Here is a 56,104-nt window from a genome sequence, read left to right on the forward strand (position 1 = left end):
CAGGGCGTAGCCGTCCGCCCAGGCCTCCTCGTCGAGCGCGAGGAAGTCGCCGCGCCGGGTCGCGCCGGCGCAGTTCACCAGGAGATCTAACCGCCCGAACTGCGTGAGGGCCGCCGCAACCGAGGCTGCCGCCGCCTCCGGGTCACGCAGGTCCGCGCCATGCGGCACCGCGCCCGGCAAGGCCGCCGCTTCGTCGCGCAGGCGGTCGGCCGAGCGCGCGACGAGCAGAACGCGCATCCCTTCCGCCGCCAGCCTCCTCCCAATGGCGAGCCCGATGCCGCGGCTTGCGCCGGTCACGATGGCCGCTTGCCCGGAGAGATCGGGATAGGTCATTCCATCGTGATCCGCGCTTCGCGCACCACGCGGCCGATCTTATCCATATCGACGCGCAGTAGCGCGCCCATCTCGGCCGGCGTGCCGCCGACGACCTGCGAGCCGAGGTCTAGCAGGCGGGCGCGCCCCTCCGGCGTGCCGACGATGGCCATGAATTCTCGGTTGAGGCGGTCGACCACCGGCTCCGGCATGCCGGCCGGGCCGATCACGGCGTACCACTCCACGATGTCGAAGCCGGGCAGCGCCGCCTCGGCGATGGTCGGCACCTCGGGGAGGTAGGGCTGGCGCTGCGCGGAGGTGACGCCGAGCGCGTGCACCGCGCCGGTGCGGACATGCGGCAGTGTCGAGCTGCCATTGCCGAACATCAGCTGGATTTCACCGGCCACCAGCGCAGCGATCGCCGGCCCGCCGCCGCGATAGGGCACGTGCACCATGTCGACGCCGGTCATCAGCTTGAACATCTCGCCTGAGATGTGCACCGCCGACCCGATGCCCGGCGAGCCGAAGGATAGCTTGCCGGGGTTCGCCCTCCCGTAGTCGATCAGTTCGCGCACTGACTGCACTGGCAGGCTGGGGTGGACGGCGAGGATGTTCGCCACGTCCGCCAGGTGCAGGATTGGCGTCACGTCGTTCACGGGATGAAAAGGCTGGCGCGACAGCAGCGGGGCCGACACCAGCGTGCTGGTCACGATCCCGAAATTGTAGCCATCGGGCGCGGATCGCAGCAGCTCCGCCGTGCCGATGGCGCCGGAGGCGCCGCCGCGGTTCTCGATCACCACGGGCTGGCCCAGGGCACTGGACAGCGGCGGCTGGATGATCCGCGCAAGGATGTCAGTGGTCCCGCCCGGTGGCCACGGGATCACCATCCGCAGCGGCCGCGTGGGCCAGGCCTGGGCCTGCGCGATCACCGGCATCGCCAGAGCGGCCGTTGCGCCAATCATGATGTCCCGACGCTTCATTCTTCGTTCCTCCCCGTCGTCTCATTCGTTCAACTCGCGGACCAGGCTCCGTCGATCGGCAGAGCCGCCCCGGTGATGTCGTCGCCCCCCGGGCCGCACAGGAAGGCGACCATGCCGGCCACCGCCCCCGGCGCGACGAAGCGACGCGTCGGCTGCTTTTCCGCGAGGAAGTCCGCGATCGCCGCCTCGCGGTCGGTCTCTCCGCGCGCCGCCATGCCGGCGGCGATGCGCGCCTCGATCGCCGGCGTCGGGGTGGACCCCGGGCAGATCGCGTTGCAGGTGATGCGGTCGCGGACGGTCTCCAGCGCCACGGCGCGCGAGAGCCCGATCAGGGCGGTCTTGGTCGTGACGTAGCCGACGCGCCCCGCTGTGCCGAATAGGCCGTAGACCGAGGACATGTTCACGATGCGCCCCCAGCCCCGCGCGCGCATGCCCGGCAGGGCAAGCCGGATCGCGTGGAAGGGCGCGGACAGGTTCACCGCGAGATCCTCGTCCCACGCGGCCGGCGTCAGGGCCTCGATGGGAACGAGATGTCGCGTAACCGCGTTGTTCACCAGAATGTCGGGCCCCCCGCCCGTCGCCGCAAGCAGCGCCTCGACCTCGGCCAGGTCGGCGAGGTCCGCGCGCCTGTAGGTCACGGCGGCGCCGTGGCGGCTTGCGAGCCCATGCGCGACCGCATCGCCCTCGGCGGCCGGCGCCAGGCCATGGATCAGCACCTCGCATCCCATCGCGGCGAGGCGGTCGGCGATGGCGAGGCCAATCCCGCCCGTCGACCCCGTCACCAGCGCCCGGCGGCCCGCCAGGGTGTCATCCTTCATCCATCCCACCCATCGACTGAGATCGATAACCTAGGAGAGCCGCCGGGGTGACGACAAGCGGCGCAATGATCCATGCCAAGGGCCGCCTTGGCTTGCCTCGAGCCTGCAGTCTGGCATGATAGCGATATCAAAATGATGCGGCGAGGCCGTACGGGAGGACAACGTCATGCCAGGCAGCAGGAGGCCCCATGCGCGGTGGCGGGGTGCGCCGGCCGCCGCATCCCCGCATCAGGTCGGCCGGCGCGCCGTCCTCGCCACCGGCGGGGCGCTGGCAGCGCCCGGCGTGCGCGCGCAGGGCGGCGCTTGGCCGCAGCGCAGCATCACGATCATCGTGCCGGCCGCTCCGGGCGGCACGCTCGACGCCCTGGCGCGTTTCTTCGCGCAAGCGATGACGCCGGCGCTGGGCCGCACCGTGGTCGTCGAGAATGTCGGCGGCGCGGGCGGCCTGATCGGCATGCAGCGCGTGACGCGCGCCGATCCGGATGGATACGCGATCGTCTTCGGGAACATGGGCGTCATGGCCGCCTTCGTGGCGCTGCATCCGACCTCGGGCTACGACCCGCGACGCGATCTCGCGCCGGTGGCCATGGCCGCCTATGTGCCGATGGTCATCGCCGCCAGCCCGCAGAGCGGCGTGCGCAGCCTGGCAGGCCTGCTCGACCGCATCCGCGAGCGCGGGGAAGGTGTGACGTTCGGGACGGCGGGCCTCGGCACCACGAGCCATCTCGCGCCTGCGCTGCTCCTGCACCTGACGGGGCTGCGCGCGACGCTCGTCGCCTATCGCGGCGCGGGACCGGCGATGAACGACCTTGCGTCGGGAACGGTGGATGCCGTCATCGATCAGACGGTGACGATGATCCCGGCGCACCGGGGCGGGACGGCGGTCGCCCTCGCGGTGAGCGGTTCGCAGCGGGCGCCGCAACTGCCGGATGTGCCGACCTTCGCCGAAGGCGGCGTGCCTGCCTTCGACCTCGTGGTCTGGAATGCCTTCGCCGCCCCGCGCGGGACGCCCGAGCCGATCGTCCAGCGGCTCGCCGGCGCGGTGGACGCGGCGCTCGCGGATGCCGAGTTGCAACGACGCCTCGGTGAACTTGCCGCCAGCGCGCCGGCGCGCGAGGAGCGTGGCCCGGGCCCTCTTGGCCAGCGCATCACCGCCGATGCCGCGCGGTGGATTGCAGTGGTAGAAGCGGCAGGCTTGGCGCGGCAGTAGGGAGAGCGGTCAGCGGCATGATGTCCGGGAAGGATGGGGCGCCTGCCCACTTGGGCGGTGCGCTCGCGCAGTTCGTCGTCGACTCGCGCTGGGACGACATACCGGCCGCCGTGCGGCACGAGGCGAAGCGCACGTTGCTCAACCATGTCGGCTGTGCGATCGGCGTGGCGCAGGATCCCGCGGTGCGGACGGCGCTCGCGGTCATGCGCCCCTTCTCCGGCGCGCCCGCGGCCACCGTGATCGCGCAGGGCGTGCGCCTCGACCCGATGGCGGCGAGCTTCGTCAACGCCATCGCCTCCAACCTGCTCGACTACGACGACACGCATCTGGCGACCGTGATCCACCCGGCCGCCCCCGTCGCGCCGCCGGCCCTGGCCCTGGCGGAACAGCGCGGCCTGTCCGGCGCGGCCACGCTGCATGCCATCCTGCTCGGCATCGAGGTTGCCTGCCGGGTCGGGCTCGGCGTCTCGCCCGGGCATTACGCGCGCGGCTGGCACATCACGGCGAGCGCCGGCGTGTTTGGCGCCGCTGCAGCCTGCGCGAAGTTGCTCGGGCTGTCGCCGGCGCAGACCTGGCACGCGCTGGGCATCGCGGCGAGCCAGTCGGGCGGCCTCGTCGAGAACCTGCCCACGGCGGCTAAGAACGTCGCAGTCGGCAACGCGGCCCGCAACGGGCTGCTCGCGGCGCTGTTTGCCGAAGCGGGCTATGAGGCGGCGCCGGCCGCGATCGAGGGGGCGCTGGGCTGGGCCCGCGCGACCGGCGACGCCATCGACGGTGACGCCGTGGCGGGCGATCTCGCGACGCGATGGGAGGCCGCGCGGAACACCTACAAGCCCTATCCCGCTGGAATCGTCTTCCATGCGGTGATCGAGGCATGTCTCGGCCTGCGGGAGCAGCTCGGTGGCGCGGCCGACACGATCGATCGCGTGACGGTTGCGGGAGACGCCCTGCTGCTGGCCCGCGGCGACCGCGAGGTGCGCAATGAGCGCGACGCGCGTGTGAGCATCCACCATGCCGCGGCTGTCGGCTTGATCCGGGGCCGCGCCGGCGTGCGGGACTTCGAGATGGCGGCCGTGACCGACCCTGCCCTGGCGGCGTTTCGTGGAAGGGTGACCGCGCAGCTGGACGCCGTATTGCCGCGCGGTGCGGCACGGGTGCAGGTGCGGCTTGTTGATGGATCGGAGGTCATCCGCACGGTCACCACGCCGCGCGGCAGCCTCGAGATGCCGATGACGGATACGGAACTCGCCGCGAAGTTCAGGGAGAACGCCGCCCTGGGCGGCATCGCCGAGCGGAGTGAAGCCCTCGTCGACGCGCTCTGGGCGATCGATGCCGCGCCGTCGTTGCAAGGCCTGTCGAGGCTGCTGGCCTAGGCCGCCCCATCCGATTCGTCGCGGATCCCGACCCGCCGCGGCGCCGCCAGACGCGCCGTCGCGGCATTGGGCTTCTGCGCTGCGGCAGGCGGAGAGTAGAACGGCGGTGGAAGAGATTTGCCGCAAGCCCGGCGTCTCCGAGCCGACCTTCTACAGGCGGAAGAAGCAGTTCGCCGGGATGGGCGTGGCGGAGATGGTAACGAGAGCCCTCGAACTCCCCTTGGAGGCAACCTGTCCTAACGATCCCGTTGATCTGGCGCTTCCAGGAGCACACACGTGATCAGATGCATGCATGAGGTCCTGTGCCGTCTCGACCCGACCTCATGAAGGCCTGTAGTCTGCGGCTGTGACGCGCATCCCTGTGCCAGTTCCCGATGCGGGTGAAACGCAGCCCAGGCGCCGGGCGGCTACAGGCGCGACTTTCCCGCCCGGCCTGTCCGCGGTGCCGAAGCTCACCGACCGGGTAGCCCAGGCGCTTCAAGACCACATCGTTGGGAGTGGCCTTCTGCCTGGCGCACAGCTTCCAACCATCGCCACGCTGTCCAGCACCTACGGCGTCAGCCCGACGGTGGTGCGGGAGGCGCTGGCGCGGCTGCGATCCGAGGGACTTGTCGAGGTCCGCCAAGGGTCCGGCGCCTATGTCTCCGGCGCATTGCGGCCCTTCCGGATTGCGGCTGAGCCGGGGGGCGACGCCTCCGTCCTGCGCGTGCTGGAATTGCGCCTGGGACTGGAAGCGGAAGCCGCCGCGCTGGCCGCCACCCGCGCCAGCCGGACCCAGCTGCGGCACATCCGGGACGCCTTCAAGGCCTTCACGGTGCGGATCGAAGCAGACGAGCCCGCGATGGCGGAAGATCTGCGCTTCCATCGCGCAGTCGCGGAAGCGGCCGGCAACCCGCTCTTCGCGGAGTTCCAGACCTTCCTGCAGCAGTATCTCACCGACAGCATCGGCGTGTCGCACGGCCGCAGCCGCGAGGCCGGACGGATGCGAGCGGTGCTGGCGGAGCACGGCCGTATCCTCGACGCGATCGCGGCCCGCGACGCCGAGGGCGCGCGGGCCGCAATGCGGGATCATCTGCAGGCTGGCATGGCGCGGCTTCGGCGTCCCGTGCGGAGGGGATCGCCCTAGGCTGCGTGCACCCGTCGACGGTTGGCGCTAGGTCAGGACGCGCCAGATCTCCTCACCGCCGATGTCCTGCGCGCCGTAACGGCGGATGGCTTCCGGGTCGAAGTCGAAGCCGAGCCCCGGTCCCTTCGGCAGCAGCAGATCACCCTTGTCCAGCACGAGCTGCGTGTCGATCAACCGGCGGAAGTTCACCACGTGATCGTCGGGCATGAACTCGACATAGGAGACACTTGGCGCGCTGGCGGCGAGATGGACATGCACGTCGTGCCAGGCATGGGGCGAGGTCGCGACACCGAAGCAGGACGCCATGGCCGTGATGCGCCGCCATTCCGTGATGCCGCCGCAGACCGTCGCATCGGTCTGGAGGATCGCCGCGGCGCGCTTCTCCAGCAATTCGCGGAAGCGCCAGCGACCGGCCTCGATCTCGCCGGTCGCCACGGGGACCGGCGTGGCGCGGGCAAGGGCGGCGTGGTTCTCGATGTCATCCGGGAGGAACGGCTCCTCGATCCAGTAGGGATTCATCGGCTCGAAGCGGCGGATGTACTGGAGCGCGGTGGGCAGGTCTGACCAGGCGTTGTTCGCGTCGAGCATCAGCTCCACGTCAGGGCCGACGGCGTTGCGCGCCACCTGCAGGCGGGCGGCCTCCTGCGCCGGGGTCCGGCCCCGGGCGCCGACCTTGATCTTCACCGCACGGTGGCCCGCCGCGACGAAGGCCTGCAACTCCTCCGCCAGCTCCTTGTCGCCCTTGCCTGGCCAGTAGTAGCCGCCGCTGCCGTAAGAGGGCACGCGGTCCAGCGCCGCGGCGCCGAGATAGCGGTAGAGCGGTAGCCCCGCGAGACGGGCATTGAGATCCCAGATCGCGATATCGATGGCGCTGAGCGCGCGCATGACGCCGCCGACGCGGCCGAGCAGCAGTGTCTCCTGGTACATGTCGTGCCAGATGCCCTCGACGCGGTGGCAATCCTGGCCGACCACCTTGTGCGAGAGCGCGTCCACCACGGCATCGAAAAGTAGACGCCCCGCCTTGTTCACAGCGTAGCAATAGCCGAGCCCGGCTGTGCCATCCTCCGCCCGCACACGGACAAGGCAGTACTCGCGGGCTGTGACTTGCCGGGTGGAGAAGTTGATGGGCCGGTCCAGCGGGACGCGGGCGACACAGACCTCGACCGAGGCGATCTTCGGCATGGAGTTTCCTTATTCGGGGCGGATGTTGGCGGCGCGGATCAGCTCCGACCACTTCCGGTCCTCGTCCAGCATGAGCCGGGCGAATTCCTCCGGCGGCCGGTTGAGGACCACCGCGTCCTGCGAGGTGAAGCGTTCCTGCACCGCCGGATTCGACAGGGCGCGCGAGACGTCCGCCGCCATGCGCTGCACCATCGGCTGCGGCATCCTGGCCGGGCCGATCACGCCGAACCACACATCGGCCTCGTAGTCGCGCAGGCCTTGCTCGGCCATGGTCGGCACGTTCGGCAGCATGGTGGAGCGCGCAGCAGTGGTGACGCCGATCGGGGTCAGCAGACCCTCCCGCACCTGGTTCAGAACCTGCGTCGTGGTGAGGAGGGCGAGCGGGACCACGCCCGACAGCAGATCCGTCATGGCCGGTGCGCCGCCGCGATAGGCGACGTGATTGAGGCGGATGCCAGCCGTCTTCGTCAGCAATTCCATGGCGAGCTGCTGAGCCGAGCCCGGGCCGGGCGAAGCATAGTCGATGTCGCCGGGCTTGTCCGACGCGAGTCGGATCAGGTCCTGCAAGCTCCGCGCGGGGAAGCGCGGATTGCCCACCACGATGAAGGGAGAGCGGGCGACGAGGCCGATCGGCGTCACGTCGCTCAGCGGGTTGTAGGGCAGGTTCGGGTAGAGCGCGCGGTTGGTGACGTGGGAGGAGATGGTGAACATCAGCGTCTCGCCGTTCGGTTCGCTCTTCACCAACGCCTCGGTCGCGATGATGCCGTTGGCGCCGCCGCGATTCTCCACCACGACCGGGACGGACCACATCTTCGAAAGCTCGTCCGACAGGGCCCGGGCGAAGATGTCGGTGGAGCCGCCCGGTGGGAAGCCGACGATCATTTTCACCGGCCGTCCGGCCGTCGGAGACGCCGTAGGCTGCGCCCGGATGGTGGCTGGCAGGACGGCCATCGGCGCGGCGAGCGCCAGAACGGCGCGTCGGGTCGGGTTCCGTTGCGACATGTCCGTGTTCCTCTGCTCCCGGCTTGTTGGGGGTCGGGCTGCCGCGGAACCTAGCCAGCTTGGCGACGGCAAGTCAAATGGTCATCATATGACTCTATCGCCAAGGGAGAGAGGCGCATGAGGATCACCGGCATCCGGACCATCGTCGTGAACGCGCAGATGCGGAACTGGGTCTTCGTGAAGGTAGAGACCGATCAGGACGGCCTTTACGGATGGGGCGAGGCGACGCTGAACTGGAAAACCCGCGCCGTGACCGGCGCAGTGGAGGACCTGGCGCCGCTGCTGATCGGGCGCGACCCACGCGACATCGCCCAGGCCTGCCGCATCATGCAGAAGCACAGCTACTATCGCCTGGGCATCATCGGCATGACGGCGATCAGCGGGATCGAGCATGCGCTTTGGGATATCGCTGGCAAGGCGCTTGGCGTCCCCGTCTGGCGGCTGCTCGGTGGTAAGGTGCGCGACAAGGTGCGCCTCTACACGCATCTCGGTCTCGGCGACATGAGCGCGGTCTATGAGACCTTCGACGAGGGCCGGCTGGCCGAGCGCGCCCAGGCCGTGTTGGCGGCTGGCTACGACGCGTTGAAGGTGGTGTTCATCCCCTATGTCGGAGCGACCGCCTCGCCGGCCGCTTTGCGCCACGTGGAACGGCTGGGCCGCGCGCTCCGCGCGGCGGTGGGCGAGAATACGGAAGTGATGGTGGACTTCCACGGGCGTCCCGCCACCGTGTCCGCGTCCCTCCAGTTCATCCGCGCGTTGGAACCGCTCGCTCCGATGTTCTGCGAGGAGCCGATCCAGCCTGGCGACACGGAAGGGTTGGCGCAGATCGTCGCGCAGTCCCGCAGTCCGATCGCGACTGGCGAGCGGCTGGTGGGCGTGCGCGAGTTCGCGGACCTTCTCCAGCGCCGAAGCGTGCACATCCTGCAGCCGGACCTGAACCACTGCGGCGGGCTGCTGGAGGCGCAGAAGATCGCTGCCTTTGCGGAAGTCGCCCAGGTCGGCATCGCGCCGCACAATCCGAACGGCCCGTTGGCCGGCATCGCCGCGCTGCACTACGCCGTGGCCACCCCGAACTTCGTGATCCAAGAGGCGATGCCAGGATCGGTCCCCTGGTACCACGATGTGGTCCGCCAACCGGTCCAGCGGAACGGCGGTTTTTGGCCGGTGCCGGAACTGCCGGGCTTCGGGGTGGAGGTGGACGAGGACCAGGCGGCGAAGCACCCCTTTGAGCAGGAGGTGCTGCACACGCAGAATGCCGTGCTTGAGGACGGCACGGTGGTGGATTGGTGAGACTGGGCCACGGTCCCTCCCGCCAGGGCGCCTCGGCCCAAAGTCCGAAGCCTGGGTTCGCGCCAGGCGCACCTCGGAGCACCTCCCCGAGAATCACGTGGATGGACATGCCGAGGTGGTCATCAGGGCGCGGTTGCTGGCCCTCTCCTGAACCACTGGCCCCAGCGGTCCGGGCGCGGCCTATCCGTCGCTCTTGAACGATACAACGGAGATACCGGAGATGCCCGGCAGTTCCGAGAAGACATTGGGAGGGCCCGGCTGCGTCGATGCGGTCCTGGGGTGATGGACAAGACCCCCAGACGCCGCCGCCACTATTGCGGTGTGATGTTGGCCGCGCGCACCAGCGCCGTCGTGCGCTCCGTCTCCTCGGCCAGGAAGGTCCGGAACTCGGCCGGCGTCATCGGCATCGTCGCCATGTCGAGTTCCCGATATTTCGCGACCGCCCCGGGTTGCCGGAGGGCGTCCAGGATGGTGGCGTTCATCCGTGCCGTGACTCCGGGCGGCAAGCCCGCGGGCCCGACGAAGCCGTACCACTCGGACCGCTCGAACCCCGGGTAGCCGGGCCGGGTACTCACGATGTCTGATCCGCGAGACTCCGAAAGGTGACCGACCAGCGCGGCCGGTTCATCTCGGCGATGCTGTGTTCCCAGTCGTGCCGGGCCTCGCCGCTGAGGTGATACGCCCCGCGTGGTTCAAGCGGCAAGTTGGCGCGCTCGAACCCCGCGCCGCGCCGCCGCCGGAAGCGCATGACCGCCGCTGCGCCAAGCGAAAGACCGACCACCTGGTTGAAGACGGGGCGATCCTTGTGCCAACCGATACCCGCGCCGGGGCCATAGCGGATCAGCAGTGCCTGGACCAGCGCCCCGACCGGCAACCCTGCGAAGCGCGCGGCGCGGTCGCGGAAGGGCCGCAGCCAAGCCGGCAGCGGTTCTCCCTGGCTCAGACGGCCGGCATCGAAGTCGTAGGTCCAGCCGAACGACGCCGTCAGCCGCTTCCCCTCCCATCCTTGGAATCGGAAGGGGGAAAGATCCATGGCGTCGATCGCCGCGATCAGGGCGCGCTCCTCCTCCGGCGTGACCAAGTCATCCTCGGTGGACAGCCCGGGCAGCACAGCCGTGCCGAAGAGATCCATCATCCGCCTGTCCCGACCTCATCCGGAGCAGGCTCCCAACCGAAGACGCTGCGCCCGCCGAAATCGTGCGACCGAGCGCGTTCCTCCGCGATGAGAGCAGCGACGGACGGGCCGGTCGCCGTCCGCTCGAGGCGCCGCGCCTGGTCGTCCAGCCGCTGAATCGCGGCCATTTCCTCGGCGCTTCCAAGCTTCGCCTTACGAACCGCCGACCTCATGACCGCGATGGTCCGGTCATAGACGCGTGTCGGCACCGGGAAGGGATGGCGATCCTTGCCGCCATGCGCGAGTGAGAAGCGCGCCGGGTCGGTAAAGCGGCAGGGCGCGCCATGCACCACTTCGGCGACCATCGCCAGCGCCCGGACGGTTCTCGCACCGACACCCGGCACCAGCAGCAGATCCGCGAAGTCCGTCGGCCCACTCGCCGCCGCCGCTGCAAGGGCGCCGTGGAGCCGGCGCTCGACCACATCCTCCGGGCGGACGTCGTGATGGGCCGGCATGACGAGATGCGGCAGCAATGGCTGCGGGCCGGCCGGCGCCGACCACCCCTCCATCCGCCGCAATTCGCGCAGGATGCCGTCCGGGCCGATCCCGCCGAGCAGGTCGAGTTGAACGCCGCGAGAGGCCGCTGCACGCAGGTCGGTCAGGTTCACAATCCGGCCCTGCCCTTCGCCCTCGATCGCCGCGTGCGGCGCATCGACGAAGCTTGCCATGCCCTCGGAGAGCCAATGGTAACGCCGGGCCTGCCGGCGCGCATCGCTCATGCCCTGCTGCACCACCACCCAGCGCCCGTCATCGGCCACGATGAAGGCGTGCAGGTAGAGATCGAAGCCATCCTGCACCGCCGCGCTGTCCACCTTCGCGACGAGGCGGCTCGCCCGGGCCAGCCCTTCCCCGTCCAGCCCCACGCGCTCGCCAACCGCAATCAGTTCGCTGGGCGTCTGCCGGCTGTGCCGCCCGCGGCCGCCGCAGACGGTCAGGCCGAGTTCCTTCGACAGCGGCGCAAGCCCCCGCTTCAGGGCGCCGATCACACTCGTCGTGATGCCCGACGAGTGCCAGTCCATGCCCATCACCGCACCGAAGGACTGGAACCAGAAGGGATGGGCCAGGCGCCGCAGCAGCTCATCGCGCCCATATTCCAGGATGATGGCCTCAACGATCACGGCACCCATCCGCGTCATGCGCTGGCCGAGCCAGGCCGGCACGTGGCCGCCATGAAGCGGCAAGTCGGCGCTGCCCGCCCGGTGCGCTGTCACATCGCCTCTGCGAAGAGCGGGAGGTCGCCAGGCTCACCGGTGTCGAAGTTCGAGACCGTCACGCCAACCAGCCGAACGCCCATGCGCGGTGGATAGATCGAGCGAACGAGGTCAAGGCTCGCCTGCCGCAACTGTCCCCGCGCGCCAAGTGCAGACGGATGGCTCCGGCTGCGCGTGATCTGCCGGAAATCCGCGAACTTGACCTTCACCGTTACGGTCCGCCCGAAGGCCTGGGCCTTCTCGCACCACGCCCAGACGTCGTCGGCCATCTGCAGCACGCCGGCCTCAATCCCGGCGGGATCTATCAGATCACGATCGAAGGTGGTTTCCGATCCGGAGGATTTGCGCGTTCGGTCGGGATCGACGGGGCGGTCGTCCTCGCCGCGGGCGATGGCGTGGTACCAGGCAGCGGCGTTGCCGAAATGCTGCTGCAGGAAAGCCATCGACTGCGCCCGGAGATCGGCGCCGGTCTCAATGCCGAGCGCCTGCATGCGTTTCGCCGTGACTGGGCCGACGCCGTGGAAGCGCCCGACCGGCAGCGTCTCCACCCAGGCTGGTCCCATCTCCGGCGTTACGGCGAACTGCCCGTCTGGCTTGCGCTGATCCGAGGCAAGCTTCGCCAGGAACTTGTTGTAGGAAATGCCGGCGGAGGCGGTCAGCCTTGTCTCCTCGTAGATGCGGGCGCGGATCTCCTTCGCAGTCGCCCAGGCGGTGGGCAGGCCGCGCCGGTTCCCCGTCACGTCGAGATAGGCCTCGTCCAGCGAGAGCGGCTGTATGAGCGGGGTGTAGTCCGCGAAGATCGCGTGGATCTGCCGCGACACGGCCCGATACACCTCGAAGCGCGGTGGGACGAAGACGAGTTCCGCACATTTGCGCTGGGCGGTAACCGAGGGCATCGCCGACCGGACGCCGAAGGCCCGCGCCTCATAGCTGGCCGCGGCCACCACACCACGGGCGGCGCCATGGCCGACCGCCACCGGGCGGCCGCGCAGCGCCGGGTCGTCGCGCTGTTCCACCGACGCGTAGAAGGCATCCATGTCGATGTGGATGATCTTGCGGGGCGCCTGCGTCTGCATTTCCTAAAGGCTAGCATGTCGAGAACGTATAGGGAACACGATAGTTTGTCGCCGAAAGCGGTTGCGACCGCGCTATCGGTTGATGAGGTGATGCGACGAACACACGGCTGAAGCGCCGCTCAGGCAGGTGCAGCCGGCAGCCCGTGTCACGAACGCGACGCCAAGACATGAGGCGATCACCGCAGCGACGGTCGTCCCTTCCGGCACCTCACCGAGCAGGGCGAATCCTCCCGCGCAGGCCGCTCCGGGACACAGGCTTCCGAAGGCCGCGGCTTACGAAGCACCGAGCCGCTTCACCTGGTTCAGCTTCAGACCAACGAACTCCGTCCGCCAGCGGTAGTAGGTCGGCTCGGTCACCCCGATCGTCCGCACGGCTTCGGTCACCGTCTTGCCCTGGCCGCTCAGCAACTCCGCCTGGCGCAGCTTCGCGACGATCTCCTCCGGCGCGTGCGCCTTCTTCCGCTCCATTCCACAAGCGGCGGACGGCTGGAACCGGGCCCCTAAGACCTCAGTCCGTTGTTCCAGCTTCAATCTTCGCTTTCCACCAAAAGCCATACATGATAGCTAAATTGTATGTTGAGAGGCCATACAATATGAGGGGACCATATGTGGAAGCCGAGGCTCGTTGAAACGGCCCGGATGAAATATCTGGGTATCGTCGAGGCATTGGAGGCGGACATCCGGTCTGGCCGGGTCGCTCGCGGTGACCGCCTCCCCGCCCAGAGGGCCATCGCCGAAACGCTCGGCGTCGATCTCACGACGGTCACGCGCGCGTTCAACGAGGCTCGCCGGCGCGGACTCGTCGCCGCCCAGGCCGGTCGCGGAACCTTCATCAGCGAGACCGTCGACGGGGACGCCGGCAGCCAGCCGCACGCCCTCATCGACCTCAGCATGAACATCCCCTCGCAGCCCTCCGCGGTCGACTTTCGCAAGATCTTTCCGACGGGTGTGGCAGGGGTGCTCGGCAGTCCGAAAGGCTTGCTCCATCTCCACTACCAGGAAAGCACCGGTTCCGAGCCCGACCGATCCGCGGCGGCGAGTTGGCTTGGGGCGCGTATCGATGGGGTGACGCCTGATCGCCTGGTCGTGACCGGGGGCGCGCAATGCGCTCTGTTCAGTGTGTGCGAACTGCTTCTTGGCCGGGGCGACGTGGTGGCCGCCGGGGCGATGACTTATCCGGGCCTCAAGGCGGTGGCGATGCAGAAGGGGCTGGTGGTGGAGCCTCTCGAGATGGACGAACACGGCATCATTCCCGAGGCGTTCGAAAAGGCCTGCCGCGAGCGTCGCCCCAAGGCGCTCTATGTCATTCCGACCATCGACAATCCGACCACGGCGACACTGCCCGAGGATCGCCGGCGCGCTTTGACGATGATCGCACGCAAACACGACGTAACGATCATCGAAGACGATCCATATGCGCCGCTTCGTCCCGATCGGACGACCGCGTTCGCTGAGCTCGCGCCGGACATCACCTGGCATATCGCCACGCTGTCGAAATGCGCGACGCCGGCCCTGCGGGTCGCCTATCTGATCGCGCCGTCGCCGAGCAAAGCGCTGCGGCTGGCCGGCGTCCTTCGCGCGACGATCCTGATGGCGCCGCCTCTCATGTCGGCCCTTGCGAGCCGTTGGATCTCCGAGGGCTCTCTCGATGAGGTCGCGAAGTCAATCGCGGCCGAGAACGCGGAGCGCCAGAAACTGGCGTCATCGATCCTCAGCGGATTGAAGTTTTTCGCGGACCCCTTCGGCCATCATCTCTGGCTCCCGCTGCCCAATCATTGGCGGGCTCCCGATTTCGCAGAACATGCCGATCGCGCAGGTGTTTCTATCGTGCCGAGCGCTGCGTTCGCCACCGTGTCCTATCCAATCGAGGCCGTCAGGATCTCGCTGGGCGTAGCGCCCGATCGTGGAGACCTGGAAGACGGCCTCACGCTGCTCGCAAACCTGATCTCGCAGCCATCTCTTGGCTCGAAAGCCGTGGTGTAGCCTCGAAGGATCTCCCGATGTCCACAACAATCAAGGCGGCTGTTGTTCAGGCCGCGCCCGTTCTCTTCGATACGCGCAAGACCGTGTCCAAGCTCGCTGACCTCGCGCGCGATGCGGCCGAAAAGGGGGCTGACCTTGTGGTCTTTCCTGAGGCGTTCGTGGGCGGTTATCCCAAAGGGCTCGATTTCGGCGCACGACTGGGAATGCGCAGCCCGGAAGGACGTGAGGAGTTTCGGCGCTATTTTGAGAGCGCGATCGAGCTCGGCGGGCCGCATGCGAACCGCCTCGGCGAAATTGCACGCGACAACGGGATCCACCTTGTCGTCGGCGTCATCGAACGGGACGGCGGGACGCTCTATTGCACTGCCTTGACCTACGCGCCCTCTGGCAAGCTGATCTCCAAGCATCGAAAGCTCATGCCGACGGCGCTCGAGCGTCTCGTCTGGGGCTTTGGTGACGGCTCGACTCTCGGCGTGGTCAACACGCCTCTCGGCCGGATCGGCAGCGTCATTTGCTGGGAAAACTATATGCCGCTGCTACGCGCGGCGATGTATGCCCAGGGCGTTGAGCTCTACTGTGCGCCGACCGTGGACGACCGCGACACTTGGCTGCCGACGATGCGGATGATCGCGTTGGAAGGACGCTGCTTCGTCATTTCGGCCTGCCAGTATCTGACACGGGCCGATGGCCCGGCCAATTACTCGCCAATCCAAGGCGACGATCCGGGAACCGTGCTGATCCGGGGCGGTTCCTGCATCGTCGACCCCCTGGGCAACATCCTCGTTGAGCCCGACTTCAGCGGCGAAACCATCCAAATCGCCGAGATCGATCGGCGCATCATCGCGCGCGGAAAGTATGATCTCGACGTCGTCGGCCATTATGCGCGCCCGGATGTGTTCCGCCTTTCCGTCGACACACGCGCCAAATCGGCGGTCGCGTTCGAGAACGCAGCGCATTCGCCCATCGATCTCGACAAGGTCGATGGGCCTGAGCCGAAGGACCTCGCATCATGTTTGGACTGACCGCTCTCGAATTGGCGCGGATCCAGTTCGGTTTCACGGTTTCGTTCCACATCATCTTCCCGGCGATCACGATCGGGCTCGCGAGCTATCTGGCCGTTCTTGAAGGTCTTTGGCTCTGGAAGAAAGACACGGTTTATCGCGACCTCTATCATTTCTGGTCTAAGATTTTTGCCGTGAACTTCGCCATGGGCGTCGTGTCAGGTCTCGTCATGGCGTACCAGTTCGGCACCAACTGGAGTTACTTCTCGGGCTTCGCCGGATCGATAACCGGCCCTCTTCTCGCCTATGAAGTCCTTACCGCCTTCTTCCTCGAAGCCGGCTTTCTCGGCGTGATGCTCTTCGGCTGGAACAAGGTGGGCCCGGGGCTGCATTTCTTCTCGACCATCATGGTGGCGATCGGCACGCTGATCTCCGCGACCTGGATTCTGGCGTCGAACAGTTGGATGCAGACCCCGCAGGGCTTTGAGATCGTCAACAATGTCGTCGTCCCGGTGAATTGGTTCGAAGTGATCTTCAATCCATCCTTCCCGTATCGCCTGGTGCATATGACGGTCGCAGCTTTTCTGGCGACAGCGCTCTTCGTCGGCGCGTCGGGCGCATGGCATCTCCTGCGTGGACGCAAGGATGCACACGTCCGCACGATGTTCTCGATGGCTATGTGGATGGTGCTGATCGTCACGCCGCTGCAGATCGTCATCGGTGATCTCCATGGCCTCAACACGCTCGAGCACCAGCCCGCCAAGGTCGCCGCGATGGAAGGTCATTGGCGGAGCGAACCCGGCGCGGGCGTGCCGCTGATCCTCTTTGGCTGGCCGGACATGGAAGCTGAAGAGACGCGCTACCGCATCGAGATTCCCAGGCTCGGCAGCCTTATTCTGACGCACAGCCTGGACGGACAATATCGGGGGCTGAGCGAGTTCGCCCGCGAAGACCGGCCGAATTCGACAGTCGTGTTCTGGTCATTCCGCATCATGGTCGGCCTCGGCATGTTGATGCTTCTGATCGGCCTCTGGAGCGTGTGGCTGCGCTGGCGCAGGACCCTCTATGAGCGGACTTGGTTCCTCCGTTTCGCGACATGGATGGGACCCTCCGGACTGATCGCGATCTTGGCCGGATGGTACACGACGGAAATCGGCCGCCAGCCTTGGGTCGTCTATGGCGTCATGCGAACCAAGGATGCGGTCTCGAACCATTCGGCGCTCGCGCTGTCGACGACGCTCATCGTATTCATGGTGATGTATTTCGCGGTGTTCGGCACCGGCGTCAGCTACATGCTCAAGCTCGTCGCGAAGGGACCAGGCCACAGCGAGGACGATAACGCGCCGCATGAGCCCGGTCAGTCGCAGCGACCGGCCCGTCCCCTGTCCGCCGCGCCCGACGACGTCGATCCGGCTCGGGGCTGAGGAGGAAAAGCACCATGGGTATCGACCTCCCTCTGCTTTGGGCTGTCATCATCGGCTTCGGATTGATGATGTATGTCATCATGGACGGCTTCGATCTCGGGATCGGCATCCTGTTTCCGTTCGTTCGCGACCGCGAGGAGCGCGACGTCATGATCAATAGCGTTGCGCCAGTCTGGGACGGGAACGAGACTTGGCTGGTGCTCGGCGGCGCGGCTCTGCTGGCGGCGTTTCCACTGGCCTATGCCGTGATCCTGAGTGCGCTCTATCTCCCGTTGATGCTCATGCTCGCGGGCCTGATCTGGCGCGGTGTGGCCTTCGAGTTCCGGTTCAAGGCGGACGAAAGCCACAAGCCGTTCTGGGACAAAGCCTTCATCTGGGGCTCCTACATCGCCACGTTCTCACAGGGGCTGGCGTTGGGCGCCTTCATCAACGGTTTCGACGTCAGAGACGGCGCTTATGCCGGCGGGCTGTTCGACTGGCTCAGCCCGTTCAGTCTGTTCACGGGCCTTGGGATGGTGGTCGCTTACGCCTTGCTGGGCACAACTTGGCTGGTAATGAAGACCGAAGGACGCCTTCAGCGACATATGCGGCAACTCGGACGACCGATCACTCTCGCTGTTCTCGCGACGATCGTAATCGTGAGCCTGTGGACACCCTTCGCGCACCCCGACATCGCAGCACGCTGGTTCGCCCTGCCCAACCTGTTCTTCTTCGCTCCGGTGCCGTTGCTTGTTGTCCTGGCGACGTGGCTGCTTCTGAAAACGCTTGCCAGCGAGACGCACGCCGCGCCGTTCATCCTCTCGCTGGCGCTGTTGTTCCTTGGCTACTCGGGTCTGGCGATCAGCCTTTGGCCGAACATCATTCCGCCGGCCATCTCAATCTGGGAGGCGGCGTCGCCGCCTCAAAGTCTCGGCTTCGCGCTCGTGGGCGCCCTGTTCATCATCCCCTTCATCCTCGCCTACACCGCGTGGTCCTACTACGTGTTTCGCGGAAAGGTGAAAGTGGGCGAAGGATATCACTAGTGTCCGATGCGTCTCGCGATCGAAAGCCCTGGTTACGTCGGGGTGGCTGGTTCGTCCTGATCTGGCTCGTCAGCGTGCTGGCGCTTGCCGTCGTAGCCGTTGTCTTTCGGCTTCTCATGAACCTGACCGGAATGACAGTCTGATCGTCAACGAACCAAGGGGCCAGCGCGGCGTTTCGCGGTGGCACCTGAGATTTCTGACCAGCCCTGGTCCTGACCCCAACTCAGGTCCGTGGCCTAGGCAACTTCTCGGGCCTGTTGAGCCTGCTCGGCGAACGCCCGCGGGGTCAAGTTGAGTAGTGACCCATGCGGCCGCTCCTCGTTGTACTCGCGTCGCCAGGCGTCCAGCCGCTGCCGTGCATCGGCCAGCGATAGGAACCACGAGGCGTTCAAGCATTGGCTATGTGGCCTTCGGACGCCCGCTGCTGGGCAGAAGATTTTCAGGTGGCAGGCAACCGGGCCAGCCGACGTGCTCAGAGCGCTCAACGCGAGACGCGTATTGCGAACAAAACGGGAAACTGAGAGACTTATCGGCCCATGTCACGATTCCCGCCATGACTGCGGCCTACCTTGAGCGACTGAATCCGGAGCAGCGTCGCGCGGTGGAACATGGGCTGGGCGAGGCCGACCGATTTCCCGGCCCGCTGCTGGTCATCGCCGGCGCCGGTTCCGGCAAGACCAACACCATCGCGCATCGCGTGGCGCATCTCCTAGTCAATGGCGCTGATCCAGAGCGCATCCTGCTGATGACCTTCTCCCGCCGGGCGGCAAGTGACCTCACGCGTCGCGCCGAAGCGATCGGCAGGCAAGCGATGGGGGAACGCGCCGGCATTCTCGCCGCGGGCCTGCCGTGGGCGGGAACCTTCCATAGCATCGGTGTCCGGCTGCTGCGCGACTATGCAGGCCAGATCGGCCTGATGCCGGACTTCTCGATCCACGATCGTGAAGATTCCGCCGACCTGATGAACCTGACCCGCGACGACCTCGGCTATTCGCGGATGGAGCGCAGGTTCCCAACCAAGGCAACCTGCCTCGAGATCTATTCTCGTGTGGTCAACAGCGGCGCCGCTTTGGCCGATGTGCTCAAGGAGGCGTTTCCCTGGTGTGCGTCCTGGGAGGGCGAGCTCCGGGCGCTTTTCGCGGCCTATGTCGAGGCGAAGCAGGCGCAGGGCGTGCTCGATTTCGACGACCTGCTGCTCTACTGGGCGCGGATGCAGGCCGATCCGGACCTGGCAGCGGAGATTGGCGGTCGCTTCGATCACGTGCTGGTCGATGAGTACCAGGACACCAATCGCCTGCAGGCCAGCATCCTGTTGACGATGAAGCCGGATGGGCGCGGCCTGACTGTGGTCGGCGATGATGCGCAATCGATCTACGCCTTCCGTGCTGCCACGGTGCGCAACATCCTCGACTTTCCGGCGGCCTTCGATCCACCGGCCGAGACTATCACGCTCGATCGCAACTACCGTTCGACGAGACCGATCCTCGATGCCGCGAACGCCGTCATCGGTCTTGCGAAGGAAAGGTTCACGAAGAACCTGTGGACGGATCGCGCAGGAACGCAGCGGCCGGAACTGGTGACCGTCCGCGACGACGTGGAGCAGGCACGCTTCATCGCGACGCAGGTGCTGGAGAACCGCGAGGCCGGCGCGACATTGAGGCAGCAGGCCGTGCTGTTCCGCACGGCGAGCCACAGCGCGGTGCTGGAGGTCGAGCTGACGCGGCGACGCATCCCCTTCGTGAAGTTCGGCGGGCTGAAGTTCCTGGACAGCGCGCATGTGAAGGATGTGCTGGCGCTGCTGCGCTTCGTGCAGAATCCGCGCGACCTCGTGGCCGGCTTTCGCGTCATGCTGCTGGTGCCGGGCGTGGGGCCGGCGACAGCGCGGCGCGCCCTGGCGGCGATGAGCATGGCGGCTGAACCGATCGGCGCACTAGCTGCCTTCCCCACGCCGCCACGCATCGGCGGGGAATGGCAGGGTTTCGTCGCGCTGCTGGTGGCGCTCCGTGGGCGTGGGACGGCATGGCCGGCGGAGCTCGACATCCTGCGGCAGTGGTATGAGCCGATCCTGGACCGCCAGCACGACGACGCATCGACGCGGCTTGCGGATCTGCTGCAGCTGCAGGGTATCGCCGCGGGGTATCCGTCGCGCGAGCGGTTCCTGACGGAACTGACCCTCGATCCGCCGGCGGCGACTAGCGATGAGTCGGGCGTCCCGTCACTCGACAACGACTATCTGATCCTGTCGACGATCCATTCGGCTAAGGGGCGGGAGTGGCGGTCGGTCTTCGTGCTGAACGCGGTCGATGGCTGCATGCCATCGGATCTCGGCACCGGCACGACGGCGGATATCGAGGAAGAGCGCCGACTACTCTATGTCGCGATGACGCGGGCAAGGGACAGCCTGCACCTGATCCTGCCGCAGCGCTTCTACACGCATGCACAGCGCGCTAAGGGCGATCGGCACGTCTATGCGTCACGGACCCGCTTCATTCCGCGCGAGATCCTCGACCACTTCGACTATGTGAGTTGGCCAGGAAGCCGGCACGCCGTGCCTACCGCCCAGCCCGCCGCCGCCCCGCGCATCGATATCGCCGCCCAGATGCGCGGCATGTGGCGGTGAGACGGCGCGGCCGCTATGGCGCTGCGGAAGGTCACCGACCAGCGTGGCCGGTCCATCTCGGCAATGCTGTGTTCCAATTCATGGCAGGCATCGCCGACCGGACGCCGAACGCCCGCGCCTCGTAGCTCGCGGCGGCCACCGCGCCACGGGCGGCGCCATGGCCGACCGCCACCGGGCGGCCGCGCAGCGATGGATCGTCGCGCTGTTCCACCGACGCTTAGAAAGCGTTCATGTCTGTGTGGATGATCTTGCGAGCCGGGCGCTCCATCCATGGCATGCTAGTCCATCCGGAACGTACAGTGAACAACTCAGGGGCAAATAACCCCTTTGCCCTTCCGTTGTTGGCACTTGCGGCCTAGCTTCGTCCGACGGAGGAACGATCCCATGCACATCCGAACTGCCGCGCTGGCCGTGGCCGGCCTTAGCATGCTGTCGGCGCCGCCGCGCGCTGAGGTCACGCGCTTCGAGGTGGCCGGCGCTCCGGAGATCGTCTTCGAAGGCCGATCCTTCGGCGAGGTAGGGCGCTATGAGCGTATCGCGGCCCGCGCCACCATCGCCTTGGACCCGGCCGATCCGCGCAATGCGCTGATTGCCGACATCGCTCTTGCGCCACGCAATGCGCAGGGCCGAGTGGAGGCCGTCACCGAGGTCGTCGTGCTGCGCCCCGCCCAGGCCTTCCGCGGCAATGGCACCTTGATGGTCGAGGCGCCGAACCGCGGCCGGGAGCTCGCAGGCCAGCTCTACAATGACGGCGCCGCCAATGGGCTGATGAGCGGGCGCGATGCCGGCAACGGTTTCCTGCTGCGTCAGGGCCTCACCCTGGTCTGGGTCGGCTGGCAGGCTGATATTCCCCCCGGTGAGGGACGCGGCGCGGGGCTGCGGCTGGAGGCACCCGTGGTGCCGAATATCACCGGCGTCTCGCGCGAGGAGTTCCTCTTCGACAACACGACCAGCCCGGTCACTGTGACGCTCACCTATCCCGCGGCAAGCGAGCAAGGCGCGACGCTCACCGTGCGCGGGCGCTTCGAGGATGCGCGGCAGACGCCGCCGGGACTGTCCTTCCGCTTCGTCGATCCGCGGCGGATCGAGATTGCGCGGCCGCCCGGCTTCGATGCCGGTGCGCTGTACGAATTCACCTACACGGCGCGCGATCCGGTGGTGCAGGGGATGGCCTTCGCCGCCATGCGCGACGTCGGCTCCTTCCTGATGCGGGAACGCGGCGCAGCCAATCCGCTGGCAGCGGATGGTCGGGTCACGGTGGACCGTGCCGTGCTGCACGGCGTTTCGCAGTCGGGTCGCTTCGTGCGGGACTACCTCTATCTCGGCTTCAACGAGGATGAGCGCGGCCGGCGTGTCTATGACGCGATGCTGCCGCACATCCCGGGCACGCGACGCACCTTCACCAATGCCCGCTTCGCCCAGCCAGGCCGTAATCCGACACCGCATGGCGACAGGCTCTATCCGGCCGATCAGTTCCCCTTCACCTACGCGGTCACGGAAGATCACCTGACCGGGCGGCGGGATGGGCTGCTGCTGCGTTGCCGCCTGTCCAACACCTGCCCGTTGGTGATGCAGACGGACAGCGAATACGAGTTCTGGGGCGCGCGCGCTTCCCTGCTCGTGACCGATACGCGCGGCAATCACATCGATCTGCCGCCCGAGGTCCGCGCCTATGCCATGATCGGGCATCCGCATTTCGCGCTGGCGACTGCGACAGCCTCGCGCATCGACCGCTGCGCGTTGCCGGTAAATCCGCTGCACGCGGGTGCGCCTTCGCGGGCATTGCTGGTCGCCATGGAAGCCTGGATGCGCGAGGGCGTCGAACCGCCAGCCACCCGTTACCCCATGCGTAGTCAGGGAACGCTGGTGCCGGCGGAAGGTCTCTACGCCGGGATCGCGGCGCTCGGCTATCGGGGGGCCTATGGTCCGGCGCAACTTGTGGACAACAGCGTCATGCCGCCAGCCGTGCGTGGCGAGTACACGGTGCTGCTGCCGCGTGTGGATGCGGACGGCAACGCGATAGGAGGTGTCCGCAGCGTGGTGGTCGAGGTGCCGCGGGCGACCTACACGGGCTGGAATCAGCGTAGCGAAGGCTTCGCACCGGGAGCCCTCTGCTACAATACCGGCGCGGTGCTGCCTTTTGCCGCCACCCGCGCCGAACGCGATGCGGCGCGCGACCCGCGGCTGTCTATTGAGGAGCGTTATGCGTCGCAGGACGACTACGCTGCCGCCGTACGCCGGGCCGCAGAGCGTCTGGTCGTCGAACGGCTGATGCTGGCGGAAGACGTTGATGCGGTCGTCTCGTCCGCGCGAGCCGATACTCTTGCGAGGCTGCGTCGATAGGATTTGCACACGGCCGCGACGCGACGGTCGGCGTGCGCCTCGATGTTGAGGCGGATCGCCGGTCATCGGCTCCGACGGATTCTTCAAGCTTCCTGGCTGCTCCGTGCCCAAGCCGCTCGTCGGTCCGACGTCACACATGAACCGAAAGCGGCCGCGGCGTAGGAAACACGGCAGCTCTCCAAGGCCACGTGCTTGGCCTATCCCGCGTGTCAGCCAGGCGACCTGCTCGATCTCACCCGGCCGCCACGTCTCGGTAGAGAACGCCTCCAGCGGGCTGTAGAGCCGGAGGGTGGTGAACCAACCCTTGCCCGGTGTCGTCTGTATCCAGTTGCCGCGGGCAACACCGGTCGGCTGCGTCGGCGCGAAGCGGATCACCGTGCTGCCGTCCGGGTCCGCCGTGGCGGCCGGTGACGGGAAAGACTGGCTGCCGGCCCGCGGATAGCGCTGCGGCGTGTCAAGCATGGAACGGGTCTGGTTGTCGTAGACGGTGAAGGACCAGAACTTCGCATCCGGGATCTCCTTCAGCAGCGTCACCCGATAGTGCTTCGCCCCATCGAAGGGGTGCTTCGCCGCATCCTGAAAGGCCGGCAGGTACTGCGACCCGATGCCCGGCAGGCGCATCGACATCGCGGGCGTGATGCCCGTGATGCCGTAGAGGAACATGCTCCGGATGTTCATCGTGCGGTAGCCGGTGGGCTGGTGCACGCGCACACCCTCGCGCCTGCGAGGAACTCGGCGATGGACGTCCCCGTGCCGCCAGGCTGATAGCGGTAGATCCTGGTGTGGCGCTTGATGACCGCAACCGCCGGCCGCGGGTTGTTGTCGACCATGAAGGAACGGCCGAGGAGCAGCACCCGCGTGGTGCGGGCGCGGGCGACGTACTAGCCCCCTTCGGGCACGATCCCGTCATAGCCGGGCGGCAGAGGCAGATACTTCCCGCCCAGGCCGCGATCCGGGCCGGGCGCGCCGAAATCGATCACCCACCGCCACCAGTAGTCGTCGATGGTGCCGAGCGCCTCGGGCGGCGTCTCCAGGACCATCGGCCCGTTCGACAGGTCGATCATGCCGACGCAGTAGACCGTGTCGGCATTCGCGGTCAGGAACAGGGACTTCGCGTCCATCAGCTCCGAGAAGATCAGGATCTTGTTGTCCTTGACGCCGATGTCGCGAAAGCCATGGCGGATGGCCCGTGCATTGACGCCCAGGAAGGTGTTGACGAAGGCGTGCGAAGGCACGCGCACGGTCGAGGTTTCCGTAGGCGCACCATTCTCCTCCCCCGTCATCGCACTGGCCTCCGCTGTCTGATCGGAGCGTTACGATTCAATGGGCCGCAGGCGATTGCCGAGACATTCCTGCATCATGGGCGCGCGCCAAGCCAGCTTGACGCGCGCTCACCGGTCATGCCGCCGCTCGGTGGTGCGCCCCCGCCCCGTCAGAACTCCGCGCGAGCAGCACGACACCGAGACAGGCGGCGATTACCGCCATCAGCGACAAACCGTCCGGCACCTCGCCAAGCAGGGCGAAGCCGCCCGCGCAGGCTGCCCCGGGGCTGAGACTGCCGAAGGCCGCCGCCTGCGATGCGCCCAGCCGCCGCACCGCCGCCGCGAAGGCAACCGGAGCCAGGATGCCAGACCCCAGGCCCTGGAAAGCCGCCTGCATGACGACGTCGCGCAGAGGGACCGCCAGCACGCCGGCCTCCATCCCGAACACATAGAGCGGACCAAGCCCGGCGATCGATCCGGCACTGACGAAAGCGGCCGCCTCCCACGCGCCGATGCCGCTGCGCCGCAGCGCGATGGTGTACCCCGCGGCAAGCAGTGCCGCGAGCAAGAGCAGCAGGTAGCCGGCCGGGTCTGCTGCCGTGCCGCCCATGATCGCGGGCAGCACGATCACCGCCACGGCCGCGCCGATCATCGCGAGCCCGGCCAGGCGCAGCGGGCGCATGCGCTCGCCCATCAGCAGGGAGACGAGCACGACGCAGAGCGGCACCGTTCCCGGCAGCAGCGCGCCCGCTTCGGCCGCGCCGGCGATGCTGAGGCCGCGCCCCGCGACGAGCACGAACGGCGCACCGCCACCCGCGAGCAGCAGGGCGAGCAGCCAGGGCGAGACCTGACGCAGGCGCGGCCAGGCACGGCGCAGCACCGGCAGCAACAGTAGCGCGGGCCCGGCGAAGCGCAGCATGGCGATGTCGGTCGGGCCGAGCGACGCATCGCCGGACACGGCGAGACGCGTGACGGCGATGGCCCCGCCCCAGATGGTGGCCGCTGAAAGCCCGGCCGCGATGCCGAGCGGAGAGAATGTGGTCGTCATGTCGGATGCCTCCGGTGTGCCCGACGGCGGGAGACGCGGGCGCGTCAGTCCCGCCACCAGGGCTTGTTGGCTTCCGCCGCGGCGATGCCCCGCGAGATGCCGATGTCCTTAAGCAGCCGCTCATCCATCTCGAGCAGCAGCTTCCGCCCACGCGCGCGTTCCCGGATGCGCGCGAAGCCGTCGATCAGCGTTCCGATGGTGGTCATGGAAAGTGTTCCTTCCGTTGCATGCCGCCGACACGACCGTCGTGCGGTGCAAGGACTCTGCGGCGCCGCGCCGCGCGGCGCTTGGTGCCGCGCTTGCGGGCGTCTGAAGAATTGCTTGAGCCTTCCGTACCTCTCGTGACCTGGCGCACTCGACTGTTGAGCCGGGGCGGGCGAGTGACGGATACTCAGTAGGTCGCGGTGTGGCCGCGACCCTGCATGGCGACCGGGATGCCGCCGCGACGGGGCGGCATGTTGCACGGAGGAGCGAGATGTCTCTCACCTTCGCCGGCCACGAAGTCGATTTGCGCCGGCATGAGTTGCGTCGTGATGGCAATCGCGTGCATGTCGAGCCACAGGTCTTCGACCTGCTGGTTCACCTCGTGCGCAACCGCGACCGCGTCGTCAGCAAGGATGAGCTGCTCGACGAGATCTGGAGCGGACGCATCGTCTCCGAGGCGGCGCTCAGCAGCCGCATCAACGCCGCGCGCAAGGCGGTGGGCGACGATGGCGAACGCCAGACGCTCATCAAGACCATCCACAAACGTGGCTTCCGCTTCGTCGGCGAGGTCATCGAACGGCCGGAGGAGACCAAGCCCGCGCCAGAGCCGGCGCCGGCGACGGAAGCGCCTGCCGCGGATCGGTCGCAGCGGCCTTCGGTCGTCGTGCTGCCCTTCGCCAATCTCAGCGCAGAGCCCGATACGGACTATTTCAGCTATGGCCTGACCGAGGACATCATCCGCCTGCTCGCGCGCCATCGCTGGATGGATGTGCTGAGCCGCCACACCGCCGCCGCCTTCCGCGATCGTGATGTCGACGCGCGCGAGATCGGCACGACATTCGGCGTGCGCTACCTGGTGCATGGCAGCGTCGCGAAGCGCGGCGATCATGTGCGCCTCGCCGCGGAGCTGGTGTCGTGCGAGAGCGGGCGCCAGCTCTGGTCCGAGACCTATGACCTCGCCCTCGCCGATGTGCTCGAGGTGCAGCGCACGATGTCGGAGCAGATCGCCGCGGCGATCGAGCCCGAGCTCGCGCGGCTCGAACGCGAGGCCGCCGCGCGGCGCCCGCCGGTCAATCTTGGCGCCTGGGACTGCTACCAGCGCGGGCTGTTCCATCTCTGGGGCTTCACCCAGCCGGGCATGGCGGAAGCCGAGGCGATGTTCCGCCGCGCCATTGCGCTCGACCCGTCCTTTGCGCGCGCCCATGGCGGCCTCGCCTATGTGCTGCTGCAGGAAGCGGTGGTGGACGGCACGGCCGAACGCAAGGCGCGAATCGACGAAGCGCTGCGCGCGAGCCGCAGCGCGGTCGCGCTCGACAACCAGGACTGCATGAACCTCTGCGTGCTTGGCCGGGTGCACGCCTTCCGCCATGATTTCGAGGAAGCGATCGCCTTGCTGTCCGAGGCCCTGGTCCTCAATCCGAGCTTCGCCCAGGCGCATTACGCCCTGGGCTGTACCATGATCTGGAGCGGGCGGGCGCAGGAGGGCGTCGTGCATATCGATCGCGCCGCGGCGCTCAGCCCGCGCGACCCGCATCTGTCGAGCTTCCACGCGGCGCGCGCCTTGGCTCATATCCATCTCGGGGAACTGACCGAAGCGGTTGATTGCGCCCGTCGCGCGACGCGGGTGCCGAATGCGAAGGCCTGGCCGCACATAATGCTGGTCGCCGCGCTGGGGCTGCTGCAGCGTCACGAGGACGCACGGCGCGCGCTTGCCGGATTGAAGGAGAAGGCGCCGGGCTACAATCTGGTCGCGGCGCGCGCCGATTTCTTCTTCTGCTCGGAGGAATCGCTGATCGAGCGCTGCCTCGACGGGCTGCGGCAGGCGGGCCTCGATGACAGCCCTCCTGCGCTGGCCGATACTCAGCAGGGCGGATAGAGCAAGGCGAGCTCGTCCTTCCAGGACAGCGCCTCGCGTGGCGTCGCAAGCGCCAGGGCTGGCGCATGGGCGTCGGGCGGCGGCGGGGCATCGGGCCGTGACGCTGGAGTAGGACGGGATTTTGCTGCCTTCGGCGCGCCGGTCTTGGACGTCGTGGTCATGGTCGGGTCTCCTCGGTTGTAGGCGCTCTTCGCAAGGGGAGGGCGGGTGGCCGCGGCGGCCTGTGGCGCCGCCGCGGGGAGCGGGCGTCCGTGGCTCAGGCGGCCGGGCGCAGCGGCGCGGTCCAGGTCACGGCGGTGCCGGTCAGGCAGTCCTCTCCCGCCGCGTTGCGCACGGTCGTGGCCAGGGTGCAGATCGGCTTGTCGTCGCGCACCGTCACGACCTCGACGCGCGCGGTGATCGTCTCGCCGACGGGCACCGCCTTCACGAAGCGCCATTCGACGCCGAGGAAGACGGTGCCCGGTCCGGGCAGGTCCTCCGCCACCACGGCGTTGAGCAGCCCCGAGGTGATGCCGCCCTGCACGATCAGGCCGCCGAAGGGCGAGGCCGCGGCGAGCGCGGCGTCGTAGTGCAGCGGATTGCGGTCGCCGGTGATGGCGGTGAAGGCCTCGACATCGGCCATACCGGTGCGGCGGGTGCGCTCCGCCACCTGGCCGGGGCTCGGCTTGCCAGCCAGGGTGCGGGACCAGACGTCGCTCATGCCACCACCTCCGCGGCCAGCGCCGCGATCTCGTGCTTCATCGCCCGGTTCAAAGCGATGTGCAGTGCCTGCGCCTGCTCGAGCGTCCATTCGTAGCCGGCGATTTCGTCTGTCACGTGGAACAGCGGCAGGGATAGGGCGTCGCGACGCTCGGCGAAGCGGGCGAAGGCAGCCTCGCCGCCGATGGCGGCCGCATCGGCCAGCAGCGCGGCGTCGCGGAGCGCATCGGTGATGCCATGGGCGGTGATCGGGTCCTTGAAGTATCCCGCATCGCCGATCAGCGCCCAGCCGGGGCCGGCGGCCTGGCGCAGGAAGCCCTTGCGGCCGGCAAAGGCGACCGGCGCGCCATCGGGGATGAGCGCTGGGGTCTCCTCGGCCAGGGCAGGCGAGACCTCGGCCAGGATGCGCCGCAGAGCGGCCGGTCCGCCGGCCTGCATCTCGGCGCGGAAGCGCACGGGCGGCACCGAGACGAAGAGGCAGTGCCGGCCGGCATTGGTCGGGATGCGCCCCGCCGCCGCTCCGGGTGCATAGTGCCAATGCGTGCCGGTATCGGCCAGGCCCGGCACATAGGCATAGAGGCAGGCGGCGGCGTGGCGACCCTGCTCGGTCACCGGCGCGCCGGCCAGGCGTGCAACGGCGGAGCCGACGCCATCCGCGCCGACCACGAGCCCCGCCGCGACGGCGTGTTCGCGACCGGCCGCGTCCACCACCATCGCGCCGCCGACGCGACCGGCATCGTCGCGCAGCAGGGCGGTCACCGTCTGCCCGTGCCGGACCTCGGCCCCCGCCTCCCAGGCGGCATCGACCAGCAGGCTGTCGAGCAGCGTGCGCCGCGGCGCGTAGAGCGCATCGACGCCGTCGCCGGGGCGCAAATCGACCGGGACTGCCTGCGCGCCGTAGTGGAAGGTGGTGCGGCGGATCGGCGGCGTGCCAGCCTCGGCCAGCCGCGAGGCGAGGCCCCAGCGATCGAGCAGCATCACCCCCGCGCGCATCAGCGCATGGGTCGAGAGCGTGTCGGTGCCATAGGCACCGCGATCGACGGCCAGCACGCGCATGCCGCGCCGCGCCATCAGCATCGCCGCGGTAGCACCGGCGCAACGCGCGCCGACCACCAGGACATCGAAGCGTTCCATAGGCTGCATGGCACTCTCCTGCATCAGGCCGCGATGCGGCGGGTTGTGGCGAGATGGGCATGGAGCTCGGCGGCCAGCGCTTCGGCATCGGCGCCGACGCCGTCGAGGAAGTTCGAGTTGCGCCGGCGCAGGAAGCGCAGGCCGAGGACGTAGAGGCCCGGAGCCGGCGTCACGCCGCCGCGGTGGCGGATCTCCCCCTCGTCATCGAGGACCGGCACCTGCAGCCAGGCATGGTCGCGCCGGAAACCGGTGGCCCAGACGACGCTGCGGATGCCCTCGGCTGCGAGGTCGATGGTCGGCGGCGAGGGCGGGAAATCCGGCAGCGGCGGCGGGGGCGGCTGGTCCGGTGCACCCTCCGCGTCGGCGACCTGGCCGAGCCGCGCGACCAACCGGTCAAGCCTGCGCTGCGCGGCCGCAGTGGTGTCCGTGAGATCGTCGCGCAGCGCCGCGCGACTACCCTTAATGTCTATCAGGCGGCCGACCACGCGCACACCGATCGCGCGCAGCGTGCCGAGGTCGAGATTCGCGCAATCGGGCCGGCCGACCAGCTGCAGGGAGGGCTGCGCCCGCGCCGCGGCGAGATCCCGTGTCGCTTCTGCCGCTTCCGTCAGCACGCCGGCGCGCGCCATCCAGTCGAGGATGTCGCGTCCGCGCCACCGCCGCGGCAGCCGCGTATGGCGCCCGACCGAGAGCGTCACCGGGCGGCCGGAGCGATGGATCTCCTCGGCGATCTGCACGCCCGAGGCGGAAGCGCCGACCACCAGCACGCCGCCCGGCGGAAGCAGGCTGGGGTTGCGGTAGGAGGAGGGTGTGACCTGGTGGATCGCCCTGGGCAGCGAGGCGGCCATGGTGGGGATGTGCGGCTGGCCGCATTGGCCGGTGGCGATGACGACGCTGCGCGCCGCGATGTCGCCGCCGCTGGTCGCGGCCAGGTAGCCGGCGGGCGCGGCGCGCAGCGCATGGACCGCGACGCCGGCCTCGACCGGCGCGCCGGCGGCATAGCCTTCCAGATAGCGGATCACCTCGGGCATCGTCATGAAGCAGTCGGGGTCGTCGCCGCGATAGGACCAGCCGGGCAGCCGGCTCATCCAGTTCGGCGTGAGCAGCCGGAGATTGTCCCAGCGTTCGCTGCGCCAGCGCTCCGCGACGCGGCCGCGCTCGAGGATGCGATGGTCGATGCCGCGCGCGGCGAGGCAATGGCTCATGGCGAGCCCGGCCTGGCCGGCGCCGATGATGATGGCGTCGGTGGTCCGCATGGCGTCCTCGGGCGATGAAGGGGGCCCGGCGGCGGGGATGCGCCGCCGGCAGGGGGGGGGTCAGGCCTCCACGGCGATCGAGACAGGCACGCCGTTGGTCAGGATGTCGAAGACGGCCGAGCGCGCCTGGGCCTGCGCGACGATGGCCTTCAGCGTCTCGGACGGCGCATCGCCCGCGACCTTGAAGGTGACGCGCACGTCGCTGAAGCCGTTCCGCACGTCATCGGAAAGGCCGAGGATACCCCGCAGGTCGATATCGCCCTCGACCATCGCCTCGACCGAATGCAGCGACACGCCGCGCACAGCGGCGATGTTGGCGATGCCCGCGGTCAGGCAGCCGGCGAGGCCGTGCAGGATCCATTCGACCGGCGTCGGGCCCTCGTCCTCGCCGCAGAGCACGGCGGGGTGGTCGGACTGCGCCATGGTGGCGAATTTGTGCGCGTGGTCCCCGCCAGCGCCGGAGAAGCCCAGCATGGTGCCCTGCATATGCGTGCCGGACTTCCACTGGCCATGCGAGCGGAACTGGAATTTGGCGAGCGTCGGCTGGTCGGCGACGACGCCGATGGTGGCGAGCAGCGCCGGCGTGTTCACGCCGTTCAGCGGCGGCTTCTCCTTGCGCGTCTTGGGGGCCGGGGCTTCGACGACGGTGACGACGTTCATGGAAATTCTCCTCGGGTCTGCCGCGGGGTCGCGGTGCGTTGCTGGTGGGGGTGGTCGCGTCCCCCGGCTTCGGCCCGGCCCTGCGCCGGTCTGCGCCGGTGACGTGGCGGAACCCTAGGCAGGCGCGGCAGGCGAGGCTTGGAGAAGACCTTGAGAAAGGCTTGTCATGTCGTGGCTTTCGCGCGGCGCGATCGGGGAATTCCTTCATCGGCCTGGACGCGAGAAAGCCCCGGAGGGGCTCAGTCCCTCCGGGGCCTCCGGACATCGGCCGAGGTGGATGGGTGTCAGCCGCCCGCCGGGATGTGCACGACGGAGAGGTTCTCCCCGCTCCCCACGACCTGGGCGACGTAGCCGGGCGCTTCAGGCGGCGGCACGTCGAGGTGCTGGACCGACTGGTTCTCGCCCGAGCCGGTCATGATCGCGCGCGGCTGCACGGCGGCGATCACGCCGCGCGGTGCGACGACGGACTGGTTCTCCCCGGACCCCACCACCTGCGGCGTGTAGGTGCCCGACTGGCGGAAGGCATGCGCGCCGGGGGCGGCGGCGGCCGAGAACATCACGGTGGCGATCAGGATGCGAATGGCGTTGCTGGACATGATCGTTCTCCAAGTGTTGACCCGCGGCGCGGAGGACGCGGTGCGTTGCGTGATTGCAAGGCGCCCCTTGCCGGACCATCCGGCCTGTCCGGGCACGGAGCCCTTGGGGACGTGTCCGGACCCTATCCAACGGCTGGCCAGGAGGCTTGGAGACGAGCGGGAGAAGTCGTGGAGAAAGCCCGGATTCCAGCGTGAGGCGACGTGACCATGCCGCCATGCCCATGCGGCGCATCTGCGAGGCCCCGCGCGAATATCCGCCCCACTTCTCTCCGGCGGAGGCGTATCCGGCGCGGCTGAACGGCGGCGCGTCCCGGCCGGTTCAGCCAGGGTTCCGTGGCGGCGCCCCGGTCCATCATTGGTGCTCTGACCTTACCTGGGATCTGCGACCATGACGGTGGTGCGGCTGAATGCTGCGCGCCGTGCGATCCGCCAGGGCGCTGCCGACGGAGGCGGCACAGCAGCGGCGGAGGCTCGATGCCGCAGGGAAGCTGGCGCGTCGCGGGCATCAGCAGGGCCACGCTGTGCAGCGGGACATCCTACTCGCCCTCCGCGCTGAGATGACGGTGCAGCGGCATGAGATCACTATCCATCTCGCGTCGCGCGGATTGCTTGCAGTCATCGCAGGCAAGGGCGGCAGCGCTGCCAGTGCGATCGACAAGGGCAGCGACAACGACCCCAGGGACGATCGACATCTCCCGCGCATCACGCTCACTGAGCCCGTGTCCATCCGGCGAGCCGGTCGTGAGATGGCGTTGCTGGTGGGATCGGTCGTCGCCGCGGATCTGTCGGACCTATCTCTGGTTCGCCTGATCGCCAAGGTCTGGGCGCTGCGCGAGGCGCTGGTGTCGAGCACCGCGCCGAGCCTGACGGCGTTCGCAGCGGAGCAGGGCATCTCGCAATCCTATGCGAGCCGGTTGGTTCGTCTCGCCTGGCTGGCGCCGGACATCGTCGAGGCCAACCTTGGGGGCTGCCAGCCGGCGAACCTGACGGCATCGCGGCTGATGCATGACACCCGCCTTCCCAACGAATGGCAGGACCAGCGCCGGGCGCTTGGGTTCGTCTGAGCCGGAATAGTTGCGGGCTGCCGTTGCGCTGGCGGTCTCTCACTGCCTTCCGCGCTCGCTTGGACACATCCGACCCGCAGGAGCGGGGAGAGGGTATGCCAAGCCCGAAGCCGCTTGGGGGCTGACATCTGACCCCATCCGTACATGCCGAAATGGCCTCGAGAGACAGAACCGGCATTTCCGCGGCTAATGCCGCCGGGCCCGCGTCTCTCAGGTACGATTCGCCGGAGGCCCTCGCGTGTCTGGCCGGAAAGGCGGGCCTTTCGCGGGCCGGCCGCGCCGAGCCAGAAATCGTCTGCGACACCGCGACTGCGTGGTTGGGGCGCCAGGATTCGAACCTGGGAATGGCGGTACCAAAAACCGCTGCCTTACCGCTTGGCTACGCCCCACCGCGGAGGAACCGCATTTGTGCCCGGTTATCGGCCGGCGTCCATCCTGACAAGATGAAGCGGTCTCGGACTCCGGGCAAGCAGGTCCCGCGCCTTATGATCGAGCCGGGCTGGCGGTGCAAGCCAGCCCGCGCTCCATTGGCCGCGGCGGATTGCGCTATCTGATCGTCCGGAACGTCTCGTCGCTCGGTGCGGCCGTGACCGGACGTTCCTCCCGTCCCCGCCGCCGCGCCAGAGCGCGCGCGACGACATAGAAGACTGGCGTGAACAGCAGGCCGAACAGCGTCACCCCCAGCATGCCGTAGAAGACCGCGGTGCCGAGGCTTTGCCGCATCTCCGCCCCCGCGCCCGTCGCGATGGTCAGCGGCAGGACGCCTAGAATGAAGGCGAGGCTCGTCATCAGGATTGGCCGCAGCCGGGTACGAGCCGCCGCGATAGCGGCATCCCAGCGGGACAGCCCCTCTTCCTCCGCCGCGCGGGCGAATTCGACGATCAGGATCGCGTTCTTCGCCGCGAGCCCCACCAGCACGACCAGCCCGACCTGCACCAGCACGTTGTTGTCGAGCCCGGCATGCCGCACGCCGAGCAGCGCCGCCAGCACCGACATCGGCGCGATCAGCACGATGGCGAGCGGCAGCAGCCAGCTCTCATACATCGCCGCCAGCACGAGGAAGACGAAGATGACCGCGAGCCCGAAGGCGATCGGCGCGGTGTTGCCGACCAGCTTCTCTTGCAAGGCGATCTCGGTCCATTCGTAGCCGAAGCCTTCGGGTAGGTTCTCCGCGAGCACGCGCTCCATGATGGCGATGGCCTGACCGGTCGACACACCCGGCAGCGCCGCCCCCTGGAGTTCGACCGCCGGGAACAGGTTGTAGCGCGGCATCCGATACGGCCCGGACGTCTCCTGGAAGGTCGCCAGGCTGCCCAGCGGCACCATGGCACCAGAGTCGCTGCGCGTGCGCAGCCGCGCGATGTCCTCGATCTCCGTGCGGTGCCGCGCATCGGCCTGCGCGGTGACACGCCAGGTGCGGCCCAGCAGGTTGAAGTCGTTGACGAAGGCGGAGCCGAGATAGACGCCCATCGCCTCGTTCACGCGGCTGATCGGCACGCCGAGCATCTCGGCCCGCGAGCGGTCCACGTTGGCGCGGATCTGCGGCGTCGCCGTGTTGAACAGGCTGAAGGCGAAGGCGATGCCCGGCGTCTGATTGGCGGCCATCATGACCGCCTGCATGGCGCGTTCCATCTCCCGCGGCCCATGGCCGGCGCGGTCCTGGATCATCAGCTTGAAGCCGCCGCCCGTGCCGATGCCGGGCACCGAGGGCGGGGCCAGCACGAAGACCATCGCATCCGGATCACCCATCAGCCGGCCCTGCAGGTCGGCCAGGATGCCGCCGGTGGTCAGGTGGTGCTCGGCGCGTTCCTCGAAGGGCTTCAGTGTCGCGAAGACCACGCCGGCATTCGGCGCATTGGTGAAGGTCGCGCCGTCGAAGCCGACGAAGGCGACCGCGCTCTCGACGCCCGGCGTCGCCAGGATGGCCTCCGAGGCGCGCCGGATCACCGCATCGGTACGCGACAGGTTCGCTCCCGGCGGCAACTGGAAGGCGGCGATGAAGTAGCCGCGGTCGAGCGGCGGGATCAGCCCCGTCGGCGTCGAGGTCACCGTCCAGCCCGTGGCCGCGAGCAGCCCCCCATAGACCAGCATCAGCAGCACGGGGATGCGGATCAGCCGCCGTGTCATCGCGCCATAGCCGATGGACAACCGGTCAAACAGCCAATTGAAGCCACGTGCGAAGGCGCCGAAGGGCCGCAGCAGCAAGGGGCGCGGGCCCTCGTGATGGGCATGCGGCTTCAGCAAGATCGCCGCCAGCGCCGGCGACAGCGTCAGCGACACTATCGCGGAGAGCAGCGTCGCGACCGAGATCGTCACCGCGAACTGCTTGTAGAAGGCGCCGGAGATGCCGGTGATGAAGGCGGTCGGCACGAAGACCGCGACCAGCACCAGGGCGATGGCGATCAGCGCGAAGCCGACCTCGTCCATCGTCTTGCGCGCCGCTTCCAGCGGGGACAGTCCGGTGGACATGTGCCGCTCGGCATTTTCCACCACGACGATCGCGTCATCGACGACGATGCCGATGGCCAGGATCAGGCCGAACATGGTCAGCGTGTTCAGCGTGAAGCCCAGCGCCAGCAGGATCGCGAAAGTGCCGATGATGGACACCGGGATGGCCAGCAGTGGGATCACTGCCGCACGCCAGTTCTGCAGGAACAGGATGACCACGAGGACGACAAGGACAATCGCCTCCATGAAGGTGTGCAGCACCGCTTCCATGCTCTGGGCGATGAAGCGCGTCGGGTCATAGACGATGCTGTAGCCGATACCCGGCGGGAAGGAGCGGGCCGCCTCCTCCATGGTGGCGCGCACGGCGGCCGCGGTCTGCAGCGCGTTGCTGCCCGGCCGCTGGAATACCGCGATCGCGGTGGCGAGCTGGTTGTTCAGCAGCGCATTCACCGTGTAGTCGGCCGCGCCGATCTCGATGCGTGCGACATCGCGCAGGCGCAGCGGTGCGCCGTGCTCGCCGGTCGCGATGATCTGCTCGCCAAACTCCTCCGGCGTCGCCAGGCGGCCCTGGGTCAGCACCGACAGTTCGAAGCCGCCGGCATTCGTGGCGCGCGGCGCCTGGCCCAGCGCGCCGGCGGCGACCTGGACGTTGGCGCGGCGCAGGGCGTCCACCACCTCGCCGGCGGTCAGCCCACGCGCGGCGATCCGATCCGGGTCGAGCCACACCCGCATTGCATAATCGCGCGCCCCGAAGACCTGCGCGTCGCCGACACCGTCGATGCGCGCCAGCCGGTCCTTGATGTTCAGCGTCGCGTAGTTGGAGATGTATTCATGGTCGCGGCTGCCGTCCGGGGAGGTGATATGCACCACCATCAGGAAGTCCGGGCTCGCCTTGCGCACGGTGATGCCGAGGCGCCGGACCTCTTCCGGCAGGCGCGGCTCGGCCACCGCGACGCGGTTCTGGACCAGCACCTGCGCCTGGTCGCCGTCCACGCCCTGGCGGAACACCACCGTCACCGTCAGGCGCCCATCGCCGGTCGATTGGGAGGTGACGTAGAGCATGCCGTCCACGCCGTTCACCTCCTGTTCGATCGGTCCGGCGACCGTCTCCGCGATCGTTTCGGCCGAGGCACCGGGATAGTTCGCGGTGATCGTCACGCTGGGCGGCGCGATCTCGGGGTACTCCGAGATCGGCAAGCGGAAGGCGGCGATCGCCCCGACCAGGGTAATCGCGATGGAGATGACCGCGGCGAAGACCGGCCGGTCGATGAAGAAGCGAGCGAGGCGCATCGTGGCAGGCCTTCGGCGTCGCCGCGCGCGCTGCGCGCAGCCTGGGTGGCAGGAAGTCGCCGCGGTTGCGGCTTACTGGGCGGCGGCGAGCGGGCTCGGCCCGATGCGGCCCTGCTCGGCCGTCACGCGCGACCCGGGACGGGCGCGGTGCAAGCCGCCGATGATGACGCGGTCACCCGGGGCGAGGCCGCTGCGCACGACGCGCAGCCCCTCGCTGAGCGGCCCGAGCTGCACCGTGCGCGGCGCGACCGTCCCGTCCGCGGTGACGGTCAGCACCATCCGCCCGGCCTGGTCCGCCATCACGGCGGTATCGGGCACCAGCAGCGCCGGCGCCTCGCCGGTCGAGAGCCGGACGCGCGTGAAGCTGCCCGGCGTCAGGAACAGGTCGGGATTCGGCACCACCGCGCGCGCGCGGATCGTGCCGCTGCGCGTGTCGAAGACACTGTCCACGAAGTCGATATGGCCTTCGCGGGAGAACTCCGTCTCATCCAGCAGGCGAAGCTGCACAGGCAGCCGGCCGTCGCGCAGCCCGCCCTGCGCGGCGCGCGCTTGGCGCAGGTACTCGGCCTCGCTGGCATCGAAGGTCACATAGACGGGATCGAGCGTCACCAGCGTCGTCAGCAGCGTCTCCCCGGCCTGCACCAGGTTGCCGGCATCGACGCGCCGGTCACTGATGCGCCCGGACCGCGGCGCGCGGATCTCGGTGAAGTCGAGGTCGAGGGCCGCCTGACGTTCGGCCGCCTGGGCGGCGGCGAGGCCGGCCTGGGCCTCGCGCAGCGCCGAACGCCGGGAATCGAGTTCCGCCTGCGGGGCGATCCGACTGGCCGCGAGCGACTCGTAGCGGGCGATCTGCTGCTCGGCGAGCAGCAGCCGGGCTTCGTTGCGCGCCACCTCCGCCCGCGCGGTGTCCAGCGCGATGCGGAATGGCCGCTGGTCGATGGTGAACAGCAGGTCCCCGGCCTTGACGATGGCGCCGTCGGTGAAATGCACCGCATCCACTTGGCCCGACACCCGCGCGCGCAGCTCGACGCGCGCGGACGGTTCCACCCGGCCGGTATGCTCCTGCCACTCCGTCACCGGCCGGGCGAGAGGTGCCGCGACGGTCACGGGGGGCGGGGCCGGCTGGGCCAGGGCGACGGGCGCGGCGGCCGTGAGGGCGGCGCCGACGGCTGCGCCCTGGAAGCGGGCCAGCCATGACATCCAAAGGCTTTCGGTCTGTTCAGGGGCCTTGCGCGTGGGGGAGGGCATGGCTTATCTCCAGTGATGTTACCGACCGGTTCGTCTCGGATCGCTACGTAGAGTGACCGGTCGGTATCATCAAGGAGTTTTTTTGCGCACCGCAACCGTTGCGCAAAGGAGGTTGGTCACCATGCCAGGCGAGGTCGCCGCCAAACCCAAGGCCGCCGAACGGATCCAGGAAGCCGCGCGCACCCTGTTCGAGCGCCAGGGCATCCGGGCCACCGGCGTCGAGGAGGTCTGCCGCGTCGCGGGCGCGACGAAGATGAGCCTCTACCGCGCCTATCCCAGCAAGGATGCGCTGGTGGCGACGATCCTCGCCGAGGATGCCGCCGAGCATGATGCCTGGGTCGAGGAATCCCTCGCCGAGGCGAAGGACCCCGCCGACCGCCTGCGCGCCCTGATCGAGGCGACGGCGGTGGAGGTCGCGCAGCCCGGCGTCTGCGGCTGCCCGATGCTGCTGGCCCAGGCCGAGTTCCGCGACCCTGAGCACCCGACCTACAAGGTCGTGTCCGGCTTCAAGCAGGGCTGCCACGAACGTATCCGCGCCCTGGCGGAGGAAGCCGGAGCCGCCGATCCGGTTGCGCTGGCGGACGACCTCTCCCTCGCCATCGAAGGCGCAATCGCCGCGCGCAGCTACCTGGGCGAGACGCGGGCCGCCGATTCCCTGCGCCGCTGCGGCGACCGGCTGATCAGCGGGGCGCTGAGCAAGCGGTAGAGGTCGGCGGTGCCGTGTCGCCGAACCCGAGGCTCCGCTGCAGCAGCACCGTGTCAAGCCACTGGCCGTGCTTGTACCCGACGGCCCGCAACACGCCGACATGCCGGAATCCATGCCGCAGATGGAGGTGGATGGAGGGCAGGTTCGTCTGCCCCCCGATCACGGCGATCATCTGCCGGTAGCGCAGGTGCTCGCACGCTTCGATCAGCGCCGCGAGCAACCGCGAGCCAAGTCCCTGCCCGGTCGCATCCGGCCGCAGATAGATCGAGTTCTCGACCGTATCGCGATAGGCGGCGCGCGGACGATATGCGCTGACATAGGCATAGCCGAGCAGCGCCCCGTCCTTCTCCGCGACTAAATAGGGATAGCCCTGAAGGGTCAGGGCTTCGCAGCGACGCGCCATCTCCGCGCGATCGGGGGCCTCCGCCTCGAAGGAGGCGGTGCCGGTGCGGACGTGATGGCCGTAGATCCCGGTAATCGCGCCCAGATCGTCCGGCGCGACCGGACGCAGCAGAAGACCCGCCACGGTCTTCGATACGGCGGAAGCTGGAAGTGCATTCGACATGAAGGAGTCCTGAGTCACGCGTACTGCCACGCCGGCAGCGTGGGCATGCTCCGCCCCGGGACCGTCACCTAGAAGAAGGAAATCCTTCTGAAAGCGGAAAGCGGAACCTGCAGACGGGCTCGCGCGCCGTGGCGCGGAATGGTCCCGGATGCTAGTTAGACGCCATGTACGGGCTGACCCTGCGGCAGGTGCGCGCGTTCCTTGTCACGGTGGAACTCGGCAGCGTGTCGGCGGCGGCGCGGAGCCTCGGCCTGACGCAACCGGCGATTGGCCAGCAGCTCCGCGAGTTCGAGGCGCAGCTCCGCGTCAAGCTGTTCGAGAAGGTGGGCACGCGCCTGCATCCGACCCAGGCCGGGCTCGCCCTGGTGCAGCCTGCCCGGGAGCTATTGGGCTCGGTCGGCCGCCTTTACGAGGCCGGCGCCCGCTTCCGCGCCGGGAATAGCGGGCAGATTCGCCTCGGCACGGGTGCGACGGCCTGCATCTGCTTCCTGCCGGAACCGATCCGCCAGACCAAGCAGGCCCTGCCCGGCGTCGAGATCGCGGTCACCACCGGCAACGCCGCGCCGATGCTTGAGGCACTGCTGCAGGGAACGCTCGATGTCGCGCTGGTGGCCGCTCCGCATGACAGCCTGCCGAGAAGCCTGGAAGCCGAGCTGCTGTTCCATGACCCCCTCTGCGCTCTGATCCCGAAGGGCCTGGCGCACCGGATGGCGCCGCACCCGACACCTCAGGACCTCGCAGCCCATCCCCTCATCATGCATTCCACGGGAAGCGCGACGCGAAATCTGGCCGATGAGTGGTTCCACAAAGCGGCCATAGTGCCGACGCCGACCATGGAATTCGACAGCGTGGTGGCGATCATCGAGCTGGTCGCCGCGGGCCTCGGTTGCTCCATCATCCCGATGATGGCCATGACGAAAGAACGCCCGGATCTCGAGATCCGCCTCCTCGATCCGCCCGTCGAGCGCCCCATCAGCATGGTGATGCGCGCGAACCAGGTGCCGGATGCGGCGCTGCGCATGTTGCTCGGCAAGATCCGCGCGATGACGGACTTCCACCGCTCATGCTCCATGCGCAGCAGGGACGCCATGTCGCCGGCGACAACGACACCGACCTCGGCGGCGATGCCCAAGCCCTAGGCCTTCATCTCGGGCCCGTTCATCAAGGCGAGGAACGCATGCTTGAGCGGCGCGATGGTCTCCCGCTCCGTTCCCTGCGGCGCGAAGAGACTGATCGAGTTGCGAAGCACGAAGCCCGGCACGCCCGCTTCGGCGAAGGTCGGCACATTGGGCGCCTCTCGATCCGATGATCGCTGCCGATGGCGAGCATCCTCAACCGGCCGCGCTGTTGTCCCAGATTGCCCAGCACCGTCGCAGGCGAGGCGATCTGCATCTCGATCATGCCGGATAGCAGGGCCTGCACGGCGTCCGCGGCGCCGGGAGGCGGCACATGCATCAGCGTCACGCCGGTGGCGGGCCGCACATATGCGGACGGCCTATGTCACGCTGTCCGGCGCGGGGCATTGGCTGGGCTGCGGCTGAACTTCCAGGAGTGACGGCGCGCCGGCGCGGAACTGGAGTGGGGCTTTGCCCCTCTCCAGACCTCTCCCTACCAAAGGCCAAAAGACCCTTCGAAACCTCAACGTGGCGCCACGCCGCCATGCCACACTGGACCCCTACTAGCGTGTGCGACGCATAGAAGCGGGCTTCGGCACTGCTTCTGAACCGTAGCGCCCATCGCCAGCAGATTGCGGCCCAGGTGTTCCACGGACCTGGCGGGGTAAGGTCCGGAAAGGGGCGCCGCCTCCATCTGGTCCGGCCCTACGCCCTCCGCCCCGCCTTCGGCCGCAGCAGCTCCGCCAGCATGAACAGCGCGGTTACCACGACGATCACGACGACCGACGCCGCGACCAGCAGCGGGCTGACCTGCAGGATGACGTCGTCCCACATCTGCTTTGGCAATGTACTACGCAGTCCGCCACCGATGAACAGCGCGACAGTCAGCTCCTCGAAGGAGGACAGGAAGGCGAAGATCAGACCCGCCACCAAGCCGCCGCGGATCAGCGGCATGGTCACACGGCAGAAGACGCGTGGCCGGTTTGCACCGAGCGTCGCGGCCGCTTGGTCCAACCGCCAATCATGTGACTTCAGCGTCGCCAATACGATGACGAAGGCGATCGGCATGGCATGCACCACATGGCCCAGCATGATGCCGAGGTCGGTCGCGATCAGCCCAAGCCGAGCAAAGAGCTGGAACAGCGCGACGCCGACGACGATGGACGGGATCACCATCGGCGTCATGAACAACAGGAAGGCAAAAGGCGTCAGCCGGCTCGCGCTGCGGGCCAGCCCGAAGGCCGCGAGCGTCGCCAGCGTCATCGTCACGACAGCCGTCGCCGCGCCGATGCCGAAGGACCGTAGCGTGGCCGAGGTCCAGACCGGCGAGTTCATGTACTCCTCGAACCAGCGTAGGCTGAAGCCGGGCGGCGGAAAGGACATGAACTCCGCGCTGGTGAACGCCATCGGGATCAGCGCCAGGATCGGCAGGACGAGCACGGCAATGACGACGACCGCGTACGCCGTCAGCAGCCAGGCGAAGCGGTGCCCTCCGAGCAGCCCGGCCGACACCTCCGACAGCGCGCCGAACAGCGTCGACGCGACGCGCGTCAGCCACAGGCCGGTACGACGGATCAGGCTGCGCGCCGAACGCGATTGCGACCCGCCGCCGGTCATCCGCGAGAGGCCGAAGACGCGGTCATAGACCAGGCAGCTCGCCAAGGCTGCGGCGATCAGCAGGGCCGAGAGCGCCGAGGCGAAGACCAGGTTGTCCATCTGCTGGACCTGGTTGATGATCGCCTGGCCCATCATGGTCTCGCGCGGGCTGCCGAGCAGCGCCGGCGTGATGAAGTAGCCCAGCCCCCCGATGAAGACGAGCAGCCCGGCCGAGGCGACCCCCGGCATCGACAGCGGCAGATAGACGCGCCAGAAGGCCGTGACGCGCGATGCGCCGAGCGTCCCCGCCGCCTGGGTCAGCCGCGGGTCGAGCTGGGTCATCACCGACAGCATGGACACGGCGGCGAGCGGTACCATGCTGTGCGTCATCGCGAAGATGACGGTGGCGCGGTTGAACAGAAGGTCTGGCGGCGCCTCCATGCCCAGGGCGCGCAGTGCCTCGGCGAAGATCCCGTTGCGGCCGAGCAGCACCAGCCATGCGAAGTTCTTCACCAGCGCGCTGGTCCACAGCGGCAGCAGCACCAGCAGCGCCATGATGCGCTGCCGTCGCGCCGGCAGCCGCGCCAGCCAATAGGCGAGCGGATAGGCGATCAGCAGGCACAGCACCGTGACCTGCAAGGCGATCCAGAAGGTATTCGAGATGATGCGCGTATAGACCGGCACCCCGAGCGCACGCTGATAGGCGTGTAGCGTCCATGCGCCCGTGTCGTCATCCGTCAGGCTGAGCGAGAGCAACCCAAGCGACGGCAGCACCAGAAAGGCCGCCAGGAATAGCAGCCCCGGCAGCGCCAGCCAGATGGCATCGCGCCGCCGCCGGGGCGCCGCCGCCACTTCGATCGCGACGCCCGACATGCCTATTGCGCGGCCGCGAGCGGATGCGCCGCCGCGACGTAGCGATTCGGCGGGCGCTTCAGCCCGAGATGCTCACGCAGCGTCCGGCCCTCATAGGCGGTGCGATACAGGCCGCGCTTCTGCAGGATCGGCACGACATGCTCGACGAAGAAGGCGAGGCCGCCCGGCATCAGGGAGAAGGTCATCATGAAGCCGTCGCAGGCCCCGGCGGTGAACCACTCCTCCATGTGATCAGCGAACTGCTCCGGCGTGCCCCGGAAGGTCTGGTGGCCGCGTTCATAGCGCTGCCAGAGCTGGCGCAGCGTCAGCCCCTGACGGATCAGCTCCAGGATGTGGTTGAAGTAGGCTTGGTGGAAATTGGCGCTCTTCGGGATGCGATCCTCGGGGATGGGCGCATCCGGGTCGAGGTCGGACAGGTCGGCCTCCAGATCCATGCCCAGCCGCATCTTGCCCACGATCGGATGGATCATGCCTTGCAGCGTCTGGTACATGTCCTCGGCTTCCTGCGTGCTGCGCGCGAGGAGGTTCGGCTTGCCGGCAAGGACCTTGAGATCGCCCGGCTCGCGGCCGAACTTCGCCATGCGGCCCTTGAGATCGTCATAGGAGGCCCTGGCCTTCTCTACCGACGCATCCGAGGCGAAGACCACCTCCGCGACGCGCGCCGCGAAATCGCGGCCGGTGTCCGAGGCGCCGGCCTGGATGATCACGGGCTGGCCCTGAGGCGTGCGCTCGATGTTCAGCGCGCCATTGACCTTGAAGAACTTGCCTTCATGGTCGATCGGGTGCTGCTTCGCGGGTTCGAAGATCTGGCCGCGCGCGCGGTCGCGGATCCAGGCATCGTCTTCCCACGTATCCCACAGCTTCTGCACGATATCGACGAATTCGCTCGCGCGCTCATAGCGCAGGCCGTGCGGCGGCAGCTTCTCATGCCCGAAGTTGCGGGCCGCGAAATCATTCGCCGAGGTCACCACGTTCCACGCCGCGCGCCCATGGCTGAGATGATCGAGCGAGGCGAATTGGCGCGCGATATTGTAGGGCTCGGAAAAGCTCGTGCTCGCCGTGGCGCCCAGGCCGATATGCGTCGTCAGCCCCGCGATGGTCGAGAGCAGGGTGATCGGTTCGAACACGTTCATGAACATCGGCAGGCGGCTATAGGCCTCGAGCTGCGAGGTCCGCGCCGCCGGCGTGTCGGCGATGAAGAACAGGTCGAACAATCCGCGTTCGGCCAGGCGTGCGGCGTCGCGGTACCATTCGATGCTGGTTGACGCCTTCGCATCGGTGCTGGGATGCAGCCAGGCGGCCGCGTGATAGCCGTTGGGATTGGTCAACAGCGCGAGGGCGATCTTGCGGCCGGTGCTCATGACGGCGTTTCCTTCTTGCTTATTGGGCGGCCTGGGCCTGCTGGACCGGTGGCACATGCGGCGGCCGTCGCAGGCCGAGATGCTCGCGCAGCGTGCGGCCCGCATATTCCTTGCGGAACAGCCCGCGGCGCTGGAGTTCCGGAACCACGAGGCGGACGACGTCCGCCAGCCCCTCCGGCTGCAGCGGAAGCTGGAGCATGAAGCCATCCGCCGCGCCGGTGGAGAACCATTCCTCCATCGTGTCCGCGATCTGCTTCGCCGTGCCGCGCACGGTGGTGGACCCGCGCTGGTAGCGGCGCGCGATCTCGAGCAGCGTCAGCTTGTCCTCGCGGATCATGCGCACGATCTCGGCGAAATAGGCGGTGTGGAAATTGGCCTTGGCCGGGATGCGTGATTCCGGAATCGGCTCGTCGAAGGGCAGGTCCGACAGATCCGTCTCCAGATCCATGGACAGGCGCTGCCGAGCGACGACGGGATGCATCAACTCCTGCAATGTCTGGTACTTGTCCTCGGCCTCCTGCGCGCTCTCGCCCACGATGACCGGCATCCCGCCGAGCAGGCAGAGCTCCTCCGGCGCGCGTCCATGGCGTGCCATGCGGCCCTTGAGGTCGCTGTAATAGGCACGCGCGGCGTCGATCGTCTTGGCGGAGCCGAACACGATCTCCGCGGTTTCCGCCGCGAGCTCCTTGCCGGCGTCCGAGGCGCCGGCCTGGATGATCACCGGATGGCCCTGCGGCGTGCGCTCGATGTTCAGCCCGCCGCGGATGTGGAAGTGCTCGCCCTCATGGATCACAGGATGCAGCTTGGACGGGTCATAGAGCCGGCCCTGCGGGCGGTCGTAGAGGAAGGCCCCGTCCTCCCAGGTATTCCAGAACTTCTTCACGAGCTGCACGAACTCCCGTGCGCGGTCGTAGCGCGCGGCATGGGCGATCAGCGGCTCCGGCCCGAAATTCCCGGCCGCATAGGCATTGGCCGTCGTTACGACGTTCCACGCCGCCCGGCCGCCGCTGACATGATCCAGCGAGGCGAATTGCCGCGCCACGTTGAACGGCTCGTTGAAGGTGGTGGTCGCCGTGCCGCCCAGGCCGATGAACTCCGTCGCGCCCGACAACGCGGCGAGCGCGGTGAGCGGCTCCAGCACATTGGTGAACAGCGGATAGCGGCTCCAGGCCTCGAGGTCGTTAATCCTGAGCGCCGGCGTGTCCGCCATGAAGAACATGTCGAAGCAGCCGGCCTCGGCGATCTTCGCGAGCCGGCGATAAGCAGCGATGGAGACATCGCTGCCATCCTCGGTGCTCGGGTGGCGCCAGGCCCCCGGATGCGCCCCGCTCAGATGGGCTGAGAAGGCGAGATGGATCATCCTCGGTGCGCTCATGGCGCGATCCCCTTCCTCGATGTCAGCTCAGCAGCCAGTCCTGAAAGCGTTCCTGGACCTTCGAGCGGTTCGCACCCCACCATTCGGAATTCGACACGGCGAGGCCGCGGATATTCGCCGGCGAGGTCGGCAGGACCTCAGCGCGTTCGGGCGGCATGAAGTTGTAGGCAAGCTGGTTGCTCGGCCCGTTGGCGACCATCGTCGAATAGATCGCCTGCTGCTCGGGTTTCATGCAGAAGGCGATGAAACGGCGCGTCAGGTCGGCGCGCGGCGTGCCGCGCAGGATCGACCAGCCATCCGTCGAGTAGAGCCCCTGTTCCCACCGCATCTTCACCGGCGCCCCGGCCGAGATCGCGGCATAGGCACGCGCGCCCCAGGTGTCGGACATGTCCACCTCGCCGCTTTGCAGAAGCTGGGTGTTCTGCGCGCCGCTGGTCCACCAGACGTTGATGTGCTGCTTGATCTGGTCGAGTTTGCGGAATGCACGGTTGAGATCGATTGGATAGAGTTGGCTTGCGGGCACGCCATCGGCCATCAGCGCGGCCTCCATGACGCCGGTGACGCTGCGGTACAGGGCGCGGCGCCCGGGGAATTTCGAGAGGTCCCAGAAATCCGCCCAGTTACGCGGCCCGTTCTCCCCGAACTTGTCGGTGCGGTAGGCGAGCACGGTCGCGAATACCGAGAAGCCGAACCACTTGTCGTTCAGCATGCCGTCGATTAGCCCCGGCACGCCCTGTAGGTTCAACGGCTCGATGTAGTTCCGCGGTCGGGAGAGATTGATCACGTGCTGGGCCGTGACCATGCAGGCATCCCAAATGTAACTCCGCGAATCGACAATGAGCCGGAACTGCACGGTGGGGTCGGCTTCATGCACGACGCCCACGACCTTGATGCCGGTCTCCCGCTCGAAGGGTTCGTAGAAGGCGGCGCGCAGCGCGGCGGCCGGCGCGCCGCCGACATCGGCAATGGTGATCTGGTCAGCGGCGAAGGCGCGTTCAGCCGTGAAGACGAAGGGCGCGGCGATCGCCCCGCCCAGGATGCGCCGTCGCGTGATGGAATGCGTCATCGTCCCAAACCCTCCTGTGTCGCGGTTCATGAGAAGAGCAGCCTGGCGCGCTCCGGGGCCCAGCCGAGAGCCGCCTCCTCACCCAGATGCGGTACGGCCTGGCCGGAACTGCGCCGCACGACGAGCGTCGCACCAGAACCAAGCGTCACGACTAGACGGAACTCCGATCCCGCATAGACCGATTCCGTCACCCGGCCGCGCAGCGCACCGTCGGGCCGCAGTTCGACATGCTCCGGCCGGATGGTCAGCGCGGCCTCGCCGCTGCCGGCGGTGCCGGGTGGCAGCGCGAGCGTGCCGTCCGCCGTCTCCAACCCCGCGGGCCCGAAGCGCCCGTGCAGCACGTTGGAGATGCCGATGAAATCGGCGGCGAAGAGTGTCGCCGGATGCTCGTAGATCTCCTGCGGCGTGCCGAGCTGCTCGATCCGTCCATGGTTCATCAGGCAGATGCGGTCGGACATGGCGAGCGCTTCCTCCTGATCATGCGTGACGAAGATGATCGTCGCGCCGGTGTCGCGATGCAGGCGCTTGATCTCAATCTGCATGGTCTCACGGAGCTTGCGGTCCAGCGCGCCGAGCGGTTCGTCCATCAGGATCAACGCCGGCTGGTAGACGAAACAGCGGGCGAGCGCGACGCGCTGCTGCTGCCCACCGGACAACTCAGTGGGAAAGCGGTCGCGCAGTGTGGAGAGGCCCACCATTTCTAGCGCTGCGGCGACCCGGCGTTCCAATTCTCCCCGCGGTACGCGGCGCATCTCCAGCGGGAAGGCCGCGTTCTCCCGCACTGTCATGTGCGGGAACAGCGCGTAGTTCTGGAACACGACACCGATGCTGCGCTTGTGGGCCGGCGTCCAGGTGTGGTCCTGCCCGTCGATCAACAGCCGCCCGGCCGTCGGTTCCGCCAGCCCGGCGATCAGTTGCAGCAGGGTCGTTTTTCCGGAACCGGACGGACCAAGCACGGTCAAGAACTCGCCCGTCGCGACGTTGAGGTCCATGGGCCGCAGTGCATGCACGGACCCGTACTGCTTCGCGAGGCCGTTCAACGACAGTTTCGCAGACCGTCCTTCCTGTTCCGTCGCCGCGGTCATCCTGATCTGCGCATCCGCGTTCATGCTTCGTGCTGCTCCGCACGGCAACCGGGCCTCGCGCCGGCGCTACCGCGCCGCATCCTACGCGCCGCGCCGCGCAACGGAATGCTGCAAATGACGGAAAATGCGATGAGGTGCCGCGATGCTGCGCGCCCATGCAGCATCGCGCCCACCCGCCAAGGCGCCATGCCCACGCGACGGGCATCGCCTTCGCCGCGCATCAGAAGGTGGGCGCCTGACGCGGGTCGAGGAAGCGCGCCACATAGGCCGCCTGCTGCGGCGCGTAGCGTGTCCAGAGTGCGCGCAACGCCGCGATCGGCGCATCGTCCCAATCGACGCGCAGGTCGACGACCGGCCAGTCATGCGTCTCGCTGACCAGCAAGCCAGCGCCGTGCTCGTCGTCGAATTCACCGCCCGTGTCCAGGCCGGCTTCCAGGGCGCGCATCAGCCGCTCGGCGAGCGCCTCGCCCTCCGACGCGACGAAGGCGTCCACCATCGCGGTGGGCACGCGATCGTTCGCGAGCAGATTGCCCATCGCGACGCAGCCGGGGCCTGTTGCGAAGGCGGCGACGGGCATTGACACCTCGCCGACGTGCCACGCCAGCGCGCCACGCCGATCCACCACCGCGACCTGCCGGTGCTCCGGCGCCGTCGTACTGTCCAGCAGAAGCCGCAGCACGGCGGCAGCACCAAGCCCCTCCCGCAGCAGCCGGATGCCGAGCGGCCCGAGCGCGGGGTCGGAGAAATTCTGCGTCGCCACCGCCCCCATCGCGTCGGTGCGGATGCAGCGCGCCGCCGTCGCGACGGAGGAGGAGGTCACCACCGCACCGAAGGCGCCGCTCACCGGGCAACGTGCGATGAGGGAATAGGTCATGGCGTCGATACCACCGCGGTGATGTCGATCTCCATCATGTATTCCGGCTTGGCGAGACCCGCAACGATCAGCCCGGTCGAGACCGGATGCACGCCCTTCAGCCATTTCCCGACGACGCGATAGACCGGCTCACGATAGGCGCGATCGGTGATGTAGATGTGGATCTGCACCACGTCCTGTAGCGTGGCGCCGGCTTCCTTCAGCAGGATCTCGGCGCAGCGCATGGCGTTCTCCGCCTGCGCGGCGGGGTCGCCGATGCCGACGATATTGCCGTCCAGGTCCATCGCCGTCTGGCCGCGCAGATAGACCGTGTCGCCAGCCCGCACCGCCATGCAGACATCGTTGTCGAGCGATTGCTCGGGATACGCGTCCTTCGTATTGAACTTTCGGAACCGTTCGATTGCCATCACGCGGCCTTCCCGATCTTGTCCTTGCCCATCACCTGATCCGACAGGCCTGCGGCCCTCCGCACCAGATCCAGCGGCCCCTCGAAGTCGAAGGACCGATACACTGCCGCCAGGTGGCTGAAATGCGGGGCCTGGGCGAATTGCGCGAAAGCCAGGCGATGCCCGGCATAGCCGCTGGTCAACAGATCCCGCGCATAGGCGAGCAGCCGGCGGCGATCCTCGGCATCCCAGCACTCGTTCAACGTGTAGAATTTGCGCAGCCATTCCCCGGCCTCGCCGGCGAATTGCGCCGCATCCGGGGTGACGCAGACCTGGCCGCCGATCAGCTCGCGGGCCGTGTGCATCGCGACCGGCAACTGGCTGCACGCCAGCACGCGCCCGGCATAGAGGATCGACTGGTTCGGCATGAGGAAGCCGGCCGGCGAGGTTTCCGCGAGCGCGATCGACGCGGTGAGATGCGCGCGAATCCCTTCCCGGTAGCAGACCAGTTCGGCGAGCTGCTCCTGCACGCCCTGAAGCTTCTCAAGCCCCGTCTGTCGCGCGTTCCACATCGCTGCGCCGATCATTGCATCGGCGTTGTGCAGCAACCGCAGCACATAGGGGAAGGCGCTGTAGCGGTGCAGCGTGCCGCGGATGAACTGGGCCGCGCGGGTGTGGCGATAGAAGAACACGTCCTCCCACGGGATCAGCACGTCGTCGAAGACGACCAGCGCCTCGACCTCGTCAAAGCGCGCGCCGATCGGATGGTCCGTGGCGCTGCCCTGTGTCGCGAAGGATGCGCGGCAGATGTGCTTCACCCCCGGCGCGCCCATCTTCACGATGCAGCCGACGGCGTGCTGGCTTTCCTTCTCGTCGGTCCAGGCGCCGACGGTCGGCTTCAGGAAGGCCTGATCGGCATAGGGGGCGGCTGTCTCGAACTTGGCGCCGCGAATGACGATGCCGGCATCCGTCTCCCGCACCACGCGGATCATCATGTCGGGATCGCGCTGGTCGACAGGGCGTGACCGGTCGCCCTTCGGATCGGTGTTGGCGCTGACGTGGAAGGGGTCCTTCGTCACCACCTCGCGGATATGCCGGTCGATGTTGCCGGCGAAGCGCGGATCGATCGACGCCAGCACGTCACGTCCATCGGCGAGCGACCACATCTCGCCCACCGTCTCATCACCCATGCGCGTGACCGTGCCGCCCAGGTCGCGCAGGACCAGGTCCACGCCGTCCCACTTCTTCTGCCAATCCTCCTTCGTCAGGGGTGGCGCCTGGAGCAGGCTGTGCGTGCCATCGGCATCGGCGAAGGTCAGCGACGGCGTCTCATGGTGCAGGTCGTACATCCGCGCCTTGGCTGCCACGATCGGCTTCAGCGCCGGGTGGGAGGCGACATCGTGCACGCGCTCGCCGTCGACATAGACCTCGCGGCCATCCTTCAGACCCTCGAGGTATTCCGTGCCGGTCCGGATCATCTGTCGCTCCCGCCTTGGCCCCACCGCATGCTGCGCTGCGGCACGGCATAGATGAAACCATCTTCTTCCGGGCAATGACCTCGGATTATCCTATGCAGATGCGTCTGCCCCTGCGAGCCCTGGCCTATGCCGTCGCGGTTGCCGATACCGGCTCCATCTCGGGCGCTGCCCGGCGACTGCGGCTGTCCCAGCCCTCGCTCAGCGAGGCGATCGCGGCCTGCGAGGCCGAGTTCGGCTTCCCCCTTTTCGTGCGCCACCCTGCCCGCGGCGTGTCGCCGACGCCGGCCGGCGCGCGCGTGCTGGCCGAAGCGCGCGCGCTGCTCGCGCATGCCGAGGACTTCTCCCACGCCGCCCGCGCCATGGGCCATGACCCGATCGGTGAGATCAGCGTCGGCTGCTTCATCTCGGTGGCGCCGCGCTTCATCCCGTCCTTGCTCGCCGGCTTCCGCGGCGACTTTCCCCGCGTGCGCGTCGCGGTGGAGGAAGGCGACCACGATGCAGTGCTGGACGGCCTGGTCGAGGGACGGACAGAACTGGCCCTCGCCTATGACTACGCGCTGCGCGATGGACTGCGCGCCGAACCGCTGGCGCATCTGCCGCCGCATGCCGTGCTGCCGGTGACCCACCGGCTGGCGCGGCGTGCCTCGGTGAAGCTGGCCGAACTCGTCGAGGAACCCTTCCTGCTGCTCGACCTGCCGCAGTCGCGCGATTATTTTCTTGGCTTGTTCCGCACCGCTGGGCTGGAGCCGCGCATCGGCTTCCGCTCTCGCAGCATCGAGATGGTGCGCGGCATGGTCGCAGCGGAACACGGCTGGTCCATCCTGAACATCGTGCCGCGTTCGCCCTACACCGTGGATGGGCGCCGCATCGTCGCCCTGCCCTTGGAGCCCGCCTTGCCCGCCGTCACGATCATGCTGCTGTCCATGGCTGCCCGACCGCGGCGCCCGGCGGTCGAGGCCTTCGCAGGCTTCGTGCGGCACGCCTTCGCCCGCGGCGGCATGTTCGACCCGCAGCAGCCGGAACGCGTCGGCATGCTGCGCCGTTCGTCCGACTCGCAGGCGCTGTCGGACTAACGCCGCACCCGTTCAGACGCCGATGCCGAGGGCCGGAAGCTTCATGCCCATCTTCTTCGCGTGCTCGATGGCGATGTCGTAGCCGGCATCGGCATGGCGCATCACGCCAGTGCCGGGATCGTTCCACAGCACGCGCGCCAGGCGCCTCGCCGCGGCCTCCGTCCCATCCGCCACGATCACCACACCGGCATGCTGCGAAAAGCCCATGCCCACGCCGCCGCCATGATGCAGCGACACCCAAGTCGCACCGGATGCCGTGTTCAGCAGCGCATTCAGCAGCGGCCAGTCGGAGACGGCATCCGACCCGTCTTTCATCGCCTCCGTCTCCCGGTTCGGGGAGGCGACCGAACCCGAATCGAGGTGGTCACGCCCGATAACGATCGGCGCCTTCACCTCACCCTTCGCGACCATCTCGTTGAAGGCGAGACCAAGGCGATGGCGATCCCCCAGCCCGACCCAGCAGATCCGCGCCGGAAGCCCCTGGAAGGAGATCCGCTTGCCCGCCATGTCGAGCCAGGTATGCAGATGCGCATCATGCGGCAGCAACTCGCGCACCTTGGCGTCGGTCTTCGCGATATCCTCCGGGTCGCCGGACAGCGCCGCCCAGCGGAACGGCCCGACACCGCGGCAGAACAGCGGGCGGATATAGGCGGGTACGAAGCCGGGGAAGTCGAAGGCGTGCTCGACGCCCATTTCCTTCGCCATCTGGCGGATGTTGTTGCCGTAGTCGACGACCGGGATGCCCTGGTTCCAGAAGCCCAGCATCGCCTCGACATGCTGCGCCATGGACCGCTTCGCCGCGAGCGTCGTGCCGGCCGGATCGCGCTCCCGCCGCTCCTCCCACTCCGCGAGCGTCCAGCCCGCAGGCAGATAGCCATTCAGCGGATCATGCGCGCTGGTCTGGTCCGTGACGACGTTCGGGCGGATGCCGCGGCGCAGAATCTCGGGGAAGACCTCCGCGGCATTGCCGAGCAGCCCGACCGAGATCGCGCGACCATCCTTCTTCGCCGCCTCGACCATTGCCAGCGCTTCATCCAGCGTCTCGGCCCGCGCATCGAGGTATCGCGTGCGCAGCCGCATCTCGATGCGGGAAGGTTGGCATTCCACCGCGATCATCGAGGCGCCGGCCATGGTCGCCGCCAGCGGCTGCGCCCCACCCATGCCGCCGAGGCCACCCGTCAGGATCCACTTGCCCGCGAGCGAACCGCCATAGTGCTGGCGCCCGACCTCGACGAAGGTCTCATAGGTGCCCTGCACGATGCCCTGGCTGCCGATGTAGATCCACGACCCGGCCGTCATCTGGCCGTACATCATCAGGCCCTTGCGATCGAGCTCGTGGAACTTCTCCCAGGTCGCCCAATGCGGCACGAGGTTCGAGTTCGCGATCAGCACGCGCGGCGAATCCGCCGTAGTGCGGAAGATGCCGACCGGCTTGCCGGACTGGACGAGCAGCGTCTCCTCCGGCTCCAGCCCCTTCAGCGACGACACGATGCGATCGAAGGCGTCCCAGTCGCGCGCCGCACGGCCGATGCCGCCATAGACGACGAGTTCCTCGGGCTTCTCCGCAACCTCGGGATCGAGGTTGTTCATCAGCATGCGCATCGCCGCCTCGGCGCCCCAGCTCTGGCAGATGGGGACCGATCCGCGCGGCGCAGTGACGATGCGGGAATTGGCGATGCGGGTCATGGAGTCGGACCTTTCCTGAGAAGGCGTGGCTGCAGGGATCCCGTCCCATAGGCATGGTGGCGCTTGGCACCAGAGAGGGGCTTTGCCCCTCTCCGGACCTCACCCCACCAAAGGCCACAAGGCCTTTGGAAACCAATACCTGGCTCCGCGTGGCGCTGTTCGACGAAACGGCGATGCGTCCTCTGGCCGCGACGGCCAGATGGCCCTTCAGGTGCTGGGCACCGAAGCCGCGCTTCCTCATTCGGACGTTGCGTCGTGCCCAACACCAAGTTGAAGTTTCCAAAGGCCTTGTGACCTTTGGTGGGGTGGGTCCAGGAGGGGCAAAGCCGATCCCGCCTCACGACACGACCTCCGGCAGCCGCAATCCACCGACCAGCGCACCGCCCTCCACAAGCCCCGTTGCCGCAGCGATGTCGGGCGCGAGGAACCGATCCGCCACCAGTGGCGCAATGCGCGTGCGGATCGTCGCATGCACTGCCTCCAGCGGCGCGGAGGAGGTCAACGGCCGCCGATGCTCCAGCGCCTCGGCCGCGACCAGCGCCTCGATGCCGATGATCGATGCCGCATTCGCCGCCATGTCGAGCAGCCGATACGCCGCATGCGTCGCCATCGACACATGGTCTTCCTGGTTCGCGGAGGTCGGCAGCGAGTCCACGCTCGCCGGCATGGCGCGCTGCTTGTTCTCAGAGGTCAGCGCCGCCGCCGTGACCTGCGCGATCATCAGTCCCGAATTCAGCCCCGCATTACGGGCGAGGAAGGCCGGCAGCCCGCTCATCACCGGATCGACAAGCAAGGCGGTCCGGCGCTCGGACAGGCTGCCGATCTCGGCCAGCGCGATGGCGATCTGGTCGGCGGCGAAGGCGACAGGCTCGGCGTGGAAGTTGCCGCCCGAGACGATGGACCCGTCATCCAGCACCAGCGGATTGTCGGTCACGGCATTTGCCTCGATCGCGAGCGTGCGCGCGACGAAGCGCAGCATGTCGAGCACCGCGCCCATCACCTGCGGCTGGCAGCGCAGCGAATAGGGGTCCTGCACGCGGTCGTCGCCGTGACGATGGCTCTCGCGGATGGCGCTGCCGGCGAGCAGCCCGCGCAGCGCGTCCGCGACCTCCGCCTGGCCTGAATGGCCGCGCAATGCATGGATACGCGCGTCGAAGGGCGTGTCGGACCCGCGCAGCGCATCGACCGTCATCGCGCCGGCCACCAGCGCCGCCTGGAACACGCGCTCCGCGGCGAAGAGGCCGGCGAGCGCGATCGCCGTCGACACCTGCGTCCCGTTGATCAGCCCGAGCCCTTCCTTCGGGCCGAGCGTGACCGGCGCCAGCCCGGCGGCGCGCAGCGCGTCCGCCGCCGGAACGCCCGGCATGGCCTCGCCTTCGCCGAGCATCGCCGCAGTCATATGCGCGAGCGGTGCCAGATCACCCGACGCACCGACCGATCCCTTGGCCGGAATCAGCGGCAGGACGCCCTTCGCGCGCATGGCCTCGATCAGGGCAATGACTTCCCACCGCACGCCAGAGGCACCACGCGCGAGGCTTGCCGCCTTCATCGCCAGGATCAGGCGGACGACGGCCTCCGGCAGCGGCGCACCGACGCCGCAGGCATGGGACAGGATCAGGTTCCGCTGCAGCGTCGCCAGGTCGCCATCGCCGATGCGCACCGATGCCAGCTTGCCGAAGCCGGTATTGACGCCATAGACGGTCTCGCCTGCCGCGATGACGCGCGCGACCGCGGCGGCGCTGCGATCCACTGCCTCGTGCGCCGACGGATCGAGCGGTATTGCCGCACCACCCATCACGTCTCGCCATGCGCCGAGCGGCACTGCGCCCGGTGTCAGGACCGCAGTCATGCCCGCACCCCTTGGTGAAAGCGCGCAAAAAGCGGCGACGGCCCGATCTGCGCGACGAGTTCCGACAGCGTCTCCACAGACCACACGGCGAGGTCCGCATCCTTGCCGGCCGCGATGCTGCCGATCCGATCGGCACGGCCGAGCGCATGCGCCGCCTCGATGGTGAAGCCCCGCAGCACTTCGTCGACCGTCATGCCGAACAGCACGCAGGCGAGCGTCGCGCAGACACGCGGCGAGGCAATCGGCGAGGAGCCGGGATTGAGATCCGTCGCCACCGCCATGCGCGTGCCCGCGGCGCGGAAGGCGGCGATGGGCGGCCTGTGCGTCTCGTTGATCATCAGGAAAGCACCCGGCAGCAGCACGGCCACCGTGCCGGCCTGCGCCATCGCGCGCGCGCCGGCCTCGCTGGTGTATTCGAGGTGATCGGTCGACAGCGCCCCATGCCGCGCCGCCAGCGCAGCGCCATCACCGTCGCTGAGCTGATCGGCATGCGACTTCACCGCCAGCCCGGCCGCCTGAGCCGCGGCGAAGACGCGCGCGCATTCCGCCGCGTCGAAGGCGATGCCCTCCTGAAATACATCCACCGCGTCGGCTAGCCCCTCGGCGGCGATGCACGGGATCATCCGCTCGCAGACCAGATCCAAATAGGCCGCGCGATCGCCACCCGGCGGCACCGCATGGGCACCCAGATAGGTCACCGCGACCGAGACGCGCCGATGCGCTGCCAGCCCGCGCGCCACGCGCAACTGGCGCAGCTCCGTCTCCTCATCCAGGCCGTAGCCGGACTTGATCTCGACCGTCGTCACGCCTTCGGCCAGTAGGGCATCGAGGCGCTTCAGGGACGCCGCCGTCAGCGCTGCCTCATTCGCCGCCCGCGTCGCCCGCACCGTCGCGGCGATGCCGCCACCGGATCGTGCGATGTCCGCATAGGATTCGCCGGCCAGCCGCCGCGCGAACTCATCGGCACGGTTGCCGGCGAAGACCAGATGCGTGTGGCAATCGACCACCCCCGGCGTCACCCAGCGCCCGCCGCAGTCGAAGCGTTCGGCGGCATCGATCGACGGCGCCTCGCCCGCCGGCCCGA

The 56,104-nt window shown here is 68.3% G+C and carries 50 protein-coding genes, 1 tRNA gene and 4 pseudogenes (2 of these 55 cut by a window edge); 17 read left to right on the forward strand and 38 right to left on the reverse strand.

What is annotated here, in order from left to right:
* The 3 genes in view from KPL78_RS15930 to KPL78_RS15940 are tightly spaced (at most 29 nt apart) and all read right to left on the reverse strand, a layout consistent with a single transcriptional unit that may run on beyond the window.
* On the reverse strand, nucleotides 1-333 hold the 5' end (the start) of the coding sequence (locus KPL78_RS15930) for an SDR family oxidoreductase (protein WP_219763963.1). It extends 441 nt beyond the left edge of the window; the window shows 333 of its 774 coding nt (coding positions 1-333); it begins with the start codon at nucleotides 331-333; the stop codon falls past the left edge of the window.
* Nucleotides 330-1,292, reverse strand: a complete 963-nt coding sequence (locus KPL78_RS15935; protein WP_219763964.1) for a Bug family tripartite tricarboxylate transporter substrate binding protein — start codon at nucleotides 1,290-1,292, stop codon at nucleotides 330-332. Before KPL78_RS15935 ends, KPL78_RS15930 begins: the two co-directional genes overlap by 4 nt.
* A 29-nt stretch (nucleotides 1,293-1,321) precedes the next feature.
* Nucleotides 1,322-2,110: an SDR family NAD(P)-dependent oxidoreductase gene (locus KPL78_RS15940; RefSeq protein ID WP_219763965.1), complete on the reverse strand. Its 789-nt coding sequence runs from the start codon at nucleotides 2,108-2,110 to the stop codon at nucleotides 1,322-1,324.
* Between the two features lie 166 nt (nucleotides 2,111-2,276).
* On the opposite strand from KPL78_RS15940, the gene KPL78_RS15945 reads away from it, so the two are divergent.
* The 4 genes from KPL78_RS15945 (at nucleotide 2,277) to KPL78_RS15955 (ending at nucleotide 5,819) form a co-directional block, all read left to right on the forward strand.
* Complete coding sequence (locus KPL78_RS15945; RefSeq protein ID WP_219763966.1) at nucleotides 2,277-3,320, forward strand: Bug family tripartite tricarboxylate transporter substrate binding protein; 1,044 nt, start codon at nucleotides 2,277-2,279, stop codon at nucleotides 3,318-3,320.
* Between the two features lie 17 nt (nucleotides 3,321-3,337).
* A complete protein-coding gene (locus KPL78_RS15950) occupies nucleotides 3,338-4,693 on the forward strand; it encodes an MmgE/PrpD family protein (RefSeq protein WP_219763967.1) in 1,356 nt (451 codons plus the stop codon).
* 13 nt (nucleotides 4,694-4,706) lie between these two features.
* On the forward strand, nucleotides 4,707-4,973 hold the full coding sequence (locus tag KPL78_RS30825; protein ID WP_408904486.1) for a transposase: 267 nt from the start codon (nucleotides 4,707-4,709) through the stop codon (nucleotides 4,971-4,973).
* Between the two features lie 162 nt (nucleotides 4,974-5,135).
* Complete coding sequence (locus KPL78_RS15955; protein ID WP_219763968.1) at nucleotides 5,136-5,819, forward strand: FadR/GntR family transcriptional regulator; 684 nt, start codon at nucleotides 5,136-5,138, stop codon at nucleotides 5,817-5,819.
* A 27-nt stretch (nucleotides 5,820-5,846) separates the two neighbouring features.
* Here KPL78_RS15955 and KPL78_RS15960 read toward each other — a convergent pair whose 3' ends face one another.
* Both KPL78_RS15960 and KPL78_RS15965 read right to left on the reverse strand, forming a co-directional pair.
* Entirely contained in the window at nucleotides 5,847-7,001 is a 1,155-nt protein-coding gene (locus KPL78_RS15960) for a mandelate racemase/muconate lactonizing enzyme family protein (protein ID WP_219763969.1), read from the reverse strand.
* 9 nt (nucleotides 7,002-7,010) lie between these two features.
* A complete protein-coding gene (locus KPL78_RS15965) occupies nucleotides 7,011-8,003 on the reverse strand; it encodes a Bug family tripartite tricarboxylate transporter substrate binding protein (RefSeq protein WP_219763970.1) in 993 nt (330 codons plus the stop codon).
* A 117-nt stretch (nucleotides 8,004-8,120) separates the two neighbouring features.
* Between KPL78_RS15965 and dgoD the strand changes: the two genes are divergently transcribed.
* The gene (gene dgoD / locus KPL78_RS15970) at nucleotides 8,121-9,293 is read left to right on the forward strand and encodes a galactonate dehydratase (RefSeq protein ID WP_219763971.1); all 1,173 of its coding nucleotides are present in this window, start codon (nucleotides 8,121-8,123) and stop codon (nucleotides 9,291-9,293) included.
* Between the two features lie 311 nt (nucleotides 9,294-9,604).
* Here the strand turns inward: dgoD and KPL78_RS15975 are convergent, their stop codons facing one another.
* The 5 genes and pseudogenes from KPL78_RS15975 to KPL78_RS15995 form a co-directional block, all read right to left on the reverse strand.
* Nucleotides 9,605-9,868: a tripartite tricarboxylate transporter substrate-binding protein gene (locus KPL78_RS15975; protein ID WP_219763972.1), complete on the reverse strand. Its 264-nt coding sequence runs from the start codon at nucleotides 9,866-9,868 to the stop codon at nucleotides 9,605-9,607.
* Nucleotides 9,865-10,428, reverse strand: coding sequence for an alpha-ketoglutarate-dependent dioxygenase AlkB (locus KPL78_RS15980; RefSeq protein WP_219763973.1), 564 nt, complete (start codon nucleotides 10,426-10,428; stop codon nucleotides 9,865-9,867). Before KPL78_RS15980 ends, KPL78_RS15975 begins: the two co-directional genes overlap by 4 nt.
* Nucleotides 10,425-11,678: a DUF763 domain-containing protein gene (locus KPL78_RS15985; RefSeq protein ID WP_369412767.1), complete on the reverse strand. Its 1,254-nt coding sequence runs from the start codon at nucleotides 11,676-11,678 to the stop codon at nucleotides 10,425-10,427. The genes KPL78_RS15980 and KPL78_RS15985 overlap by 4 nt, the downstream gene beginning before the upstream one ends.
* Nucleotides 11,675-12,754, reverse strand: coding sequence for a DNA polymerase IV (gene dinB, locus KPL78_RS15990; protein ID WP_219763974.1), 1,080 nt, complete (start codon nucleotides 12,752-12,754; stop codon nucleotides 11,675-11,677). Before dinB ends, KPL78_RS15985 begins: the two co-directional genes overlap by 4 nt.
* A 285-nt stretch (nucleotides 12,755-13,039) precedes the next feature.
* Nucleotides 13,040-13,222 (reverse strand): annotated as a pseudogene (locus tag KPL78_RS15995) (IS3 family transposase); the annotation flags it as partial.
* A gap of 171 nt (nucleotides 13,223-13,393) precedes the next feature.
* Between KPL78_RS15995 and KPL78_RS16000 the strand changes: the two are divergent.
* From KPL78_RS16000 to KPL78_RS16020, 5 genes are read left to right on the forward strand one after another with little or no spacing between them, the layout of a single operon-like run.
* Nucleotides 13,394-14,737, forward strand: a complete 1,344-nt coding sequence (locus KPL78_RS16000; protein ID WP_219763976.1) for an aminotransferase-like domain-containing protein — start codon at nucleotides 13,394-13,396, stop codon at nucleotides 14,735-14,737.
* 17 nt (nucleotides 14,738-14,754) lie between these two features.
* On the forward strand, nucleotides 14,755-15,759 hold the full coding sequence (locus KPL78_RS16005) for a carbon-nitrogen hydrolase family protein (protein WP_219763977.1): 1,005 nt from the start codon (nucleotides 14,755-14,757) through the stop codon (nucleotides 15,757-15,759).
* On the forward strand, nucleotides 15,747-17,162 hold the full coding sequence (locus tag KPL78_RS16010) for a cytochrome ubiquinol oxidase subunit I (protein ID WP_219763978.1): 1,416 nt from the start codon (nucleotides 15,747-15,749) through the stop codon (nucleotides 17,160-17,162). Before KPL78_RS16005 ends, KPL78_RS16010 begins: the two co-directional genes overlap by 13 nt.
* Nucleotides 17,163-17,176: 14 nt before the next feature.
* Entirely contained in the window at nucleotides 17,177-18,184 is a 1,008-nt protein-coding gene (gene cydB / locus KPL78_RS16015; RefSeq protein ID WP_219763979.1) for a cytochrome d ubiquinol oxidase subunit II, read from the forward strand.
* The gene (locus KPL78_RS16020; RefSeq protein ID WP_219763980.1) at nucleotides 18,184-18,327 is read left to right on the forward strand and encodes a DUF2474 family protein; all 144 of its coding nucleotides are present in this window, start codon (nucleotides 18,184-18,186) and stop codon (nucleotides 18,325-18,327) included. The genes cydB and KPL78_RS16020 overlap by 1 nt, the downstream gene beginning before the upstream one ends.
* Nucleotides 18,328-18,420: 93 nt before the next feature.
* On the opposite strand, the pseudogene KPL78_RS16025 reads toward KPL78_RS16020, so the two are convergent.
* Nucleotides 18,421-18,594, reverse strand: a pseudogene (locus KPL78_RS16025) (integrase core domain-containing protein); the annotation flags it as partial.
* 143 nt (nucleotides 18,595-18,737) lie between these two features.
* Here KPL78_RS16025 and KPL78_RS16030 point away from each other — a divergent pair.
* Nucleotides 18,738-20,804, forward strand: a complete 2,067-nt coding sequence (locus KPL78_RS16030) for an ATP-dependent helicase (protein ID WP_219763982.1) — start codon at nucleotides 18,738-18,740, stop codon at nucleotides 20,802-20,804.
* Between the two features lie 58 nt (nucleotides 20,805-20,862).
* Here KPL78_RS16030 and KPL78_RS16035 read toward each other — a convergent pair.
* A pseudogene (locus KPL78_RS16035) lies at nucleotides 20,863-21,015 on the reverse strand (Y-family DNA polymerase); the annotation flags it as partial.
* Nucleotides 21,016-21,188: 173 nt separating this feature from the next.
* Here KPL78_RS16035 and KPL78_RS16040 point away from each other — a divergent pair.
* Nucleotides 21,189-23,147, forward strand: coding sequence for an alpha/beta hydrolase domain-containing protein (locus tag KPL78_RS16040; protein ID WP_219763983.1), 1,959 nt, complete (start codon nucleotides 21,189-21,191; stop codon nucleotides 23,145-23,147).
* Between the two features lie 279 nt (nucleotides 23,148-23,426).
* Here KPL78_RS16040 and KPL78_RS30830 read toward each other — a convergent pair.
* From KPL78_RS30830 to KPL78_RS16060, 4 genes and pseudogenes are all read right to left on the reverse strand, one after another.
* Nucleotides 23,427-23,825: pseudogene (locus tag KPL78_RS30830) on the reverse strand (DUF1214 domain-containing protein); the annotation flags it as partial.
* A gap of 203 nt (nucleotides 23,826-24,028) precedes the next feature.
* A complete protein-coding gene (locus tag KPL78_RS16050) occupies nucleotides 24,029-24,388 on the reverse strand; it encodes a DUF1254 domain-containing protein (RefSeq protein ID WP_219763984.1) in 360 nt (119 codons plus the stop codon).
* 157 nt (nucleotides 24,389-24,545) lie between these two features.
* Nucleotides 24,546-25,457 (reverse strand): DMT family transporter, encoded by a 912-nt coding sequence (locus tag KPL78_RS16055; RefSeq protein WP_219763985.1) that lies wholly within the window; start codon nucleotides 25,455-25,457, stop codon nucleotides 24,546-24,548.
* Between the two features lie 44 nt (nucleotides 25,458-25,501).
* Entirely contained in the window at nucleotides 25,502-25,663 is a 162-nt protein-coding gene (locus KPL78_RS16060) for a DUF1127 domain-containing protein (protein ID WP_219763986.1), read from the reverse strand.
* A 269-nt stretch (nucleotides 25,664-25,932) separates the two neighbouring features.
* On the opposite strand from KPL78_RS16060, the gene KPL78_RS16065 reads away from it, so the two are divergent.
* Nucleotides 25,933-27,537 (forward strand): winged helix-turn-helix domain-containing tetratricopeptide repeat protein, encoded by a 1,605-nt coding sequence (locus KPL78_RS16065; protein ID WP_219763987.1) that lies wholly within the window; start codon nucleotides 25,933-25,935, stop codon nucleotides 27,535-27,537.
* Here KPL78_RS16065 and KPL78_RS16070 read toward each other — a convergent pair.
* From KPL78_RS16070 to KPL78_RS16095, 6 genes are all read right to left on the reverse strand, one after another.
* Nucleotides 27,522-27,698, reverse strand: a complete 177-nt coding sequence (locus KPL78_RS16070) for a hypothetical protein (RefSeq protein ID WP_219763988.1) — start codon at nucleotides 27,696-27,698, stop codon at nucleotides 27,522-27,524. The genes KPL78_RS16065 and KPL78_RS16070 overlap by 16 nt on opposite strands.
* A gap of 95 nt (nucleotides 27,699-27,793) precedes the next feature.
* Nucleotides 27,794-28,237, reverse strand: a complete 444-nt coding sequence (locus tag KPL78_RS16075; RefSeq protein WP_219763989.1) for a MaoC family dehydratase — start codon at nucleotides 28,235-28,237, stop codon at nucleotides 27,794-27,796.
* Entirely contained in the window at nucleotides 28,234-29,379 is a 1,146-nt protein-coding gene (locus KPL78_RS16080; RefSeq protein WP_219763990.1) for an NAD(P)/FAD-dependent oxidoreductase, read from the reverse strand. The genes KPL78_RS16075 and KPL78_RS16080 overlap by 4 nt, the downstream gene beginning before the upstream one ends.
* Before the next feature lie 14 nt (nucleotides 29,380-29,393).
* Nucleotides 29,394-30,626 carry an NAD(P)-binding domain-containing protein gene (locus tag KPL78_RS16085; protein ID WP_219763991.1) on the reverse strand — a complete coding sequence of 411 codons (1,233 nt, stop codon included), beginning with the start codon at nucleotides 30,624-30,626 and terminating at the stop codon, nucleotides 29,394-29,396.
* 60 nt (nucleotides 30,627-30,686) lie between these two features.
* Nucleotides 30,687-31,286, reverse strand: coding sequence for an OsmC family protein (locus KPL78_RS16090; RefSeq protein ID WP_219763992.1), 600 nt, complete (start codon nucleotides 31,284-31,286; stop codon nucleotides 30,687-30,689).
* 284 nt (nucleotides 31,287-31,570) lie between these two features.
* Nucleotides 31,571-31,882, reverse strand: coding sequence for a hypothetical protein (locus tag KPL78_RS16095; RefSeq protein WP_219763993.1), 312 nt, complete (start codon nucleotides 31,880-31,882; stop codon nucleotides 31,571-31,573).
* A gap of 407 nt (nucleotides 31,883-32,289) precedes the next feature.
* On the opposite strand from KPL78_RS16095, the gene KPL78_RS16100 reads away from it, so the two are divergent.
* A complete protein-coding gene (locus tag KPL78_RS16100; RefSeq protein WP_219763994.1) occupies nucleotides 32,290-32,946 on the forward strand; it encodes a hypothetical protein in 657 nt (218 codons plus the stop codon).
* A 314-nt stretch (nucleotides 32,947-33,260) separates the two neighbouring features.
* On the opposite strand, the gene KPL78_RS16105 is transcribed toward KPL78_RS16100, so the two are convergent.
* The 3 genes from KPL78_RS16105 to KPL78_RS16115 form a co-directional block, all read right to left on the reverse strand.
* A tRNA-Gln gene (locus KPL78_RS16105) sits at nucleotides 33,261-33,335 on the reverse strand.
* A 157-nt stretch (nucleotides 33,336-33,492) separates the two neighbouring features.
* Nucleotides 33,493-36,684, reverse strand: a complete 3,192-nt coding sequence (locus KPL78_RS16110) for an efflux RND transporter permease subunit (protein WP_219763995.1) — start codon at nucleotides 36,682-36,684, stop codon at nucleotides 33,493-33,495.
* 72 nt (nucleotides 36,685-36,756) lie between these two features.
* Nucleotides 36,757-37,932, reverse strand: a complete 1,176-nt coding sequence (locus tag KPL78_RS16115; RefSeq protein ID WP_255569059.1) for an efflux RND transporter periplasmic adaptor subunit — start codon at nucleotides 37,930-37,932, stop codon at nucleotides 36,757-36,759.
* 121 nt (nucleotides 37,933-38,053) lie between these two features.
* Between KPL78_RS16115 and KPL78_RS16120 the strand changes: the two genes are divergently transcribed.
* A complete protein-coding gene (locus tag KPL78_RS16120) occupies nucleotides 38,054-38,638 on the forward strand; it encodes a TetR/AcrR family transcriptional regulator (RefSeq protein WP_219763996.1) in 585 nt (194 codons plus the stop codon).
* Here KPL78_RS16120 and KPL78_RS16125 read toward each other — a convergent pair.
* Nucleotides 38,613-39,203: a GNAT family N-acetyltransferase gene (locus KPL78_RS16125; protein ID WP_219763997.1), complete on the reverse strand. Its 591-nt coding sequence runs from the start codon at nucleotides 39,201-39,203 to the stop codon at nucleotides 38,613-38,615. The genes KPL78_RS16120 and KPL78_RS16125 overlap by 26 nt on opposite strands.
* A gap of 164 nt (nucleotides 39,204-39,367) precedes the next feature.
* On the opposite strand from KPL78_RS16125, the gene KPL78_RS16130 reads away from it, so the two are divergent.
* Nucleotides 39,368-40,342: a LysR family transcriptional regulator gene (locus KPL78_RS16130; protein ID WP_219763998.1), complete on the forward strand. Its 975-nt coding sequence runs from the start codon at nucleotides 39,368-39,370 to the stop codon at nucleotides 40,340-40,342.
* On the opposite strand, the gene KPL78_RS16135 is transcribed toward KPL78_RS16130, so the two are convergent.
* The 9 genes from KPL78_RS16135 to KPL78_RS16175 all read right to left on the reverse strand — a co-directional run bounded on the left by KPL78_RS16135 (nucleotide 40,339) and on the right by KPL78_RS16175 (nucleotide 50,412).
* Nucleotides 40,339-40,488, reverse strand: a complete 150-nt coding sequence (locus KPL78_RS16135; protein ID WP_219763999.1) for a tripartite tricarboxylate transporter substrate-binding protein — start codon at nucleotides 40,486-40,488, stop codon at nucleotides 40,339-40,341. The genes KPL78_RS16130 and KPL78_RS16135 overlap by 4 nt on opposite strands.
* Before the next feature lie 535 nt (nucleotides 40,489-41,023).
* Entirely contained in the window at nucleotides 41,024-42,787 is a 1,764-nt protein-coding gene (locus tag KPL78_RS16140; protein WP_219764000.1) for an ABC transporter permease subunit, read from the reverse strand.
* Nucleotides 42,788-42,789: 2 nt separating this feature from the next.
* Nucleotides 42,790-44,148: an LLM class flavin-dependent oxidoreductase gene (locus KPL78_RS16145; RefSeq protein ID WP_219764001.1), complete on the reverse strand. Its 1,359-nt coding sequence runs from the start codon at nucleotides 44,146-44,148 to the stop codon at nucleotides 42,790-42,792.
* A 19-nt stretch (nucleotides 44,149-44,167) separates the two neighbouring features.
* Nucleotides 44,168-45,523 carry an LLM class flavin-dependent oxidoreductase gene (locus tag KPL78_RS16150; RefSeq protein ID WP_219764002.1) on the reverse strand — a complete coding sequence of 452 codons (1,356 nt, stop codon included), beginning with the start codon at nucleotides 45,521-45,523 and terminating at the stop codon, nucleotides 44,168-44,170.
* Nucleotides 45,524-45,545: 22 nt separating this feature from the next.
* Nucleotides 45,546-46,589: an ABC transporter substrate-binding protein gene (locus tag KPL78_RS16155; RefSeq protein ID WP_255569060.1), complete on the reverse strand. Its 1,044-nt coding sequence runs from the start codon at nucleotides 46,587-46,589 to the stop codon at nucleotides 45,546-45,548.
* A 26-nt stretch (nucleotides 46,590-46,615) separates the two neighbouring features.
* Entirely contained in the window at nucleotides 46,616-47,698 is a 1,083-nt protein-coding gene (locus KPL78_RS16160; RefSeq protein ID WP_219764004.1) for an ABC transporter ATP-binding protein, read from the reverse strand.
* 196 nt (nucleotides 47,699-47,894) lie between these two features.
* On the reverse strand, nucleotides 47,895-48,548 hold the full coding sequence (locus tag KPL78_RS16165; RefSeq protein WP_219764005.1) for a DUF1028 domain-containing protein: 654 nt from the start codon (nucleotides 48,546-48,548) through the stop codon (nucleotides 47,895-47,897).
* Nucleotides 48,545-48,955, reverse strand: a complete 411-nt coding sequence (locus KPL78_RS16170) for a Rid family hydrolase (protein WP_219764006.1) — start codon at nucleotides 48,953-48,955, stop codon at nucleotides 48,545-48,547. Before KPL78_RS16170 ends, KPL78_RS16165 begins: the two co-directional genes overlap by 4 nt.
* Nucleotides 48,955-50,412, reverse strand: coding sequence for a 4-hydroxyphenylacetate 3-hydroxylase family protein (locus KPL78_RS16175; protein ID WP_219764007.1), 1,458 nt, complete (start codon nucleotides 50,410-50,412; stop codon nucleotides 48,955-48,957). The genes KPL78_RS16170 and KPL78_RS16175 overlap by 1 nt, the downstream gene beginning before the upstream one ends.
* 98 nt (nucleotides 50,413-50,510) lie before the next feature.
* Here KPL78_RS16175 and KPL78_RS16180 point away from each other — a divergent pair, with 98 nt between their 5' ends.
* Entirely contained in the window at nucleotides 50,511-51,485 is a 975-nt protein-coding gene (locus tag KPL78_RS16180; RefSeq protein WP_219764008.1) for a LysR family transcriptional regulator, read from the forward strand.
* Between the two features lie 12 nt (nucleotides 51,486-51,497).
* Here the strand turns inward: KPL78_RS16180 and hutU are convergent, their stop codons facing one another.
* The 3 genes from hutU to hutI all read right to left on the reverse strand — a co-directional run.
* The gene (gene hutU, locus KPL78_RS16185) at nucleotides 51,498-53,171 is read right to left on the reverse strand and encodes a urocanate hydratase (protein ID WP_219764009.1); all 1,674 of its coding nucleotides are present in this window, start codon (nucleotides 53,169-53,171) and stop codon (nucleotides 51,498-51,500) included.
* A 337-nt stretch (nucleotides 53,172-53,508) separates the two neighbouring features.
* Nucleotides 53,509-55,020, reverse strand: coding sequence for a histidine ammonia-lyase (hutH, locus tag KPL78_RS16190; protein ID WP_219764010.1), 1,512 nt, complete (start codon nucleotides 55,018-55,020; stop codon nucleotides 53,509-53,511).
* Nucleotides 55,017-56,104, reverse strand: the 3' portion of a protein-coding gene (hutI, locus tag KPL78_RS16195; RefSeq protein WP_432761283.1) for an imidazolonepropionase. The gene runs 124 nt beyond the window's last position; 1,088 of the gene's 1,212 nt are visible here — the last part of the coding sequence; its start codon lies beyond the right edge, outside the window; the stop codon is at nucleotides 55,017-55,019. Before hutI ends, hutH begins: the two co-directional genes overlap by 4 nt.

The sequence above is a fragment of the Roseomonas alba genome (assembly GCF_019430885.1).
GTDB classification, from domain to species: Bacteria; Pseudomonadota; Alphaproteobacteria; order Acetobacterales; family Acetobacteraceae; genus Neoroseomonas; species Neoroseomonas alba.

Bases quoted from the DNA above. Each gene is read 5' to 3' on its own strand.
- KPL78_RS16090 (WP_219763992.1), bottom strand. From the start codon at position 31,286: ATGAACGTCGTCACCGTCGTCGAAGCCCCGGCCCCCAAGACGCGCAAG.
- KPL78_RS16005 (WP_219763977.1), top strand. From the start codon at position 14,755: ATGTCCACAACAATCAAGGCGGCTGTTGTTCAGGCCGCGCCCGTTCTC.
- KPL78_RS16115 (WP_255569059.1), bottom strand. From the start codon at position 37,932: ATGCCCTCCCCCACGCGCAAGGCCCCTGAACAGACCGAAAGCCTTTGG.
- KPL78_RS16080 (WP_219763990.1), bottom strand. From the start codon at position 29,379: ATGCAGCCTATGGAACGCTTCGATGTCCTGGTGGTCGGCGCGCGTTGC.
- KPL78_RS16095 (WP_219763993.1), bottom strand. From the start codon at position 31,882: ATGTCCAGCAACGCCATTCGCATCCTGATCGCCACCGTGATGTTCTCG.
- KPL78_RS15950 (WP_219763967.1), top strand. From the start codon at position 3,338: ATGATGTCCGGGAAGGATGGGGCGCCTGCCCACTTGGGCGGTGCGCTC.
- KPL78_RS16150 (WP_219764002.1), bottom strand. From the start codon at position 45,523: ATGAGCGCACCGAGGATGATCCATCTCGCCTTCTCAGCCCATCTGAGC.
- KPL78_RS16170 (WP_219764006.1), bottom strand. From the start codon at position 48,955: ATGGCAATCGAACGGTTCCGAAAGTTCAATACGAAGGACGCGTATCCC.
- KPL78_RS16145 (WP_219764001.1), bottom strand. From the start codon at position 44,148: ATGAGCACCGGCCGCAAGATCGCCCTCGCGCTGTTGACCAATCCCAAC.
- KPL78_RS16085 (WP_219763991.1), bottom strand. From the start codon at position 30,626: ATGCGGACCACCGACGCCATCATCATCGGCGCCGGCCAGGCCGGGCTC.
- KPL78_RS16075 (WP_219763989.1), bottom strand. From the start codon at position 28,237: ATGAGCGACGTCTGGTCCCGCACCCTGGCTGGCAAGCCGAGCCCCGGC.
- KPL78_RS16060 (WP_219763986.1), bottom strand. From the start codon at position 25,663: ATGACCACCATCGGAACGCTGATCGACGGCTTCGCGCGCATCCGGGAA.
- KPL78_RS16040 (WP_219763983.1), top strand. From the start codon at position 21,189: ATGCACATCCGAACTGCCGCGCTGGCCGTGGCCGGCCTTAGCATGCTG.
- cydB (WP_219763979.1), top strand. From the start codon at position 17,177: ATGGGTATCGACCTCCCTCTGCTTTGGGCTGTCATCATCGGCTTCGGA.
- KPL78_RS16070 (WP_219763988.1), bottom strand. From the start codon at position 27,698: ATGACCACGACGTCCAAGACCGGCGCGCCGAAGGCAGCAAAATCCCGT.
- KPL78_RS16140 (WP_219764000.1), bottom strand. From the start codon at position 42,787: ATGTCGGGCGTCGCGATCGAAGTGGCGGCGGCGCCCCGGCGGCGGCGC.
- KPL78_RS16010 (WP_219763978.1), top strand. From the start codon at position 15,747: ATGTTTGGACTGACCGCTCTCGAATTGGCGCGGATCCAGTTCGGTTTC.
- KPL78_RS16175 (WP_219764007.1), bottom strand. From the start codon at position 50,412: ATGATCCGGACCGGCACGGAATACCTCGAGGGTCTGAAGGATGGCCGC.
- KPL78_RS16030 (WP_219763982.1), top strand. From the start codon at position 18,738: ATGACTGCGGCCTACCTTGAGCGACTGAATCCGGAGCAGCGTCGCGCG.
- KPL78_RS16125 (WP_219763997.1), bottom strand. From the start codon at position 39,203: ATGTCGAATGCACTTCCAGCTTCCGCCGTATCGAAGACCGTGGCGGGT.
- KPL78_RS16180 (WP_219764008.1), top strand. From the start codon at position 50,511: ATGCGTCTGCCCCTGCGAGCCCTGGCCTATGCCGTCGCGGTTGCCGAT.
- dinB (WP_219763974.1), bottom strand. From the start codon at position 12,754: ATGCAGACGCAGGCGCCCCGCAAGATCATCCACATCGACATGGATGCC.
- KPL78_RS16000 (WP_219763976.1), top strand. From the start codon at position 13,394: ATGAAATATCTGGGTATCGTCGAGGCATTGGAGGCGGACATCCGGTCT.
- KPL78_RS16165 (WP_219764005.1), bottom strand. From the start codon at position 48,548: ATGACCTATTCCCTCATCGCACGTTGCCCGGTGAGCGGCGCCTTCGGT.
- KPL78_RS15965 (WP_219763970.1), bottom strand. From the start codon at position 8,003: ATGTCGCAACGGAACCCGACCCGACGCGCCGTTCTGGCGCTCGCCGCG.
- KPL78_RS16110 (WP_219763995.1), bottom strand. From the start codon at position 36,684: ATGCGCCTCGCTCGCTTCTTCATCGACCGGCCGGTCTTCGCCGCGGTC.
- KPL78_RS15980 (WP_219763973.1), bottom strand. From the start codon at position 10,428: ATGATGGATCTCTTCGGCACGGCTGTGCTGCCCGGGCTGTCCACCGAG.
- hutH (WP_219764010.1), bottom strand. From the start codon at position 55,020: ATGACTGCGGTCCTGACACCGGGCGCAGTGCCGCTCGGCGCATGGCGA.
- KPL78_RS16160 (WP_219764004.1), bottom strand. From the start codon at position 47,698: ATGAACGCGGATGCGCAGATCAGGATGACCGCGGCGACGGAACAGGAA.
- KPL78_RS15935 (WP_219763964.1), bottom strand. From the start codon at position 1,292: ATGAAGCGTCGGGACATCATGATTGGCGCAACGGCCGCTCTGGCGATG.
- dgoD (WP_219763971.1), top strand. From the start codon at position 8,121: ATGAGGATCACCGGCATCCGGACCATCGTCGTGAACGCGCAGATGCGG.
- KPL78_RS16120 (WP_219763996.1), top strand. From the start codon at position 38,054: ATGCCAGGCGAGGTCGCCGCCAAACCCAAGGCCGCCGAACGGATCCAG.
- hutU (WP_219764009.1), bottom strand. From the start codon at position 53,171: ATGACCCGCATCGCCAATTCCCGCATCGTCACTGCGCCGCGCGGATCG.
- KPL78_RS16055 (WP_219763985.1), bottom strand. From the start codon at position 25,457: ATGACGACCACATTCTCTCCGCTCGGCATCGCGGCCGGGCTTTCAGCG.
- KPL78_RS16130 (WP_219763998.1), top strand. From the start codon at position 39,368: ATGTACGGGCTGACCCTGCGGCAGGTGCGCGCGTTCCTTGTCACGGTG.
- KPL78_RS15945 (WP_219763966.1), top strand. From the start codon at position 2,277: ATGCCAGGCAGCAGGAGGCCCCATGCGCGGTGGCGGGGTGCGCCGGCC.
- KPL78_RS15960 (WP_219763969.1), bottom strand. From the start codon at position 7,001: ATGCCGAAGATCGCCTCGGTCGAGGTCTGTGTCGCCCGCGTCCCGCTG.
- KPL78_RS15940 (WP_219763965.1), bottom strand. From the start codon at position 2,110: ATGAAGGATGACACCCTGGCGGGCCGCCGGGCGCTGGTGACGGGGTCG.
- KPL78_RS16155 (WP_255569060.1), bottom strand. From the start codon at position 46,589: ATGACGCATTCCATCACGCGACGGCGCATCCTGGGCGGGGCGATCGCC.
- KPL78_RS16065 (WP_219763987.1), top strand. From the start codon at position 25,933: ATGTCTCTCACCTTCGCCGGCCACGAAGTCGATTTGCGCCGGCATGAG.
- KPL78_RS16100 (WP_219763994.1), top strand. From the start codon at position 32,290: ATGCTGCGCGCCGTGCGATCCGCCAGGGCGCTGCCGACGGAGGCGGCA.